At 72.3% G+C, this 57,509-nt stretch carries 49 protein-coding genes and 1 pseudogene (1 of these 50 only partly in view); 31 read left to right on the plus strand and 19 right to left on the minus strand.

Features of this window, described 5'->3' with window-relative positions; translation table 11 throughout:
* Positions 1-181: 181 nt before the first annotated feature.
* Complete coding sequence (locus ACQEUU_RS11335) at positions 182-1,528, minus strand: MFS transporter (RefSeq protein ID WP_433063955.1); 1,347 nt, start codon at positions 1,526-1,528, stop codon at positions 182-184.
* A 108-nt stretch (positions 1,529-1,636) separates the two neighbouring features.
* Here ACQEUU_RS11335 and ACQEUU_RS11340 point away from each other — a divergent pair, with 108 nt between their 5' ends.
* From ACQEUU_RS11340 to ACQEUU_RS11365, 6 genes are all read left to right on the plus strand, one after another.
* A complete protein-coding gene (locus ACQEUU_RS11340; RefSeq protein ID WP_433063958.1) occupies positions 1,637-2,266 on the plus strand; it encodes an ArsR/SmtB family transcription factor in 630 nt (209 codons plus the stop codon).
* A 218-nt stretch (positions 2,267-2,484) separates the two neighbouring features.
* Positions 2,485-3,438 carry a 30S ribosomal protein S2 gene (gene rpsB, locus ACQEUU_RS11345; RefSeq protein WP_433063961.1) on the plus strand — a complete coding sequence of 318 codons (954 nt, stop codon included), beginning with the start codon at positions 2,485-2,487 and terminating at the stop codon, positions 3,436-3,438.
* A 262-nt stretch (positions 3,439-3,700) separates the two neighbouring features.
* On the plus strand, positions 3,701-4,534 hold the full coding sequence (gene tsf / locus ACQEUU_RS11350; RefSeq protein WP_433063964.1) for a translation elongation factor Ts: 834 nt from the start codon (positions 3,701-3,703) through the stop codon (positions 4,532-4,534).
* Between the two features lie 125 nt (positions 4,535-4,659).
* Positions 4,660-5,358, plus strand: coding sequence for a UMP kinase (gene pyrH / locus ACQEUU_RS11355; protein WP_408638189.1), 699 nt, complete (start codon positions 4,660-4,662; stop codon positions 5,356-5,358).
* 42 nt (positions 5,359-5,400) lie between these two features.
* Positions 5,401-5,958, plus strand: a complete 558-nt coding sequence (gene frr, locus ACQEUU_RS11360) for a ribosome recycling factor (protein WP_270157132.1) — start codon at positions 5,401-5,403, stop codon at positions 5,956-5,958.
* 96 nt (positions 5,959-6,054) lie between these two features.
* Complete coding sequence (locus tag ACQEUU_RS11365) at positions 6,055-6,894, plus strand: phosphatidate cytidylyltransferase (RefSeq protein ID WP_433063967.1); 840 nt, start codon at positions 6,055-6,057, stop codon at positions 6,892-6,894.
* Between the two features lie 19 nt (positions 6,895-6,913).
* Here the strand turns inward: ACQEUU_RS11365 and ACQEUU_RS11370 are convergent, their stop codons facing one another.
* Entirely contained in the window at positions 6,914-7,927 is a 1,014-nt protein-coding gene (locus tag ACQEUU_RS11370; RefSeq protein ID WP_433063970.1) for a suppressor of fused domain protein, read from the minus strand.
* A 145-nt stretch (positions 7,928-8,072) separates the two neighbouring features.
* Between ACQEUU_RS11370 and rlmN the strand changes: the two genes are divergently transcribed.
* Together rlmN and ACQEUU_RS11380 are read left to right on the plus strand one after the other, a co-directional pair.
* Positions 8,073-9,173 carry a 23S rRNA (adenine(2503)-C(2))-methyltransferase RlmN gene (gene rlmN, locus ACQEUU_RS11375; protein ID WP_433063972.1) on the plus strand — a complete coding sequence of 367 codons (1,101 nt, stop codon included), beginning with the start codon at positions 8,073-8,075 and terminating at the stop codon, positions 9,171-9,173.
* Positions 9,174-9,365: 192 nt separating this feature from the next.
* Entirely contained in the window at positions 9,366-9,935 is a 570-nt protein-coding gene (locus ACQEUU_RS11380) for a DivIVA domain-containing protein (RefSeq protein WP_433063975.1), read from the plus strand.
* 16 nt (positions 9,936-9,951) lie between these two features.
* Here ACQEUU_RS11380 and ACQEUU_RS11385 read toward each other — a convergent pair whose 3' ends face one another.
* A complete protein-coding gene (locus ACQEUU_RS11385) occupies positions 9,952-10,530 on the minus strand; it encodes a TetR family transcriptional regulator (RefSeq protein ID WP_433063978.1) in 579 nt (192 codons plus the stop codon).
* A 129-nt stretch (positions 10,531-10,659) separates the two neighbouring features.
* On the opposite strand from ACQEUU_RS11385, the pseudogene ACQEUU_RS11390 reads away from it, so the two are divergent.
* Positions 10,660-11,205: pseudogene (locus ACQEUU_RS11390) on the plus strand (VOC family protein); the annotation flags it as partial.
* 371 nt (positions 11,206-11,576) lie between these two features.
* Here the strand turns inward: ACQEUU_RS11390 and ACQEUU_RS11395 are convergent.
* The 5 genes from ACQEUU_RS11395 to iolC form a co-directional block, all read right to left on the minus strand.
* On the minus strand, positions 11,577-12,590 hold the full coding sequence (locus ACQEUU_RS11395; protein WP_433063981.1) for an AI-2E family transporter: 1,014 nt from the start codon (positions 12,588-12,590) through the stop codon (positions 11,577-11,579).
* A 104-nt stretch (positions 12,591-12,694) separates the two neighbouring features.
* On the minus strand, positions 12,695-14,554 hold the full coding sequence (gene iolD / locus ACQEUU_RS11400) for a 3D-(3,5/4)-trihydroxycyclohexane-1,2-dione acylhydrolase (decyclizing) (RefSeq protein ID WP_433063983.1): 1,860 nt from the start codon (positions 14,552-14,554) through the stop codon (positions 12,695-12,697).
* Positions 14,551-15,393 (minus strand): 5-deoxy-glucuronate isomerase, encoded by an 843-nt coding sequence (gene iolB, locus ACQEUU_RS11405; RefSeq protein ID WP_433063986.1) that lies wholly within the window; start codon positions 15,391-15,393, stop codon positions 14,551-14,553. Before iolB ends, iolD begins: the two co-directional genes overlap by 4 nt.
* Positions 15,390-16,295 (minus strand): Cgl0159 family (beta/alpha)8-fold protein, encoded by a 906-nt coding sequence (locus ACQEUU_RS11410; protein WP_433063989.1) that lies wholly within the window; start codon positions 16,293-16,295, stop codon positions 15,390-15,392. The genes iolB and ACQEUU_RS11410 overlap by 4 nt, the downstream gene beginning before the upstream one ends.
* On the minus strand, positions 16,292-17,257 hold the full coding sequence (iolC, locus tag ACQEUU_RS11415) for a 5-dehydro-2-deoxygluconokinase (RefSeq protein WP_433063992.1): 966 nt from the start codon (positions 17,255-17,257) through the stop codon (positions 16,292-16,294). Before iolC ends, ACQEUU_RS11410 begins: the two co-directional genes overlap by 4 nt.
* Positions 17,258-17,494: 237 nt before the next feature.
* Between iolC and ACQEUU_RS11420 the strand changes: the two genes are divergently transcribed.
* Genes ACQEUU_RS11420 through ACQEUU_RS11455 form a run of 8 tightly spaced genes read left to right on the plus strand, consistent with a single transcriptional unit; the run spans position 17,495 to position 27,546 of the window.
* The gene (locus ACQEUU_RS11420; protein WP_433063995.1) at positions 17,495-18,862 is read left to right on the plus strand and encodes an extracellular solute-binding protein; all 1,368 of its coding nucleotides are present in this window, start codon (positions 17,495-17,497) and stop codon (positions 18,860-18,862) included.
* The gene (locus ACQEUU_RS11425; protein WP_433063998.1) at positions 18,837-19,769 is read left to right on the plus strand and encodes a carbohydrate ABC transporter permease; all 933 of its coding nucleotides are present in this window, start codon (positions 18,837-18,839) and stop codon (positions 19,767-19,769) included. Before ACQEUU_RS11420 ends, ACQEUU_RS11425 begins: the two co-directional genes overlap by 26 nt.
* Positions 19,766-20,584 carry a carbohydrate ABC transporter permease gene (locus tag ACQEUU_RS11430; protein WP_433064001.1) on the plus strand — a complete coding sequence of 273 codons (819 nt, stop codon included), beginning with the start codon at positions 19,766-19,768 and terminating at the stop codon, positions 20,582-20,584. Before ACQEUU_RS11425 ends, ACQEUU_RS11430 begins: the two co-directional genes overlap by 4 nt.
* 1 nt (position 20,585) lies before the next feature.
* Positions 20,586-21,656, plus strand: coding sequence for an ABC transporter ATP-binding protein (locus tag ACQEUU_RS11435; RefSeq protein ID WP_433064004.1), 1,071 nt, complete (start codon positions 20,586-20,588; stop codon positions 21,654-21,656).
* Positions 21,653-22,843 (plus strand): CehA/McbA family metallohydrolase, encoded by a 1,191-nt coding sequence (locus ACQEUU_RS11440; RefSeq protein WP_433064006.1) that lies wholly within the window; start codon positions 21,653-21,655, stop codon positions 22,841-22,843. The genes ACQEUU_RS11435 and ACQEUU_RS11440 overlap by 4 nt, the downstream gene beginning before the upstream one ends.
* Entirely contained in the window at positions 22,834-23,727 is an 894-nt protein-coding gene (locus ACQEUU_RS11445) for a TIM barrel protein (RefSeq protein ID WP_433064009.1), read from the plus strand. The genes ACQEUU_RS11440 and ACQEUU_RS11445 overlap by 10 nt, the downstream gene beginning before the upstream one ends.
* Positions 23,728-23,749: 22 nt before the next feature.
* Complete coding sequence (locus tag ACQEUU_RS11450; RefSeq protein ID WP_433064012.1) at positions 23,750-24,829, plus strand: Gfo/Idh/MocA family protein; 1,080 nt, start codon at positions 23,750-23,752, stop codon at positions 24,827-24,829.
* Positions 24,826-27,546, plus strand: coding sequence for an alpha-mannosidase (locus ACQEUU_RS11455; protein ID WP_433064014.1), 2,721 nt, complete (start codon positions 24,826-24,828; stop codon positions 27,544-27,546). The genes ACQEUU_RS11450 and ACQEUU_RS11455 overlap by 4 nt, the downstream gene beginning before the upstream one ends.
* 59 nt (positions 27,547-27,605) lie before the next feature.
* Here ACQEUU_RS11455 and ACQEUU_RS11460 read toward each other — a convergent pair whose 3' ends face one another.
* Positions 27,606-29,063, minus strand: a complete 1,458-nt coding sequence (locus ACQEUU_RS11460; RefSeq protein ID WP_433064017.1) for a PucR family transcriptional regulator — start codon at positions 29,061-29,063, stop codon at positions 27,606-27,608.
* A 69-nt stretch (positions 29,064-29,132) separates the two neighbouring features.
* Between ACQEUU_RS11460 and speB the strand changes: the two genes are divergently transcribed.
* The 3 genes from speB to ACQEUU_RS11475 are packed head-to-tail and all read left to right on the plus strand — an operon-like array spanning position 29,133 to position 32,244.
* Positions 29,133-30,065 carry an agmatinase gene (gene speB, locus ACQEUU_RS11465; RefSeq protein WP_433064020.1) on the plus strand — a complete coding sequence of 311 codons (933 nt, stop codon included), beginning with the start codon at positions 29,133-29,135 and terminating at the stop codon, positions 30,063-30,065.
* Positions 30,062-31,585 (plus strand): purine-cytosine permease family protein, encoded by a 1,524-nt coding sequence (locus ACQEUU_RS11470; protein WP_433064023.1) that lies wholly within the window; start codon positions 30,062-30,064, stop codon positions 31,583-31,585. The genes speB and ACQEUU_RS11470 overlap by 4 nt, the downstream gene beginning before the upstream one ends.
* A 2-nt stretch (positions 31,586-31,587) precedes the next feature.
* Entirely contained in the window at positions 31,588-32,244 is a 657-nt protein-coding gene (locus tag ACQEUU_RS11475; protein ID WP_433064026.1) for a cyclase family protein, read from the plus strand.
* Here the strand turns inward: ACQEUU_RS11475 and ACQEUU_RS11480 are convergent.
* A complete protein-coding gene (locus ACQEUU_RS11480; RefSeq protein ID WP_433064028.1) occupies positions 32,227-32,721 on the minus strand; it encodes an Lrp/AsnC family transcriptional regulator in 495 nt (164 codons plus the stop codon). The genes ACQEUU_RS11475 and ACQEUU_RS11480 overlap by 18 nt on opposite strands.
* Positions 32,722-32,951: 230 nt before the next feature.
* On the opposite strand from ACQEUU_RS11480, the gene ACQEUU_RS11485 reads away from it, so the two are divergent.
* The 7 genes from ACQEUU_RS11485 to ACQEUU_RS11515 all read left to right on the plus strand — a co-directional run bounded on the left by ACQEUU_RS11485 (position 32,952) and on the right by ACQEUU_RS11515 (position 40,922).
* Positions 32,952-34,385: a gamma-aminobutyraldehyde dehydrogenase gene (locus ACQEUU_RS11485; RefSeq protein WP_433064031.1), complete on the plus strand. Its 1,434-nt coding sequence runs from the start codon at positions 32,952-32,954 to the stop codon at positions 34,383-34,385.
* A 43-nt stretch (positions 34,386-34,428) separates the two neighbouring features.
* Positions 34,429-35,544, plus strand: a complete 1,116-nt coding sequence (locus ACQEUU_RS11490) for an ABC transporter ATP-binding protein (protein ID WP_433064034.1) — start codon at positions 34,429-34,431, stop codon at positions 35,542-35,544.
* A gap of 45 nt (positions 35,545-35,589) precedes the next feature.
* Positions 35,590-36,783 carry an ABC transporter substrate-binding protein gene (locus ACQEUU_RS11495; protein WP_433064040.1) on the plus strand — a complete coding sequence of 398 codons (1,194 nt, stop codon included), beginning with the start codon at positions 35,590-35,592 and terminating at the stop codon, positions 36,781-36,783.
* A 3-nt stretch (positions 36,784-36,786) separates the two neighbouring features.
* Positions 36,787-37,638, plus strand: coding sequence for an ABC transporter permease (locus ACQEUU_RS11500; protein WP_433064042.1), 852 nt, complete (start codon positions 36,787-36,789; stop codon positions 37,636-37,638).
* Positions 37,635-38,426: an ABC transporter permease gene (locus ACQEUU_RS11505; RefSeq protein ID WP_433064044.1), complete on the plus strand. Its 792-nt coding sequence runs from the start codon at positions 37,635-37,637 to the stop codon at positions 38,424-38,426. The genes ACQEUU_RS11500 and ACQEUU_RS11505 overlap by 4 nt, the downstream gene beginning before the upstream one ends.
* A 173-nt stretch (positions 38,427-38,599) precedes the next feature.
* Positions 38,600-39,994 carry an NAD(P)/FAD-dependent oxidoreductase gene (locus ACQEUU_RS11510; protein WP_433071815.1) on the plus strand — a complete coding sequence of 465 codons (1,395 nt, stop codon included), beginning with the start codon at positions 38,600-38,602 and terminating at the stop codon, positions 39,992-39,994.
* A gap of 55 nt (positions 39,995-40,049) precedes the next feature.
* Positions 40,050-40,922, plus strand: coding sequence for an alpha/beta hydrolase (locus ACQEUU_RS11515; RefSeq protein WP_433064047.1), 873 nt, complete (start codon positions 40,050-40,052; stop codon positions 40,920-40,922).
* Between the two features lie 24 nt (positions 40,923-40,946).
* Here the strand turns inward: ACQEUU_RS11515 and ACQEUU_RS11520 are convergent, their stop codons facing one another.
* The 7 genes from ACQEUU_RS11520 to ACQEUU_RS11550 form a co-directional block, all read right to left on the minus strand.
* The gene (locus tag ACQEUU_RS11520; protein WP_433064050.1) at positions 40,947-42,455 is read right to left on the minus strand and encodes an MFS transporter; all 1,509 of its coding nucleotides are present in this window, start codon (positions 42,453-42,455) and stop codon (positions 40,947-40,949) included.
* A 35-nt stretch (positions 42,456-42,490) separates the two neighbouring features.
* Complete coding sequence (locus tag ACQEUU_RS11525; protein ID WP_433064052.1) at positions 42,491-45,436, minus strand: BTAD domain-containing putative transcriptional regulator; 2,946 nt, start codon at positions 45,434-45,436, stop codon at positions 42,491-42,493.
* A gap of 142 nt (positions 45,437-45,578) precedes the next feature.
* Entirely contained in the window at positions 45,579-46,307 is a 729-nt protein-coding gene (locus ACQEUU_RS11530; RefSeq protein ID WP_433064055.1) for a hypothetical protein, read from the minus strand.
* Positions 46,308-46,353: 46 nt separating this feature from the next.
* Positions 46,354-47,010, minus strand: coding sequence for a DUF998 domain-containing protein (locus ACQEUU_RS11535; protein WP_433064058.1), 657 nt, complete (start codon positions 47,008-47,010; stop codon positions 46,354-46,356).
* Positions 47,007-48,215, minus strand: coding sequence for a glycosyltransferase (locus ACQEUU_RS11540; protein ID WP_433071817.1), 1,209 nt, complete (start codon positions 48,213-48,215; stop codon positions 47,007-47,009). Before ACQEUU_RS11540 ends, ACQEUU_RS11535 begins: the two co-directional genes overlap by 4 nt.
* A gap of 20 nt (positions 48,216-48,235) precedes the next feature.
* Positions 48,236-49,087: a DMT family transporter gene (locus ACQEUU_RS11545; RefSeq protein ID WP_433064060.1), complete on the minus strand. Its 852-nt coding sequence runs from the start codon at positions 49,085-49,087 to the stop codon at positions 48,236-48,238.
* Positions 49,088-49,125: 38 nt separating this feature from the next.
* Complete coding sequence (locus ACQEUU_RS11550; protein ID WP_433064062.1) at positions 49,126-49,743, minus strand: DedA family protein; 618 nt, start codon at positions 49,741-49,743, stop codon at positions 49,126-49,128.
* Between the two features lie 391 nt (positions 49,744-50,134).
* Here ACQEUU_RS11550 and ACQEUU_RS11555 point away from each other — a divergent pair, with 391 nt between their 5' ends.
* Together ACQEUU_RS11555 and ACQEUU_RS11560 are read left to right on the plus strand one after the other, a co-directional pair.
* Entirely contained in the window at positions 50,135-51,313 is a 1,179-nt protein-coding gene (locus tag ACQEUU_RS11555) for a sensor histidine kinase (RefSeq protein WP_433064065.1), read from the plus strand.
* A gap of 84 nt (positions 51,314-51,397) precedes the next feature.
* Positions 51,398-52,411, plus strand: coding sequence for a hypothetical protein (locus tag ACQEUU_RS11560; protein ID WP_433064068.1), 1,014 nt, complete (start codon positions 51,398-51,400; stop codon positions 52,409-52,411).
* On the opposite strand, the gene ACQEUU_RS11565 is transcribed toward ACQEUU_RS11560, so the two are convergent.
* Both ACQEUU_RS11565 and leuE read right to left on the minus strand, forming a co-directional pair.
* A complete protein-coding gene (locus tag ACQEUU_RS11565) occupies positions 52,319-52,960 on the minus strand; it encodes a VC0807 family protein (RefSeq protein WP_433064071.1) in 642 nt (213 codons plus the stop codon). The genes ACQEUU_RS11560 and ACQEUU_RS11565 overlap by 93 nt on opposite strands.
* A gap of 217 nt (positions 52,961-53,177) precedes the next feature.
* Positions 53,178-53,837, minus strand: a complete 660-nt coding sequence (gene leuE / locus ACQEUU_RS11570; protein ID WP_433064074.1) for a leucine efflux protein LeuE — start codon at positions 53,835-53,837, stop codon at positions 53,178-53,180.
* A gap of 150 nt (positions 53,838-53,987) precedes the next feature.
* On the opposite strand from leuE, the gene ACQEUU_RS11575 reads away from it, so the two are divergent.
* Positions 53,988-55,817 (plus strand): M14 family zinc carboxypeptidase, encoded by a 1,830-nt coding sequence (locus ACQEUU_RS11575; protein WP_433064076.1) that lies wholly within the window; start codon positions 53,988-53,990, stop codon positions 55,815-55,817.
* 227 nt (positions 55,818-56,044) lie between these two features.
* On the plus strand, positions 56,045-57,509 hold the 5' portion of the coding sequence (locus ACQEUU_RS11580) for a chitinase (RefSeq protein WP_433064079.1). 116 nt of this gene lie beyond the right edge of the window; the window shows 1,465 of its 1,581 coding nt (coding positions 1-1,465); the start codon lies at positions 56,045-56,047; its stop codon lies beyond the right edge, outside the window.

Here is a 57,509-nt window from a genome sequence, read left to right on the forward strand (position 1 = left end):
GAGTGTGCGGTTCGGCGGGTGGGCGGAGCCGGGGCGAGCGCGGTTCTGTGGACGACGGCGGTGGATGGCGGTGGGGCTGTGGACGAAGAGCGCGGTCCGTGCGGAGAAGGCCGGACCCGGCTGATGTGGGACCGGGCGACAGCCCGGAGGGATGGTCGTACCGGTGAACGCGGTCACCGCGCTAGACGAGGGGCTGGCGCTTGGTGATCGTGCGGTCGGCCTCCGCTGAGGAGCCCAGCGGCACGGAGGCCGCGCCGGACCGCCCCTTCCCCGGGCGGGAGCGCGGCCAGGGGACGGCGCGCGGCGGGGACGGGGGGCGCAGGGGTGAGGCCCAGATCCAGAGGACGGCGGTCGCGATGCCGGCCGCGCACAGCAGGATCACCGGGCGCAGGCCGAGCACCTCCGCCAGCGCCCCGCCCGCGAGCGCGCCCAGCGCCATCACGCCCTGGACGGCGAAGGTCATGGTGGCGTTGACCCGGCCGTGCAGTTCTTCCGCCGTGTCGCGCATGATGACCCCGCTCATGCACGAGGCGAACGCCACCACGATGGCGCCCGTCGACGCCCCTGTCACGCCGAGCACCGCGACCTTCCACCACAGCGGCCCGTCCAGCAGCCCGACGACCAGGATCTCGATGGGGAAGAACAGCACCGATCCCACCAGCACCTTGTTCTCGCCGTGCCGCTTGACCAGGCGGGTGGTGCCCCAGGCGCCCAGAATGCCGCCGATGCCGCTGAGCGCGGTGAGCGGCCCGATGAGGCCCACCGGGATGCCCAGGGTGTGCAGCATGTAGAGCATGGCGACGGCCACGTACGCCATCGCGAAGAAGTTGATGGTCACGCCCGCGCCGAGCAGGGCGCGGAGCACGGGCCGGGAGATGGTGACCCGCAGCCCTTCGGTCATGTCGCGCCACAGGCCGCGCGAGGGGGCGGGCTGCCGGTCCTCGGGGGTGCGGATGGTCCGCAGGAGGATCGCGGAGACCAGGAACGAGATCCCTTCGACCAGGATGGCCAGCGGCGCGGTCAGGACCTGCACCAGCACGCCCGCCAGGCCGGGACCGGCTACCGAGGCGACCGAGTAGGAGGCGTTGAACCCGGCCATCGCGGCGGTCCTCTGGTCAGGGGGGACGAGCGCGGCCACGTACGGGAAGTTGACGGCTCTGAAGAGCACCGCCGCCGTGCCGATCACGAGGGCGACGGTGATCAGCAAGGGGACGGTGAGCACGCCGAGGACCCACGCCAGCGGCACCGTGAGGGCGGCGGCGCAGGAGACGAGCTCGCAGCCGATCATCAGCGGCCGGTAGCGGCGCAGGCGGTCGGCGATGGCGCCGGAGTGCAGTCCGAACAGCAGGGCAGGCACGGCGGCGGCGGCCGTCAGCAGGCCCATCTGGAAGGGGGAGGCGGCCAGCAGGGTGATCGCGGTCAGCGGGACGACGATCTTGGAGACCTCCGAGCCGGTGATGGAGATGGTCCGCGCCGACCAGAGCAGCCGGTAGTCCCGTTGTTCGCGCAGCGGTGCGGGCTGGTTCATGGGTCGCCTCCCCGGAAGCGTGAAAGAAATCCTTCAGGATGTATGAAAGTAATCCTTCAGAGATGTGAAGGCAACCCTTCACGTCTGGGCCGCGATACCTTGGGGCGCATGGACACGGAGGGGCTCAGCGATCCCCTGGCGATGCGGGCCCTGGCACATCCGGCCCGCCTGGCGATCCTGGGCAGGCTGCGCATCGAGGGCAGCGCCACCGCCACAGAGGTGGCCCGGAGCGCCGGCATCACCCCCAGCGCCGCCAGCTACCACCTGCGGATGCTGGCCAAGTACGGCTTCGTCGAGGACGCCCCGCCGCGGGGCGACGGCCGTGAGCGTCTGTGGCGCTCGACCGACACCCCTCTCGCCATCGACCTGCAGCCTGAGGACGGTCCGGACGTACGGGAGGCCAAGAACCTCCTGATCCGGGCGTTCCGCAGGGAGGCCGACGACGAGCTGGAGCGCGCGCAGGCCGCGTTCGACCACGAGCCCGAGGAGTGGCGTGAGGCCACCCGCTTCACCCGGGCCACGCTCCGGCTCGACGCCGCCGAGCTGGCCCGCCTGGCGGAGGAGATCGAGAGACTGATCGAGCCGTACGTGGCGCGCCGGCGGAGCCCGGAGGACGCGCCGGAGGGCGCGCGCCTGGCCGAGGCGCAGATCAACCTCTTCGCGCGCGTCCGCAGGCGGGTCCCGGGCCTGCCCACCGAGGACCATGACGCGACCCGGGGCCGATCGGGGTCCCGTTGACCTCATCGGTCAGGCGGGGGTGGCGCGGGAGGTAGACTTTTCGATGGCCTGTGACCGCAGGCCGACTTCGCATGCCCCGTCGCAGACCGCTCCGTCGGTCCGGGCTCTGCCCGGCTGGAGTGGTTTCGGGGCATCAGGGCGGTGCCGACCGGCCACCGCGACACAACCGAGAATCGCGCCCGGCCGCGGCCGGGGCGCCCAACCTGGAGGACCAGCTCATGGCCCCCGTCGTCACCATGCGACAGCTGCTCGAGAGCGGCGTTCACTTCGGACACCAGACGCGTCGCTGGAACCCGAAGATGAAGCGCTTCATCTTCACCGAGCGCAACGGCATCTACATCATCGACCTGCAGAAGTCGCTGTCCTACATCGACCGTGCCTTCGACTTCGTCAAGGAGACCGTGGCCCACGGGGGCACGATCCTGTTCATCGGCACGAAGAAGCAGGCCCAGGAGGCCATCGCCGAGCAGGCCGCCAGGGTCGGCATGCCCTACGTCAACCAGCGCTGGCTGGGCGGCATGCTCACCAACTTCTCCACCGTGCACAAGAGGCTGCAGCGCCTGAAGGAGCTCGAGGAGCTCGACTTCGACAACGTCGCCGCCTCGGGGCTCACCAAGAAGGAGCTCCTCATGCGCCGGCGCGAGAAGGACAAGCTGGAGCGCACGCTGGGCGGCATCCGCGACATGGGCCGCGTGCCCAGCGCGGTGTGGGTCGTCGACACCAAGAAGGAGCACATCGCGATCAGCGAGGCCAAGAAGCTCGGCATCCCGGTGGTCGCGATCCTCGACACCAACTGCGACCCCGACGAGGTCGACTACCCGATCCCGGGCAACGACGACGCGATCCGCGCCGTCGGCCTGCTGACCCGCGTCGTGGCCGACGGCGTGGCCGCCGGGCTCATGGCCCGCTCGGGCGCCTCCCGCGGTGACGAGAAGCCCGCCGCCGCCGAGCCGCTGGCCGAGTGGGAGCGCGAGCTGATCGAGCAGGGCGGTGGCGAGCAGGGCGAGGCCAAGCCGCAGGAGACCGCCGAGGCCGCGCCGGCCGCCGAAGAGGCCCCGGCCGCCGAGGCTGTCGAGGTCGCCGAGGTCGCCGAGGTCGCCGAGGCTCCGGCCGCCGAGGCTGCCGAGGCTCCGGCCGCCGAGGCCAAGCCCGAGGACGAGAAGCAGGCCTGACCTGCCCGTGCCGCGTCCGGACCTTCCCGCCGCCGGCCGTGCCCGACTCCCGGGCACGGCCGGCGCGGGCCGGGCGGCGGCGGTCCTGGACCCCCTCCCCGACGGGGCGGGCGAGCAGGACGTTCCGGGCCCGCTCTGACGGGCACGGGACGCGTACCGGCTTCTGTGCGGCACGCGGTGCCGTAACGACAGGGGTGGGTGCCCGAGCGGCGGCGCCCGCCCGACGCACGACGACATCACCGACATCCCACAAGGAAAAGCAATGGCTTCCGTGAACATGGCCGACGTCAAGCGGCTCCGCGAGATCACCGCCGCCGGCATGATGGACTGCAAGAAGGCTCTGGAGGAGGCCGAGGGCGACTTCGACCGCGCGATCGAGCTGCTCCGTCTCAAGGGCGCCAAGGACGTCGGCAAGCGCGAGGCGCGCACCGCCTCCAACGGCCTCGTCGCGCTCCAGCAGGACGGCGACTCCGCCGCGGCCCTGCTCGAGCTCAACTGCGAGACCGACTTCGTGGCCAAGGGCGAGCGCTTCCAGGAGCTCGCGGCCCAGGTCGTCGCCCACGTGCTGGCCACCAAGCCGGCCGACGTCGCGGCGCTGCTGGAGTCCTCCTTCGACGGCAAGGCCGTCAAGGAGCACCTCGACGCCGCCAACGCCGCGCTCGGCGAGAAGATCGAGATCCGTCGCTTCGCCGTGCTCGAGGGCGGCTACGTCGGCGCCTACATGCACAAGACCGACCCGGCGCTGCCGCCGACCGTCGGCGTGCTCGTGCAGCTCGACAAGCCGGCCGCGGACGTGGCCAAGGACATCGCGCAGCACGCCGCCGCCATGGCCCCTCAGTACCTCAAGGCCGACTCCGTCCCCGCCGACGTCATCGACAAGGAGCGCAAGCTCTTCGAGGAGATGACCCGCGAGGAGGGCAAGCCCGAGGCCGCGATCGGCAAGATCGTCGACGGCCGGGTCAAGGCCTGGTACAAGGACTTCACGCTGCTGGAGCAGGCCTTCGTCAAGGACAACAAGAAGTCCGTGGGCAAGTACGCCGAGGAGAACGGCGTGCGGGTCCAGGCCTTCGTCCGGTTCAAGGTCGGCCAGGCATAGGCTGGAGCCAGTTCTCCAGTTCCACGAACCGCCTAGAGAGGGAGGCCGCCGCCGTGCAGGACAACCAGGAGCCCGCCACGACGGCGGCCGCTCCGGCTCGGAACCAGCTTCGCTGGAAGCGGGTGATGCTGAAGCTGTCCGGTGAGGCGTTCGCCGGCGGCGAGCCGCTGGGCATCGACCCCGTCGTCGTCGATCACCTGGCCGACTCGATCACCGAGGCGGTGCGCGAGGGCGTCCAGGTGGCGATCGTCGTCGGCGGGGGCAACATGTTCCGCGGCGCCACCCTGTCCGAGGGCGGTATGGACCGCGCCAGGGCCGACTACATGGGCATGCTGGGCACGGTCATCAACTGCCTGGCCCTGCAGGACTTCCTTGAGCGGCGGGGCGTCGAGACGCGGGTGCAGACCGCGATCACCATGCAGCAGGTCGCGGAGCCGTTCCTGCCGCGCCGGGCCATCCGCCACCTGGAGAAGGGGCGCGTGGTCATCTTCGGCGCGGGGCTCGGCTCCCCGTACTTCTCCACCGACACCGCGGCGTCCCAGCGGGCGCTGGAGATCGGCGCCGAGGCGTTGCTCAAGGGCACGCAGGTGGACGGGATCTACGACTCCGACCCGCGCAAGAACCCGGACGCGGTGCGCTTCGACCAGCTCGACTACGGGGAGGTGCTGCTCCGTGGCCTCGCGGTCATGGACGCCACCGCGATCAGCCTGTGCAAGGACAACGACCTGCCGATCGTGGTCTTCGACCTGATGGGCGAGGGCAACATCCTGCGAGCGGTCCGCGGTGAGAAGATCGGCACGCTGGTGAGTCCCGCAGGCAAATGAGGTGTGAGCCCGACACCGCCAGCTAGAAGACAGGGAGCCGCTGTGATCGACGAAACCCTCCTCGAAGCCGAGGAAAAGATGGACAAGGCCGTCTCGGTCGCGAAGGAGGACTTCGCGAGCATCCGGACGGGCCGGGTCACCCCCGCGATGTTCAACAAGATCAACGCCGAGTACTACGGCACGCCGACGCCGATCCAGCAGCTGGCGTCGTTCCATGTGCCCGAGGCTCGCATGGTGCTCATCCAGCCGTACGATAAGAGCTCGATGGCCGCGATCGAGAGGGCCATCCGCGACTCCGACCTCGGCGTCAACCCGACCGACGACGGCCAGGTGATCCGCGTGACCTTCCCCGAGCTGTCGGAGGAGCGCCGCAAGGAGTACATCAAGGTCGCCAGGAACAAGGGCGAGCACGCCAAGGTGTCCATCCGCAACATCCGGCGCTCCGCCAAGGAGACGCTCGACAAGATGATCAAGGATGGCGACGCGGGAGAGGACGAGGTCAGGCGGGCCGAGAAGGAGCTCGACGACCTCACTCAGAAGCACGTCGCCAAGATCGACGAGCTGCTGAAGCACAAGGAAGCCGAGCTGCTCGAAGTCTGAGCGGCCCGCTGCCGGCGGGCGCCCGCAGCGGACCGTCGCAGGTAGCGCATCTACGGCCCTCGCCTGACGGCGGGGGCCGTGGCCTATGGAGAAGTCTTGGAAGAACGAACGGCCGGCCCCAGCCCCGGCGGCGGCAGCCGCACCGGCCGCAATCTCCCCGCAGCGATCGGTGTCGGCGCCGGCCTGGCTGCCTCGGTCCTGATCACCCTCTACACCGTCAAGGAGCTCTTCCTCCTGGTGCTCGTCGCGGCGGTCGGCGTGGGCGTGGTGGAGCTGGTGCGGGCCTTCGCCACCCGCGGCATCCGGGTCCCGGCCGTGCCGATCCTGGTGGGGCTCGCCGCGATGCAGGCGGCGGCCTACTGGGGCGGCGGGGCATGGCTGCTCGGCACGTTCGTGGTGTTCGCGTTCGGTCTGCTGGTGTGGCGGATGTTCGCGGGCGGCACCGACGGCTACGTGCGCGACGCGACGGCCTCGGTGTTCATCCTGTTCTACCCGCCGCTGCTGGCGGGGTTCGCGGCGCTGCTGCTGGCGCCTCCCGACGGCAACGACCGGGTTTTGATCTTCATCGCGGTCACGGTGGCCAGCGACATCGGCGGGTACGCGGCGGGGGTGCTGTTCGGCCGCCACCCGATGTCGCTGATCAGCCCGAAGAAGACCTGGGAGGGCTTCGGCGGCTCTGTCCTGGCCTGCACGCTCGTCGGCACGTGGCTGGTGACGTGGCTGCTCGGCGGCGAGTGGTGGCAGGGCGCGCTGATCGGCGCGCTGGCCGCCGCGCTGGCCACGGTGGGCGACCTGGTGGAGTCGATGATCAAACGGGATCTCGGCATCAAGGACCTGGGCACGATCCTGCCGGGCCACGGCGGGCTGATGGACCGGCTGGACTCGCTGGTGTCCACGCTGGTGCCGGTCTGGCTGCTGCTCGCGCTCTTCGTATGAGCCGAGGAGATCCGGCGGGCTAGCCGGTGAGGGCCTCACCGGTGATCGGGGTCAGCCAGAGCCACCGTACGGCCTCGCCGCCGAAGGCGAACCCACCCATGGGCGGCATGTCCGGCGCGTCGGCCTGCATGAGCACCCCCGAATACTGAGGCCCCAGCGGGAACGTGTCCGGCTCGTGGTACCACTTGGCGGTGTGGCCGTGGCCGAGCCAGGTCACCGAGTGCCACGGATACTGCGCCAGCCACACCAGCAGCAGCGCCGCCTCGCGCGGGTCCTCGCGGGTGGCCACCGCCAGCTCGATCCTGGCGTACGCGCCGGGCTGGTCGATCCACTGCTCCACGGTCGGCATCCGCTGGCAGCTCATCCCCACCGTCGACAGCACGCTGAACAGCCGGTCGCCGTGCGGCGGGCGCTCGGTGATGCCGACGGTCGGCAGCCGGTCGCCGCCCGCGTCCCAGTAGCGTCCGGCCGGGCCGAGCACCCGGTCCAGATGGCCCATCACGAACTGCTGGAACGACGGCCACGACCCCTCGGAGTAGCGCCAGCGCCAGTAGGACTCGGCGTTGGCCAGGCGGGGCCGCAGCCCTTCGAGCGCCTCCGACAGCGCCCAGGCGAACGGCGACTCGCCCACCGCGTCACGGGCGTAACCGGGCATGCCGCGGTGCATGTCGGCCCAGCCGGGGATGACGGCCAGCAGGTCGTCCTCCTCGTAGAGCGCGACCCCGTCACCCTCCTCGAACCAGAGCGGCGTGAGCTGCCCCAGCGGCCGGCGACCCGCGGGGTGGAGGGTGTTGGCCCGCGGCATCAGCGGCGGCAGCCCGGCGTTGATGCGGGCCAGGTCGACCACGGCGGGCGCGGGCCGGTGGTTGGCCAGCCAGCACGCGCCGTGCACGGTGCCGTCAGAAGAGCACAGGTAGGCGACCGAGGCGTCCTCGTCGCGCTCGACCACGAGCATCCGGCTGCCGTACGGGCTGCCGGCGGTGAGGACGACCTCGGTGTGCCCCTCGCCTGACGCAGACCGGAAAATCGTCATACGGGGAAACTGTAGATCGGCACCTGACCCTCGTGCGAGCCTTGACCGGATCCGGAGCGCCGGGCGGCCGCCACGGAATTCGCCCCGCCGGGCAAGCGTTCACTACCCTGGTCGCCAATCCCCGTGACAAAGCAGAGGCAGGATCGTGTCCCAGCAGCCAGGCCAGCTCACCTTCGTCGCCCCGCGCAGGGCCAAGCCGGCTCGCCACCTCGCGGACCTGTCCATGGCCGACCGGCGCGCGGCCGTCACCGAGCTGGGGGAGAAGGCGTTCCGCGCCGACCAGCTCTCCCGCCACTACTTCGAGCGGCTGACCACCGACGTGGAGGCGATGACCGACCTGCCCGCCGCCTCCCGCGACAAGCTGTCGGCGCTGTTGCCGCCGCTGCTCACGTCGGTGCGCGAGCAGACCACCGACCGGGGCACGACCCGCAAGACGCTGTGGCGGCTGTTCGACGGCGCGCTCGTCGAGTCGGTCCTGATGCGCTATCCCGACCGGGTGACGATGTGCGTGTCGTCGCAGGCCGGCTGCGGCATGAACTGCCCGTTCTGCGCCACCGGCCAGGCCGGGCTGACCCGCAACATGTCCACCGCGGAGATCGTGGAGCAGGTGGTGGCCGGGGCCCGCGCGCTGGCGGCGGGCGAGGTGCCGGGCGGCCCCGGCCGGGTCAACAACGTGGTGTTCATGGGTATGGGCGAGCCGCTGGCCAACTACAAGCAGGTGATCCAGGCGGTGCGCCGCCTGGTCGAGCCCGTCCCGCACGGGCTGGGCATCTCCGCCCGCGGCGTCACCGTCTCCACGGTCGGGCTGGTGCCCGCGATCGGCAAGCTCGCCGAGGAGGGCCTGCCGGTCACGCTCGCGCTGTCGCTGCACGCCCCCGACGACGAGCTGCGCGACACGCTGGTGCCGATCAACACGCGGTGGAAGGTGGCCGAGGTGCTCGACGCCGCCTGGGCGTACGGGGCCAGGACCAAGCGGCGGGTGTCCATCGAGTACGCGCTCATCAAGGACGTCAACGACCAGGAGTGGCGGGCCGACCTGCTCGGCAAGCTCGTCAGGAACAAGCTCGTGCACGTCAACCTGATCCCGCTCAACCCGACGCCCGGCTCGAAGTGGACGGCGTCGCGGCCGGAGGACGAGCGGGCGTTCGTCAGGCGGCTGGAGTTCCACGGCGTGCCGGTGACGGTCCGCGACACCCGCGGACGCGAGATCGACGGCGCCTGCGGCCAGCTCGCCGCCGCCGAATAGCCCACGCCTCCCGGCGGACAGCTCGTCCCGGGCGGGGATGCCGGCTCCCGGATGACGGATGAATCACGTCTTCGGCGGGGCAGGGACACGCGGGCCGGCCTCATGGTGGTCTTACCGTGACGGCCGGGACTCGCGTGACCGTGGTCGTTGATCGCACAATAGAGGGCGACCCCCTGGCAGGATCCCGAAGGAGTGGGCTTGAACCGCTTTCCGCGCGTCATGGGTATGCGTTCAGGCTACGACCCCGCCGAGGTCGACGCTCTGATCGAGCGGATCGAGGCCACGCTGGGCAGGGGCGCGCTCGACCTCGAACCCGTCACCGCCGACGAGGTGCGCTCGGCCACGTTCACCTCGCGCCGCCGCGGCTACCAGGAGACGGCGGTCGACTTCGCGCTGGAGGCGTTCGTGGTGGCGCTGGAGACCATGGCCAAGCGCCCGGTGGCCAAGCGTCCGGTGCGGCCGGCCCTGGCCGAGCCCACCGGTGAGCTGCTGCGCGAGGAGTGGTTCGAGAGCCAGGCGGCGCGGGTGGAGAAGGTGGTGTTCCGGCCCGGCCGTCTCGGCACCGGCTACCACGAGGACGAGGTCGACGCGTTCCTCGACCGGATCGTGGCGACGCTGCGTGACACCACCGGCCACCCGGTGACGGCCGAGGAGGTGCGCGAGGTGAAGTTCGCCACCGTCGTGTTCAGGCCGGGCTACCTGATCGCCGACGTGGACGCCTTCCTGGCGGGCATCGCCGACGTGCTCGAACAGCGCGGCTGACCCGCGGGCGGGCAGGTCACCGGCCCAGGCCGGACTCCAGGCGCGCCAGCGCCCTGTCGATCTCGGCGGGCCCGTCCATGCCGGGGGTGGCCGCCCACTCCGTCCACACCATGGCGACGACTCCGAGGACCGCGCCGACGGCGTCGCGGACGGCGGGGTCGCCGGCGTCGAGGCCGGCCCTGTCGGCCGCGGCCGCGCGGATCTCGCGGATCAGCCCGGGGCTTCTGCGCAGGTTGGCCACGAGCAGCTCGGGCACGGTGGCGGCGAAGACCTCCCGCGCGTGCCCGGCGGCGATCTCCTCGCCGGACAGGGCGGCGAAGGCCGTGCGGAACGCGCCGCGCAGGACGGTGACCGGCGGGCCGGGCGGCTGACCGGCCAGGGCCTCCACGAGGGCCGGGAACCGGTCGAGCGTGACCAGGTCCTCCTTGGCCGGGAAGTAGCGGAAGAAGGTGGCGGGGGAGATCTCGGCGGCCTCGGCGATCTGCTCGACGGTGGTGGCGTGGTAGCCGCGCTCGCGGAAGAGCCGGAACGCCTCGCGCAGGATCGCCTCCCTGGTCTTCGCCTTCTTGCGCTCGCGCAGCCCGCCCTCCGCCATGGCGGCACCCTATCGTACAGACAAAAGATGGTTTACTCTCAACTGAGAGTCACTATCACTTTGGAGCGCGGAATGACGATCAACGGGCTGCACCACGTCGGTCACGTCGTCCGGGACCTGACCCGCGCCATGGAGACATACCGGCAGCTCGGCTTCACCGTGTCGGCGCCGGCCTACCCCGTCCTGCCGGGCATGCCGGAGCCGTTCGGCCTGGTCAACGCCCATGTGCACTTCCCGCGCGGCTTCGTGGAGCTGGTGGCCGTGACCGGCGGCGTGCCGACCGGGGCCCGGCCGATCCCGCTGCGGGTGCCGGAGGACAGGCGGCCGGCGTTGACGGCCGCCATCCGCGCCACCGCCGCCAACCTCACGGCCTTGCTCGACCGCTTCCCGGGCGTGCACATCGTCCTGGCCGACACCTCCGACCTCGACGGCCTCGCGGCGCGGCTGACCGCCGCGGGCGTCGCCCACGGCGGGGTGCACACCGTCCAGCGGCCCGTCGAGACAGCAGCGGGGACCGTGCTGGAGCCCGCGCGCTACCTGGAGATCTCCGGCCCCGGCCTGCCGCCGGGCCGCGTGCCGGAGGGCAGGATCGGCTTCGCCGAGAACGCGCCGGTCGAGGACCCAGCAGGCCGGCGGCACCCCGGCCATCCCAACGGCGCGACCGGGCTGGCCGGGGTCGTGCTCTGCGCCGACGACCGAGGGCTGCCCGAGCTGGCACGGCGCTACGCCACGTACTTCGGCCAGGAGCCGACCGGCCCCGGCGACCGGGCGGGCGTGACGATCGTGGCCGCGTCGGAGCTCGCCCGCCTGCTGCCGGGTGAGCGCCGCCGGGCTGCCCGCCTTCGCCGCCTACGCGGTGTCCGTACGCGACGTCGCCGCCACCGCACGGCTCCTGACCGGCAACGGAGTCCCCGTCACCCGGACCGGCCCAGGAGAGCTGTTCGTCCCGGCCGCCGCCGCGCTGGGCGCCGCGATCGTCTTCCGCGAGCACACCCAGGAGGAACAGGACCGGCGGGGCCCGGCGTGAACAGTGCGGAGCAGGACGTTCAGGTGCGCGCCGGAGTCCGGGCGTCGCCTTCGCTGAAGTTCTCCCGGTTCAGCAGGGCCACGATCACCGAGGCCACCGGAGAGGCCAGGAAGGCGCCGGCGATGCCGAAGATCAGGCTGCCGAGCGCGATCGAGATGAGGATGACCGGCCCCGGCAGGTCGAGCGCCTTGCCGTAGATCTGCGGCGCCAGCACGTGACCCTCGATCTGCTGCACCAGCACGGTGACCCCGACCACGATGAGCGCGATCAGCCAGCCCTTGGACACGAACGCCACCACCGCCGCCAGCAGCCCCGCCGTGAACGCGCCGACGATCGGCAGGAACGCCCCCACCCAGGTCAGCACCGCCAGCGGCACCGCGATCGGCACCCCGAGGATCCACAGCGCCATGCCGATGAAGAACGCGTCCACCGCGCCCACGAGCGCCACCCCGCGGATGTAGCGGCCGATGACGCCGAACGCGATCGGCCCGGCCACCCGCAGCCGCACCCTGGCCCGGGGCGGGAACAGCCCGGTCAGCCAGTGGTACAGCCGGTCGCCGCCGTGCACGAAGTAGACGCCCAGGATGACCGCCAGCACGGCGCCCACGACGATCTCGGTCGCCGTGCGCACGCCGGCCACCGCCCCGGTGGCGAGCTGCTGCTGGCGCTGCTCGGCCCACGCCTTGCCCTGGGCGAGCAGATCCTGGAAGTCCAGCCCGAACTGGGAGGCCAGGGCGTGCAGCTGCTGCAGGATCGTGCCGACGCTGGCGCGCAGCTCGGCCAGGCCGCTGACCGTGGGCGGCACGAGCAGCGCGAACAGCCCGGAGGCCAGCAGGAGACCGCCCACGAAGGTGATCGTGGTGGCGAGCGACCGGCCCAGCCCGCGCCGTATCAGCCAGTGCGCGGGCGGCGCCAGCAGCGCGGCGACGAACAACCCCAGGATGATCGACAGGACCACCGTGCCCACGTGGGACAGGCAGTAGAGCACCACCGCGGCGATGCCCAGCCAGCCCAGCGCGCGCCAAGGGTCCATCGTCGCCTCCCCCGAGCTCAGCCCCCCCGGACCATGGCCTTCCCCGGGGCGCGCACGGCAACCCTGCAGGTCACCGGCCCGTGACCGGGGACCCGGGCTCCCGGTCAGCCCGTCGGCGGGGCCAGACGGCGGTGCTGGTCGCGCTTGGCGGCCTCGTACGCGGTCCTGGCCGCGCGGGCCGCCTCGGTGCCGGAGACCTCGGCGACCGGGACGTCCCACCAGGCTTCCGAGGACGGGCTGTCGATCATCGGGTCGGTGCGCACGTACACGACCGTGACGCCGGTGGCCGCGCGGGCGGTGTCGAGCGCCTTGCGCAGCTCGGCGAGCGAGCCGGGACGCAGCACGGTCGCGCCGAGGCTGGCCGCGTTCGCGGCCAGGTCCACCGGCAGCGGCCCGCCGTCGTAGCGGCCCTCGCCCCGGTGGCGGTACGCGGTGCCGAGCCGTTCGGCCCCGACGCTCTCCGACAGCCGGCCGATGGAGGCGAAGCCGGCGTTGTCCACCAGCACCACGGTCAGCTTGACGCCCTCGGCGACGGCCGTGACCAGCTCCTGGGCCATCATCAGGTACGAGCCGTCGCCGACCATGACGAAGACCTCGCGCTCCGGGGCGGCCAGCTTGACCCCGAGCCCGCCGGCGATCTCGTAGCCCATGCACGAGTAGCCGTACTCGACGTGGTAGCTCCCCGGCCCGCTGGGCCGCCAGAGCTTGTGCAGGTCGCCGGGCATGGACCCGGCCGCGCAGACGACGACGCCGTCGTCGCCGGCCGCCGCGTTCACCGCGCCGATCACGGCCGGCTGCGGCAGCGGGTCGCCGTCCAGCGCGTACGCCGCGTCGACGGCGCGGTCCCAGGCCCGCGACAGCTCGGCGGCGCGGGCCCGGTACGCCTCGCCGGTGGACCGGCCCGCGCACGCGGCCGCCAGGTCGGTCAGCCCTTCGCGGGCGTCGGCGACCACGTGCAGCCCGGACATCTTGGCGGCGTCGAAGCCGGTGATGTTGAGGTTGACGAACCGGGCCTCCGGCGCGAACAGCGAGTGGGAGGCGGTGGTGAAGTCGCTGTAGCGGGTGCCGATCCCGATGACCAGGTCGGCCTCGCGGGCCAGCGCGTTGGCGGCCGTGGTGCCGGTGGCGCCGATCGCGCCCATCGCCATCGGGTGACCGTACGGCAGCGCGCCCTTGCCGGCCTGCGTCTCGGCGACCGGCACGCCGAACGTCTCGGCGAAGGCCCGCAGCTCCCCGGTCGCCTCGCTGTAGATCACGCCGCCGCCGGCCACGATCAGCGGCCGGGACGCGGCCTTGACCAGCTCGGCGGCCCGGGTCAGCGCCGCGCGTCCGGGCCGGGGCCGGGGGACGTGCCAGACGCGCCGGGCGAACAGCTCGTCGGGCCAGTCGGCGGCCTCGGCCTGCACGTCCTGCGGCAGCGCCAGCGTCACCGCGCCCGTCTCGGCGGGGTCGGCGAGCACCCGCATGGCCGCCAGCAGCGCCGGCGGGAGCTGCTCGGGCCGGTTGACCCGGTCCCAGAAGCGGGAGACGGGCCGGAGGCAGTCGTTCACCGAGACGTCGTACGAGCGCGGGTCCTCCAGCTCCTGCAGCACCGGGCTGGCCACCCGGGTGGCGAAGATGTCGCCGGGCAGCAGCAGCACGGGCAGCCGGTTGATGGTCGCCGCGGCCGCTCCGGTCACCATGTTGGTGGCGCCGGGGCCGATCGAGGTGGTGCAGGCCAGGGTCGACAGCCGGTTGCGGGCCCGCGCGTAGGCGGCGGCGGTGTGCACCATGGCCTGCTCGTTGCGGCTGAGGTAGTAGGGCAGGTCGGCGCCGGAGGCGGCGAGCGCCTGGCCGACGCCGGCCACGTTGCCGTGGCCGAAGATGCCGAGGACGCCGCCGAACATCCGGTGTTCGGCGCCGTCGCGCTCGATGTGCTGGGCGGCGAGGAAGCGCACCACAGCCTGGGCCACCGTCAGTCTCACTGGGTCCTCCCGAAGGGCAGCCTGGGGTCGATCTCCTGGCCGTCCCAGTTGGCGCGGATCCAGGCGTGCCGCGGGTCGTCGCAGAACGCCATGGACCGCTCCTCGGCGGGTCCGGCCAGCACGTTCAGGTAGTAGAGGTCGTAGCCGGGGGCGGCCATGGACGGGCCGTGGTAGCCGTACGGCACCAGCACCACGTCGCCGGAGCCGACCTCGGCCAGGGTGTCGATCCGCCCCCGCTCGGAGGAGTAGACGCGCTGGTAGCCGAGCCCCTGGTCGGCCACCTCGAAGTAGTAGACCTCCTCCAGCACCGCCTCGCCGGGGTTGGCCGTGTCGTGCTTGTGCGGCGGGTAGGACGACCAGTTGCCGCCGGGGGTGAGCACCTCCACGGCGACGAGCTTGTCGCAGGCGAAGACTTCGGGCGCGGCGAAGTTGTTCACCTGGCGGCTGGCGCGGCCGGCGCCGCGCAGCTCCACCGGCACCTCGCCGGCCGGCACGTGGCGCGGCTCCAGGCGGCGGGTGGCGCGCGCGGAGGGCAGCGCGATCCGGCCGGCGCCGGTCAGCGTCACCTGCTCATGAATCGGGATATAGGCGAAATCGGAGGGTCCGGCGAACACCGACGGCCGCCCGGCCAGCTCGAACACCTGAGAGCCGCCGACCGTCACCGCGCACGACCCCGACAGCGGCAGGACGATCATCTCCTCCTCGCCCGTGCCGAACGACACCGGCGCCCCGGTCAGATCCACCACCCGCAGCCCCGCGTAGTCCCACCCGGCCAGCGACGGCGTGATCTCCACGGCCCACGGCCCGCTCGCCGCCTCACCGTACGGAAAGAATGTCATGACCCCACCTCTCGGACCAGCGCGGCGGCGCCGTCCACGGCGGCGGCGACGTCGTCGTCCGGAGGGTAGAGCAGGGCCCGCCCGACGACGAGCCCCCGCACCCCCGGCAGGCGCAGCGCCCGCCCCCAGTCGGCGAAGGCGGCCGCCGCGTCCGGCGGATCCCCGCCGAGCAGCAGCGCCGGCAGCGTGGTGGCGGCCATCACCCGCTCCATCTCGGCCACCGCCGGGATCTTCAGCCAGGTGTAAGCGGAGGTGACGCCGAGCGCCTGGGCCACGCTGATGGCGCGGATCACCGCGTCGGGGGACAGGTCGTTGCGGACCGACCCGGTCTCGGTGCGCGTCGTCCAGAACGGCTCCACCATCGCCACCAGCTGCCTCCTGGCCAGCTCGGTGACGGCGCGGGCGCAGGATTCCAGCGTGTCGACGCTGGCGTGGTCGGTCGGGTCGATGCGGCACAGCATCTTGCCGCCGTCGAGCCGCATCTGGTCGATGGCGGTCGCGTCGTAGCCGGTGAACCGGTCGTCCAGCTCGAACACCGAGCCCTGCAGCCCGCCCCGGTTCATCGAGCCGAAGGCCAGCCTGTCCTCCAGCGCGCCGAGCAGCAGCAGGTCCTCCAGCACGTCGGGCGAGGCGAGGATGCCGTCGACGCCCGGCCGGGCCAGCGCCACCTGCAGCCGGTCCAGCAGGTCGAACCGGCTGGCCATGGCCAGCGGCCGGTCCCGGACGGCCAGCGAGCCGCGCGCCGGGTGGTCGGCCGCGATGATCAGCAGCCGTCCGCCCTCGCCGGGCAGCTCCCGCCGCCGCCTGCGGGCCGCCGCCTGGGCGATCTCCCCTGGATCGGTGGCGCGGATGCGGGTCAGCCGGTCGTAACGACTGATCCCGGGCAGGGTGACGTCGCTCAAGGACGCACCTCGCTCCCGGAGCCGGCGGCGGGCCGGTCGCCGAGCAGGGCCAGCACCTCGTCGGTGGACGGCATGGCCTCCGCGCACGCCAGGCGGGCCGCGACGTGCGCCCCCGCCGCGTTGGCGAAGCGCACCGTACGCTCCAGCGGCCAGCCGCGCACCAGCCCGAGGCAGACCGCCCCGCCGAAGGCGTCACCCGCTCCCAGCCCGTTGACCACCTCGACCCGGACCGGCCCGGCCACCACGTGCTCGTCCTTGGTGCGGGCCAGCACCCCGTCGGGGCCCATCTTCACGATCGCCACCTCCATGCCGGCGTCGAGCAGCGCCCGCGCCGCCGCCTCCGGGTCTCGGGTGCCGACGGCGATCTCGACCTCGTCGAGGTTGCCGACGGCCACGTTGGCGTACGGGAGCGCCTCCCGGTACGCGCGCTCGGCGGCCTGCCGGGACTCCCACAGCATCGGCCGGTGGTCCAGGTCGAACACCGTCCACCCGGACGACCGGGCCGCCAGCGCCGCGGCGTGCGCCGAGCGGCTGGGCTCCTGGCTCAGCCCGGTCCCGGTGAACCAGAGGACCCGCGTCTCACGGACGGCCTTCAGGTCCAGGGACTCGGGGGTGATCCGCAGGTCAGGCGGATGCTCACCCCGGTAGAAGTAGATGGGGAAGTGGTCAGGCGGGAAGATCTCGCAGAACGTGACCGGGGTGGGCGGGCCCTCGACCGTCCCCACGTAGACGTCGTCGACACCGAATCCGCGGATCGCCTGCCGTACCCACTGCCCGAAGGGGTCGGCCCCCACGGCGGTCACCACGGCGGGCCGCAGTCCGTGACGGGCCGCGGCGACCGCGACGTTCGTCGGGCTGCCGCCGAGGAACTTACCGAAGGACTCGACGTCGATCAGGCTTACGCCGGTCTGCAGCGGGTAGATGTCGACGCCGCAGCGTCCCATCGTGATCAGGTCGAACAACGCACCTCCACAGCTGGAGCTTCCGGGCAGACACTATGGCATATTGTCATGACATATAGATGTCCGCTATGTTTCTCACCGTGCCCGAGACCGATTTCCTGATGACCCCCACGGGCACGCTCCCGGAAATCAGCCAGGACTGTACGTCATATACATGTCATGACATATTGGCCCTGACTTCCTCCCTACAGGATGTGTCGGAGGGTTTGCAGAATGGTGCGGAAAAGGTCGATAGGTGTGGTCGCGGTGCTCACCGCCTCCGCGCTGGGTCTGGCCGCCTGCGGCCAGTCGTCCGGTGACGGCGGCGAAGGCGGCGCCATCGAGCTGACGATCACCCAGAACGCCATCGCCGGCGGCAAGAACGCGGCGGCGGCCGACCACATCGCCAACTGGGTGATCCCCAAGTTCGAGGAGGCCCAGAAGGCCAAAGGGAAGAACGTCACGGTCAGGTTCATCCCCAGCGGCGTCGACGACGAGCAGTACAAGACCAAGCTCTCCCTTGACCTGAAGTCAGGCAAGGGGGCCGATGTGATCGACATCGACGGCATCTGGGCGGGCGAGTTCGCCGAGGCGGGCTACATCAAGCCGCTGGCGGAGGTCGCCGGGCCGGCGGCCGACAGCTGGGAGGGCTGGCAGCAGATCCCGGAGGCCGTCCAGGGCCTGGCCACCTTCAACGGCAAGAAGTACGCCCTGCCCATCGGCACCGACGGCCGCGTCCTGTACTTCAACAAGACCCTCTTCGGCAAGGCCGGGCTGCCCGCCGACTGGCAGCCGACGAGCTGGCAGGAGATCCTCGACGCGGGCGCCAAGCTCAAGTCGTCCGGCGTCCCGGTGCCGATCCAGATCAACGCCGGCACCGCCATGGGCGAGGCCACCACCATGCAGGGCGTGCTCCCGCTGCTGGCCGGCGCGGGCGGCGAGGTCCAGCGGGACGACAAGTGGACCGGCGCCTCGCAGCCGCTGAAGGACACCCTCGGCCTCTACCAGAAGGTCTACGGCGGCGGCCTCGGCGACCCCAAGCTCCAGCAGGAGGCCAAGGGCCGCGACAAGTCGTTCCAGCAGTTCGCCGAGGGCAAGATCGGCATCCTGCTGGAGGGCGACTACTTCTGGCGCGGCGTGGTCAACCCCAAGACCGGCGTCGCCCCGATGACCGACCGCGACCAGGCCGTCGGCTACGCCAAGATCCCGGCGATCGAGCCCGGCAAGGGCATCAGGGGGCAGGACTTCGTCAGCATGTCCGGCGGCGCGTTGCGTACCCTCAACCCCAGCTCCAAGCACCCGAAGGAGGCCTTCGAGCTGCTGGCCTTCACGCTGTCGGCGGAGGCGCTGAAGGAGGAGACCAAGGACGGCAACGTGCGGATCACGCCGCGCTCCGACGTCAACAAGGAGATCCTGGCCGGTGAGCCGCTGCTGACGTTCATCTCCGAGCAGGTCCTCCCGCTGACGGCCTACCGGCCGCCGGTGGCGGTCTACCCGCAGGTGTCGGTGGCGCTGCAGGAGGCGACGGCCGCGGTGGCCGGTGGCACGGCGGCCGACCAGGCGGCGGCCGACTACCAGAAGAAGCTCGAAGGAATCGTCGGTGGCGCGAACAACGTCGCCTCCTGATCCGAAGGTCCTCGACGCGACGCCCGCCCGCGGCTACAGCTCCGACGCCGCGGGCCTGGGCAGGCTGCGGGCGGGGGCCTTCGTGGCGCCCGCCCTGGCGCTCATCGCGGTCTTCCTGGTCTTCCCGGCGCTGTGGGTCATCTACCTGGGGTTGATGAACTACCGGCTGACCGGGATCGCCGCGGCCGAGCCGAAGTTCGTCGGCGTGGACAACTACCTCAGAGCGCTCGCGGATCCGGGGTTCTGGAACTCCACGGTGCTGACCTTCCAGTTCGTGCTGGGGTCGGCCGTCATCGGGCAGGTGCTGCTCGGCTTCACGCTGGCCTGGCTGATGCGCAACCGCCGCGGCGCGCTCAAGAGCGTGGTCGAGGGCGTGGTGATCCTGGCCTGGATCCTGCCGAGCGCGGTGGTCGCGTTCCTGTGGGTGGCGCTGCTCGACCGCGACAGCGGCACGCTCAACGCGATGCTGGGCATCCCGGGCTTCGCCTGGCTGCTCGACCACCCGATGCTGTCGATCATCATCTTCAACACCTGGCGCGGCACCGCGTTCTCGATGATGCTGTACGGCGCGGCGCTCGGGAACGTGCCGCCCTCGCATCTGGAGAGCGCGCGGCTGGCCGGGGCGTCCGGCTGGCAGCAGTTACGTGACGTGGTCTTCCCGCACATCCGCGGCCACATCCTGACCAACCTGCTGCTGATCAGCCTGTGGACGTTCAACGACTTCGGGCCGTTCCTGCTCACCGCGGGCGGGCCGGAGAACAAGACCGAGATCCTGGCCGTGTACGTCTACAAGACCGCGCTGCAGAGCGGCGACCTGGGTTACGGCGCCGCGATCTCCACGATCATCCTGCTGATCAACCTGGTCGTGGCGATCTTCTACCTACGGCTGCTCAGGAGGAGGAGATGACGCGGTTCGTCGCCGGCCGGATCGGCTTCTACACGCTGGTCGCGCTGCTGCTGGCCTTCTTCACGATCCCGCTGCTCTGGCTGGCCTCGGCGCCGTTCACCTCCAACCCCACGTACGAGGTCCGGCTGCCGGACTTCACCTGGGAGAACTTCCAGATCATCCTGGAGCACCCGTACGCGCTGGGGTCGCTGGTCAACTCGCTGATCCTGGCGATCGGCACCGCCGTGCTGGTGGTGGTGATGTCGGCGCTGGCGGCGTACGCGCTCAGCCGGGTGCGGCTGCCGGGGCGCGACGCCCTGCTGTACGCGCTGCTGCTGCTGTCGTCGATCATCACGGGCACGGCGGCGATGGTGCCGCTGTTCCAGCTCGCCATCGAGCTCGGCCTGATCGACTCGCACACCGGCCTGATCCTGATCATGACCGGAGGGCTGCTGCCCGCCGCGATCTTCATGATCAAGGACTTCATGGACACCACGCCCAAGTCGTACGAGGAGTCCGCGCGGGTCTTCGGCGCCTCGCCGTTGCAGATCGTCTGGCACGTGGTCGTCCCGGTGGTCCGGCCCGGCCTGGCGACGATCGCGGTGTGGACGATCGCCAACGTGTGGGGCAACTTCCTGATGCCGTACCTGCTGCTCAGCGACGTCGAGAAGCAGCCCGCCGCGGTGATCATGTACACCCTCTACACCGAGGGCGGCCAGGCCAACCTCAAGGTGCTGTCCACGTTCGGCCTGCTCTACTCGGTCCCCGTGGTGCTCATGTACCTGTTCGTCAGCAAGAAGTACGGCTTCCGCTTCCACGGAGGGATCAAGCGCTGAAATGGCCGCAATCGAACTTCGGGGCCTGACCAAGGTCTATCCCGGTGGGGTGAAGGCGCTCGACTCGCTGGACCTGACCGTCCCCGACGGCGAGTTCTTCGCCCTGCTCGGCCCCTCGGGCTGCGGGAAGACGACGCTGCTGCGTACCATCGCGGGCCTGGAGGTGGCGACCGGCGGCGCGGTCGTCATCGGCGGGCGCGACGTGACGTCCGTGCAGCCGGGCGGCCGTGACGTCGCCATGGTCTTCCAGGACTACGCGCTGTTCCCGCACATGGACGTCACCGACAACATCGCCTACCCGCTGCGGATCAAGAAGGTGTCCAAGGACGACCGCCGGGCCAAGGCGACGGAGGTGGCCGCCAGGCTGGGCCTGGAGCGGTTGATGGACCGGCGGCCGGGCCAGCTCTCCGGCGGGCAGCAGCAGCGGGTCGCGCTGGCCCGGGTGATGGCCACGCAGGCGCAGGCGTTCCTGTTCGACGAGCCGCTGTCCAACCTGGACGCCCGGCTCCGCCTGGAGGCCCGCACGTTCCTCAAGAAGCTCCAGCGGGAGCTGGGCGTCACCACCGTGTTCGTCACCCACGACCAGGCCGAGGCGCTGGCCATGGCCGACCGGATGGCGATCATGGAGGCGGGGCTCATCCGCCAGATCGGCACCCCGTCCGAGGTGTTCCAGCGGCCCGCCAACACCTTCGTCGCCGGGTTCATCGGCTCCACCCCGATGAACCTGCTGGACGCCGTGTGCCGGGGTGACACCCTGGAGGTGGCCGGGTGCAAGGTGCCCGTCCCCGCCTCGGCGGAAGGACTGCTGGTCGACGGGGAGGAACTGGTGTACGGCGTACGTCCCGAATACACCACCTACCAGGCCGGGACCGTCGAGGACGGCCTGACCGGGAACGTGGTCATCCTGGAGAACCTCGGCGCCTCCCACCTGGTCACGCTCGACGTGGGCGGGGTCATGGTGCAGGCCGTGGTGCCCGAGGGGCGCGAGCCCGCGCTGGGCGAGCAGGGCGCCGTGGTGCCCCGGCGCGACCGCGCGCTGGTCTACCGCGACGGCGAACTGGTGGCCGCATGACCGTCATCAGGGGCCGCTGGAGTCTGGACGACCGGCTGGAGCGCATCCTGAGGGAGGTGCCGTTCGAGGTGCCGGCGGGCACCGCGGCGGTGACCGTCCGGCTGTCGTACGACCGGTCCCGGGGGGTGCTCGACCTGGGCTGCGCCGGGCCGCGCGGCTTCCGAGGCTGGTCCGGCGGGGCGCGCGACGAGTATACGATCGCCCCCGGCTGGGCGACGCCCGGCTACCTGCCCGGCGAGCCCGAGACCGGGGAGTGGCGGGTGTGGCTGCGCCTGCACCGGATCCCGCCGCAGGGCCTGGACTACACGCTGGAGATCCGTACCGAGACGGCGGCGCCGGCGCCTCCGCAGGAGGAGGCCGGGCCGGCGCACGGCGAGCGGCCGCCCCGGCGCGACATCCCCGGCGTCGACGGCCTGCGCTGGCTCGCCGGCGACTTCCACGCCCACACCGTGCACAGCGACGGGCAGCTCACCGTCGCCGAGCTGGCCGAGCTGGCCCGCGGCCGCGGCCTGGACTTCCTGGCCGTCACCGATCACAACACGGTCAGCCACCATCCCGAGCTGGCCAAGACCGACCGGGGGATCGCGCTGCTGCCCGGCCAGGAGGTCACCACCGACCGCGGGCACGCCAACGTGTTCGGCGACGTCGGCTGGGTCGACTTCCGGCAGCCGGCCGACTCCTGGGTGGCGCACGCCGAGCGCGCGGGCGGGCTCGTCTCCATCAACCACCCGCTCGCCGCCGACTGCGCCTGGCTGCTGCCGTTCACCCACCGGCCCAAGGTCGCCGAGGTGTGGCACTCCGGCTGGTGGGACCGCCGCTGGGGCGCGCCCCTGGCCTGGGCCGACGCCTGGCGGCCCGACGTGGTGGCGATCGGCGCCAGCGACTTCCACCGGCCCGGCGCCGACGGCCTGCCCGGCTCGCCCACCACCTGGGTCCTGGCCGAGGACGCCGGCGCGGTGTTCGCCGCCGTCGCCGAGGGCCGCACCGCCGTCTCCGCCGGGCCCGACGCCCCGCTGCTGCTGCGCCTGGGCGACGAACTTCTCGCCCTGGACGCCGACGGCCTCGTCCTGGTCCGTCCCGGCGGCGAGCGCCTGGTCATCCGCGGTGACCGGGTGCTGCTCCCCGCCGTCGCGGGACGTCACCGCCTGGAAACCTACGAGAACGAGGTGATGGCGCTATGCGCCTGATCAGTGTCGCCAACGCCCCGGTGAGCTTCGGGGTGTTCGAGCTGAGTGACGCGCCGCCGCCGCTGACCTCCGCCGAGATGGTCTCAGCCATCGCCGGGGCCGGCTACGACGGCATCGACCTCGGGCCCCTCGGCTACCTGGGCACCAAGGACGACCTGGCCGACCGGCTGGGCGGGCTGCTGCTCGCCGGCGGCTGGGCCGACCTGCGCTTCGGCGACGCGGACGCGTTCGCTCAGGGGCTGGCCGCGCTGGACGCCACGCTGGAGGTGTTCGCCGCCGCGCCGCCCGCGCCGGACCACCTCAGGCCCCGGCCGACGCTCGGCTGCTCCGGTGCGCCCGCGCGCTTCGCCCGCCCCGGAGGGAACGCTCCAGGGCTGGAGCCGGGGGAGTGGCCCGGCTACGCCGCCCGCGTCCAGGAGGCGGTCCGGCGCTGCCGCGACGCCGGCTTCGAGCCCGCCTTCCACCACCACCTCGGCACCTACGTCGAGACCCCGCAGGACGTGGAGCGGCTGCTGGAGCTGACCGACGTGCGGCTCTGCCTCGACACCGGCCATCTGCTGCTGGCCGGGGGAGACCCGGTGACGGCGCTGCGCGACTGGTCGGACCGGATCGGCCACGTGCACGTCAAGGACGGCGACCGGACGATCATGGCCAAGGCCCTGGCCGACGGCGCGGACCTGCGTGAGCTGATGGGGCGCGGCGGCTTCGCCCCGCTCGGCGAGGGCGAGCTGGACCTGTCCGGCGTGGTGCGGACGCTCGACGAGATTGGCTACACCGGCTGGGTGATCATCGAGCAGGACACGCTCCCCGGCAGACGGTCAGTTGCGCGGAACATCACCGATCAAGCCGCCAACCGCGAGAAGCTACGGGAACTCGGACTTTGACGTCACGCTGGAGGATCCAGTCTTGAAGATCGCCCTTGTCGGGTGCGGCGCCGTCACGCAGGCGGTGTACGCGCCGCTGCTGTCGCGCCGACGCGACCTGTTCGAGGTGACGGCCGTCTGCGACCTGTCGCGGACGCTCGCCGACGCCGTCGGTGACCGCCTCGGCGCGCCCGGCAGACACACCTCGCTCGACGCGATGCTGGACGCCGGGGGTTTCGAGGCCGTGCTCGTGCTCGCCTCCGGCTCCCACGGCGACACCGTGCGGCGCGCGCTGGCGGCGGGTCACGCCGTGCTCTGCGAGAAGCCGCTGGCGCTGACCCGGGCCGAGGTGGCCGCGCTGCCCGAGGGCCGGCTCATGGTCGGCTACATGAAGCAGTACGACCCGGCCGTGCGCCGGGCGGAGGCGCTGCTGGCCGAGCTGGGCGGGCCGGAGGCCATCAGGTCCGTCGAGGTGACCGTGCTGCACCCCAGCGGGGAGTCGCAGCTCGCCTTCGCCAACCTCATCCGGGCCGGCGACGTGCCCGCCGACCTGGTGGCCAGGCTGCGCGAGCAGGAGGACGCCCTGGTGTCGCGGGCGCTCGGCGAGCAGGCGCCCGCGCCGGTCCGCGCGCTGTACGCGGTCACGCTCGGCTCCATCTGCCACGACCTGTCGCTGCTGCGCCGCCTCACCGGCTCGCCGGCCGAGATCGGGCACGTGGAGACGTGGGGGAACGCGCCCGGGTCGGTGGAGATCTCCGGGCCGCTCCCGGCCGCCGGGCGGTTCTCCATCCGGTGGCACTACCTGGAGGACTATCCCGCGTACCGGGAGACGGTGGCCGTCCACCACGACGCCGGCACGCTGGAGCTGGCCTTCCCCGCGCCCTACCTGATGAACGCGCCCACGGTCCTCACCGTGGTGTCCGGCGGGGAGAGCCGCACGGAGTGGCGTGAGGTGACCGAGGCGTTCGAGGTCCAGCTGGCCGCCTTCCACGCCTTCGCCGACGGCGGCGAGCCGCCGCTCACCGGGCGCGCGGGCGCCCTGGAGGACATCGTCACCGCCCAGCGCGTCGCCGCCCGCTACGCCGTACAGCACGGACTGCCGATCGGAGGGGAAGCAGCGTGAGCGCAGGGTTCACCGGGACGACCGGAGAGACCGGTGAGAACGGGCAGATCGTCGTCGTCCCGCACACGCACTGGGACCGGGAGTGGTACGAGCCGTTCCAGCGGTTCCGGCTGCGGCTGGTCGCGCTGATGGACGAGGTGCTCGACACGATGGAGCGCGAGCCCGCCTACCACTTCACCCTCGACGGGCAGCTGGCCTGCGTCGACGACTATCTGGAGGTGCGGCCGGAGAACCGCGACCGGGTGGCCGCCCTGGTCGAGTCCGGCAGGCTCGCGGTGGGGCCGTGGCAGATCCTGCTGGACGAGTTCCTCTGCTCGGGCGAGAACATCGTGCGCAACCTGGAGCTGGGCATGGCCAGGGCGGACAAGCTCGGCGGCGCCATGCCGGTCGGCTACCTGCCCGACATGTTCGGCCACACGGCGCAGATGCCGCAGATCCTGCGCCGGGCCGGGCTCGCGCACGCCTGCGTCTACCGGGGTGTGCCGTCGTCGGTGACCACCGACGCGTTCGCCTGGGTCGCCCCCGACGGCACCGCGGTCCGCGCCCAGTACCTGCCCGCGGGCGGCTACGGCAACGGCGCCCACCTGTTCGAGGACCCGGAGCGGCTGGCCGAGCGCGGCGCCGCCTTCGTCTCGACCATGCGCCGCTGGCACGGCCCCGACGGGCCGCTGCTGGCGATGTACGGCACGGACCACTCGGCCCCGGTGCGCGGCCTGCCCGGGATGGTGGCCGGGCTCGGCGCCCGGATGGACACCCTGTCCGGCTACGTCACCGCCCACCCGGCCGACGTCGACGGGCTGCCCCGGGTGGTGGGCGAGCTGCGCTCGCACGCGCGGGCCAACATCCTGCCCGGCGTCATCTCCGTACGCCCGGCCGTGAAGCAGGCCATGGGCCGCGCCGAGCGGATGGTCGAACGCTACGCCGAGCCGCTGGCAGCGCTCTGGGGCGCCGAGTGGCCCGGCCGCTTCCTCGACATGGCCTGGTGGCGGCTGGTCGACGCCAGCGGCCACGACTCGGTGACCGGCTGCGGCGTCGACGAGACCGCCCAGCAGGTCGCCGCCCGCATCGCCGAGGCCGAGCACCTCGGCCACGCCGTGCGCGACATGGTCACCGCCCGGCTGGCCGCCTCCGTCCCGTCCGGCGGCGTGCTGGTGGTCAACCCGACCTCCGCCACCCGGCGGGCCGTGGTGCTGCTCGACGTGGCGGGCGAGGACCCGATCGTCGACGCGACCGGCGCCCGGGTGCCGGTCCAGCCGCTGGAGTACGCGCCGACGCTGCTGCTCGACGAGGAGATGGACCCCGCCACGGCGCTCACCTTCGTCCACGGCACCGAGCTGTACGGGCAGCACATCACCGGCTGGTCCGTCGAGGACGGCGTGCTGACGTTCACCGTCGCCCGCGAGTCGCGGCTGCCGTTCGACGTCGGCCAGGTGCGCGAGGCGCTCGCCGGGGTCACCCGGGTGCGCATCCTCGCCGAGCCGCGCCGGACCGTGGCCGCGCTGGTGGAGGCGCCGCCGCTCGGCCACACCAGCGTGCGGCCGGTCCCGGACGACGGCGCCGCCGGCGGGCCGCCGTCGTCGGTCCCGCCGGTGCGGGCCGCGGACCGGGTGCTCGACAACGGGCTGCTCCGCGTCGAGGTGGCCCGCGACGGCACCCTCAGCCTCACCGGGGCCCACGGCGTCACGCTCAGCGGAGCCGGCCGCATCGTCGACGGCGGCGACGTGGGCGACAGCTACAACTACGCGCCCCCGGCCGAGGACCGGCTGGTCCGCGAGCCGGAGTCGGTGCACGTCCAACTGGTGTGCGCCGGGCCGCTGGTGGCCGCGTACGACGTGTGGCGGGCCTACCGGTGGCCGGCCGCGGGCGACGGGGTCGAGGGCACGCCGGAGATCCCCGCGCGCTCCCGCACCGACGCGACCGAGGAGATCGCCGTCCGCACGCGGGTCGAGCTGCGGGCGGGCGAGCCGTTCGCCCGGCTCACCGTGGACTTCGACAACCGGTGCGCCGACCACCGGGTGCGGCTGCACGTGCCGCTGCCCGAGCGGACCGGCGTCTCCCACGCCGAAGGCCAGTTCGCGGTCGTCACCCGCGGGCTCGCCCCAGAAGCCGGCTGCGGCGAGGAGCCGCTGCCCACCTACCCGGCCTCCTCCTGGGTGGCCGCCGGGGGAGTGGCGGCGCTGCTGGAGCACGTCACCGAGTACGAGCTGGTCGACGACGGCGGCGAGCTGGCGCTCACGCTGCTGCGCTCGGTCGGCTACCTGTCGCGCAACCGGCACGCGCTGCGGCCCGAGCCGGCCGGTCCCCAGCTGCCCACCCCGATGGCGCAGTCGCGCGGGCTGCGGTCGGTGTCGCTGGCGCTGATGCCCTACGCCGGGACGTGGGAGGCGGTGCCGGCGGCGGCCGAGGAGTTCCGCCACGACCTGGTGACCGTGGCGGGCGCCGGCGACCCGTCGCTCCCGCTGCCCGCGCCCGCCGCCGGGCTCTCGGTCACGGGCGACGGCGTGGTCATGACCTCGCTGCGGCTGCGCGACGACTGGAAGGAGCTGCGGGTGGTGGCGCTCACGGACAGCCCCACGCAGGCGCTCGTGACGGGCGGCTTCACCCGTGCCCGGCGCGCCGACCTGCGCGGCCGGCCGGGCGACGCCCTGGAGGTCGCGGACGGCGCCCTGCGCCTGCCGCTGAAGGCCTGGGAGATCGCCACCGTGCAGCTGTCCTGAGGCGGCCCGCTCATCCCTGGCGGATGTCCACTGGTCCAGCCGTCATCGTGCGGCTGTTGTCAAGGCAGGCCGAGCTGGCGGGCGGCCTGGAGGGCGAGCCACACCTCGGCGAACGCGGCCGTCGAGGTGAGGTCGCGCCCGGTGAGCGCCGCGAACCGGCGCAGCCGGTAGGCCAGCGTGTTGGGATGGATGTGCAGCAGCGCCGCCGTGTCGTCGGACCGGCGGTCGTGCTCCATCCAGACGCGGACCGTGGTCAGCAGGTGGGAGTCGTGCGCGGCGTCGTAGGCGAGCACCTCGCCCAGGACGTGGTCCACCAGGGCGGCCAGGGTGTCGGTGTCCTCCGGCAGCCACCGGCCCGTCGGGTCCTTGCCGTAGACGACCATCGGCTGCCCCGACTCCACGGCCCGGGTGGCCGCCCAGACGGCCTCGCGCCTGGCCACGCGGGTGGAGGCGCCGGGCGGGAACGGCCGGCTCATGCCCGCGCGGGCGTCCGGGAGCTCGGAGATCGGCCCGGCCAGGGACGGCGGGCCGAGCACGTACAGGTCGTCGCCCCGGCGCAGCAGCAGGTGCGGGTGGTCGGCCAGCGCCCGCCGCAGGCCGTCGTCGCCGGCGGCGCGCACCACGACGAGCACCACGTCGGCCTCCAGCGGCAGCCCCAGCCGGGCCAGGCGGCGGCGCGCGGTGGCCGGGTCGAGCACGTCCTGCAGCAGCTCCGAGAGCGTCTCGGCGCCCTCGCGGCGCAGCGTCTCGCGCTCGTTGCGGGCCATGGCGACCTGGAGCGCGGCCACGGTGGCGATGTGCTGGACCACGGCCAGCCCGGCCGGGCGGGCGCCCTCGCGCTCGAACGCGACCAGGAACCCGGCGGGGCCGCCGGGCGCGGGCACCGGCAGCACGAAGCCGCCGGGGATCGTCGGCGGCGCGTCAGGCTCGGCGGGCAGCACGTCCGGTGACGGCGGCACGGGCACGCCGGGCAGCAGCGGCCGCCCCTGCGGGGTGCACAGGAACACCTGGTAGCCCGACAGCCGCTCCAGCCGTCTGAACAGGGTCGCCGTGTCGAGGTCCTCGGCCGCCAGCCAGCGCAGCGCCCCGAACACCTGGAGCTGCGCCCCCAGCCGGTGGCGGGCGTCCTCCTGCGCGGCCGCCGCCACCTCCTGGGAGACGGCGATGAACGGCACCGCCAGCGGCACCTCCAGCACCGGCATGCCGCGCCGCTCCGCCGTCTCGAAGAACGCCCGGTGCAGCGGCGGCACGTGCAGCTGCGCCGACAGGGCCAGCGCCGAGACGCCGGCGTCGTCCAGCCGCTCCAGGTAGGCGCGCTGGTCGGCGGCGGAGCGGGGCACGCCGATGCCGGTCGTCATGATCATCTCGGCGCCGAGCAGCCACGGTGTCGGGTCGGTCAGCTCGCTCACGTGCGCCCAGGAGACCGACCGCCCGAGCCCCGCCTCGCCCGCCAGCAGGCGCAACTGGAGGGCGGGCGAGCGCAACAGGTCGAGCACCGTCACCTTGTGGTCAGCCACAACCCCCACTGTAGGACTTCGTGACGATTCCAATTGCCGCAGGTCAGAGGCGTAACATTGACTGTGCGCATGACAAAAGGCCCCGTCGACTCCGCCAGAGTCCCCCGTTTCGCCGGGCCCGCCACCTTCGCCCGCCTGCCTCGCATCGACGAGGTCGAGCGCGCGGACGTGGCCGTCGTGGGCGTGCCGTTCGACAGCGGCGTCTCCTACCGCCCCGGCGCCAGGTTCGGACCCGCCGCGGTCCGCGAGGCGTCGCGGCTGCTGCGGCCCTACCACCCCGGGCTGGACGTCTTCCCGTTCGAGCGGGTCCAGGTGGTGGACGCGGGGGACATCGCCGTCAACCCGTTCCGCATCGAGGAGGCGATCGAGAGCATCGAGGAGGCGGCGGGCGCGCTGGACGCCCGGCTCGTCACCATCGGCGGCGACCACACGATCGCGCTGCCGCTGCTCCGCGCCGCCGCCCGGCGGCACGGGCCGGTCGCGCTGCTGCACTTCGACGCCCACCTGGACACCTGGGACACCTACTTCGACGCCGCGTACACGCACGGCACCCCCTTCCGGCGCGCGGTCGAGGAAGGGCTGCTCGACACCGAGGCGCTCGGCCACGTCGGCATCCGCGGCCCGCTGTACGGCAAGAAGGACCTCGACGACGACCGGCGCCTCGGCTTCGGCCTCGTCACCGCGGCCGACGTGCTGCGGCGCGGCCTGGACGAGGTGATCGAGGCGCTGCGTCAGCGCATCGGCGACCGCCCCCTGTACGTGTCGGTCGACATCGACGTGCTCGACCCGGCGCACGCCCCCGGCACCGGCACCCCGGAAGCGGGCGGGCTCACCAGCCGCGAGCTGCTGGAGATCCTGCGCGGCCTGGCCGGGTGCCGCCTCATCGGAGCGGACGTGGTCGAGGTGGCCCCCGCCTACGACCACGCCGAGATCACCTCGGTCGCCGCCTCCCACGTCGCCTACGACCTTGTCAGCCTCCTGGCCCTGCGGGAGAACACATGAGCACCGCCATCACGGAGATCGAGACCCGCGGCATCGACCGCATCCCCGACGCCGAGCGCACCGCCCGCCCGGTGGACCTGTTCAGGGTGTCCTTCGGCGGCGCGAACACGTTCGCCACGTGCGTGCTCGGCGCCTTCCCCATCCTGTTCGGCCTGTCGTTCTGGCAGGGGCTCGCCGCGACCGTGCTCGGCCTGCTGGTCGGCGCGCTCATCCTGGCGCCGCTGTCGCTGTTCGGGCCGCTCAACGGCACCAACAACGCCGTCTCCTCCTCCGCCCACCTGGGCGTGCACGGCCGGATCGTGGGCTCGTTCCTGTCGCTGCTGACGGCGATCGCGTTCTTCTCCATCTCCGTGTGGTCCTCCGGGGACGCGCTGGTCGGCGGCGCCCACCGGCTCGTCGGGCTGCCGGAGTCGGACTTCACCTACGGGGTCGCGTACGCGATCTTCGCGGGCCTGGTGCTCGTGGTGTGCGTGTACGGCTTCCGGTTCATGCTGTTCGTCAACAAGATCGCCGTGGTGGCGGCGTCGGCGCTGTTCGTGCTGGGCGTGTTCGCGTTCGCCGGCGACTTCGACCCGTCCTACCCCGGCGTGCTGGCGCCCGGCGACCCGCTGTTCTGGCCGTCGTTCGTCGGCGCGGCGCTGATCGTGCTGTCGAACCCGGTCTCGTTCGGCGCCTTCCTCGGTGACTGGTCGCGCTACATCCCGGCCGGCACCCCGCGCGGCCGGGTGATGGGGGCCGCGTTCCTGGCGCAGGCGTCCACGATCCTGCCGTTCTTCTTCGGCCTGGCCACCGCGTCGATCATCGCCACCAAGGCCGCCGCGTACATGGACCCGGCCGCGCCCAACTACGTCGGCGGCCTGCTGGCCATCGCGCCGGGCTGGTACTTCGTGCCCGTCTGCCTGATCGCGCTGATCGGCGGCATGTCCACCGGCACGACCTCGATGTACGGCACCGGGCTGGACTTCTCCAGCGTGTTCCCGAGCTTCACGCGGGTGCGGGCGACGCTGTTCATCGGCTCGCTGTCGATCCTGTTCGTCTTCATCGGCCGCTTCACGTTCAACCTCACGCAGAGCATCTCCACCTTCGCCACCCTGATCATCACCTGCACGGCCCCGTGGATGGTGATCATGATGCTCGGGTACGTGACCCGCCGCGGCTGGTACGACCCCGAGGCGCTGCAGGTGTTCAACCGGCGGCAGCGGGGCGGGCGCTACTGGTTCAGCCACGGCTGGAACTGGCGCGGCCTGACCGCCTGGCTGGTCTCGGCGCTGCTCGCGCTGACCACCGTCAACCTGCCCGGGCAGTTCGTCGGGCCGCTCGGCGACCTGGCCGGCGGGGTGGACGTGTCGCTGCCGCTCGGCCTGGTCACGGCGGCGGTGCTCTACCTGGTCCTGCTGCGGCTCTTCCCCGAGCCGCGCGAGGTGTACGGGCCGCTGGGCCCGCGCTGGGTGCGCACGGCGGACACGCCGGTGCCGCCGATCGTGCCCGCCACCGTCCCCGCGCCCGCCTCGACCGTGTGAGGATGACGGCCATGGAGCTGGTCGACCTGTCGGTGCCGATCGTCACCGGGATGCCCGTCTATCCAGGCGATCCGGAGGTGACGATCGAGCCGGCGCTGACCGCCGGCCGCGACGGGGTCAACGTCCTGGCCGTGCATCTGGGCTCGCAGTCCGGGACCCACGTGGACGCGCCGTTCCATCTGGACGACACCCTGCCCGACCTGGACGAGCTTCCGCTGGAGCGGTTCGTGGGGCCCGCCGTGACGGTCGACGCCCGGGGGCTCGCCCCGGGCGCGGCCATCGGGCCCGACCTCTTCCGGGGCGAGCTCGGCCGCATCGTGCTCGTGGCCACCGGGTGGTCGGCCCACTGGGGGACTCCGGCGTACCTCGGTCATCCTCATCTGACCGAGGAGGCGGCGCGGCTGCTGGTGGAGCGGGGCGTGCGGACCGTCGGGATCGACGCGCTGAGCGTCGATCCCACCCCGGCGCGGGACCTCCCCGCGCACCGGGTGCTCTGCGGGGCGCACGCCGTCATCGCGGAGAACCTCAAAGGGCTCGGCCGGCTGCTGGAGGCGCAGGCGTCGGGCCGGTCCGTCGAGGTGTCGATGCTGCCGATCAGGCTGGCGGGCGCCGACGGGGCGCCGGTCAGGGCGGTGGCGCGGCTATCGGGTGCCCCATGAGTAGGTCTGCTTGCGCAGCTTGAGATACACGAAGGACTCGGTGCCGCGGACCGCGGGGATGGCCCTGATCTTGCTGAGGATCTCCAGCAGATGACGGTCGCCCTCGCACACCACCTCGACGATCAGGTCGAAGGAGCCCGCGGTGAGAACCACGTAGTCGATCTCCTCTATAGCCGCCAGCTCGTCGGCGACCGACTCCAGGTCGCCCTCGCAGGTGACGCCGATCATGGCCTGGCGCGGGAAGCCGAGCGTCAGCGGGTCGGTGACGGCGACGATCTGCATGACACCGGCCTCCTGCAGCCGCTGGACCCGCTGGCGGACCGCGGCCTCCGACAGGCCGACGGCCTTGCCGATCGCGGCGTACGGTCTACGCCCGTCGGACTGGAGCTGCTCGATGATCTGCTTGGACAGTTCGTCGAGCACGACCGATCCGGTGGCAGCGTCCTTGCTGCGGCGTACGCGCGGCGGCGTGGTCATGTCGAGGGATCCTCCAACCGGCCGGCATGTTACGGAGGCGTTCCCTCCGGGTTGCCGTCCTGGTGCGACATGGTGTCAGTTCTGGACGATCTGTCAAGCGATTTCGTAGCGATTTGGTATCTTCGCCACGAAATCCCTTGTTTAGATGCGGTTACTCTGTAAGAGTCACCGCAACCTCAACCACCTGCGGCAACACCACCTCAGCAGCCATCTCAACAGGAGGTCATCCCTTGACCGTCCGTCTGCAGAACTTCGTCAACGGTGAGTTCGTGGACGCCAAGAGCGGCCGATTCTCCGACGTCATCGACCCGTGCACCGGAGAGGCCTACCTGCAGGCCCCGATCTCCGGCCCCGAGGACGTGGACGCCGCCTTCGCGGCCGCGGCCGCCGCGTTCGAGTCGTGGGGCGCCACCACCCCGGGCGAGCGGGCCAACCTGCTGCTCAAGGTCGCCGACGCCATCGAGGCGCGGGCCGACGAGATCAACGAGGCGGAGTGCCGCAACACCGGGAAGCCGCTCGCCCGCATGGCCGAGGACGAGACCCCCGTGGCGGCCGACCACTTCCGCTTCTTCGCCGGCGCGGCCCGCACGCTCGAAGGCCCCACGGCCGGTGAGTTCCTCGCCGACCACACCAGCGTCATCCGGCACGAGCCGATCGGCGTGATCGGCCAGGTCACGCCGTGGAACTACCCGATGATGATGGCCGTCTGGAAGATCGCCCCCGCGCTCGCCGCCGGCAACACCGTCGTGCTCAAGCCGTCCGACACCACCCCGGCCTCCACGCTCAAGCTCGCCGAGATCATCGGCAGCGTCCTCCCGCCCGGCGTCTTCAACGTCGTCACCGGCGACCGCGAGACCGGCGCCACCGTGGTGAGCCACCCGACCGCCGCGATGGTGGCGATCACCGGTTCGGTCGGCGCGGGCATGTCCGTGGCCAAGAGCGCCGCCGACGACCTCAAGCGGGTCCACCTGGAGCTCGGCGGCAAGGCCCCGGTCGTGGTCTTCGAGGACGTGAAGGACCTGGCCAAGGCCGCCCAGGACATCGCCGTCGCCGGCCTCTACAACGCCGGCCAGGACTGCACCGCCGCCTGCCGGGTGCTGGTCCAGGAGAGCGTGCACGACGAGTTCGTGGCCGCGCTGGCCGAGGCCGCCGCCGCCACGGTGACCGGCGACCTGTCCAACGAGGACGCGCTGTACGGTCCGCTCAACAACGAGAACCAGCTCGCCCGCGTCCAGGGCTTCATCGACCGCGCCCCCGCGCACGCCAAGGTGCTCACCGGCGGGCAGCGGGTCGGCGACCGCGGCTACTTCTTCGCCCCCACCGTCGTCGACGGGCTCAAGCAGGACGACGAGATGGTGCAGAACGAGGTGTTCGGCCCGGTCATCACCGTCCAGACCTTCACCGACGAGGCCGACGCGCTGGCCAAGGCCAACGACGTCAGGTACGGCCTCAGCGGCTCGGTGTGGACCTCCGACCACGGCCGCGCCATGCGGATGTCGAACAAGCTCGACTTCGGGGTGGTCTGGGTGAACACCCACATCCCGTTCGTCTCGGAGATGCCGCACGGCGGCTTCAAGCACTCCGGGTACGGCAAGGACCTCTCGGTGTTCGGCCTGCACGACTACACCAGGGTCAAGCACGTCATGCACTACATCGGCGAGTAGTACGAAATATCGCGATAAGCAAGTACAAAGGGAACCCCCGGATATGGCCGAGCAGAGTCCTCCCGACACCCCGCCCCAGACCCCGCCCGACACCCCGACTGACAGCGCGATCGAACTAGAGGACGTCGTCAAGGAGTACGTCTCGCACGGCGAGGTCGTCCAGGCGGTCAAGGGCGTCACGCTTGACATCGCCGAGGGAGAGTTCTTCTCCCTCCTCGGCCCGTCCGGCTGCGGCAAGACCACCACCATGCGCATGATCGCCGGCTTCGAGGAGCCGTCCAAGGGCGTGATCCGGCTGCACGGCCGGGACGTCACCGACGTGCCGCCGAACAAGCGCGACGTGAACATGGTCTTCCAGTCCTACGCGCTGTTCCCGCACATGAGCGTGTGGGACAACGTGGCCTTCGGGCTGAAGCAGAAGAAGACGCCGCAGGACGAGATCAAGCGGCGGGTCGAGGAGATGCTGGCCATCGTCGACCTGACCGGCCGCGAGAAGCGCCGCCCGCGCGAGATGTCGGGCGGCCAGCAGCAGCGCGTCGCGCTGGCCCGCGCGCTGGTCAACCGGCCACGCGCGCTCCTGCTCGACGAACCGCTCGGCGCCCTCGACCTCAAGCTGCGCCAGGCCATGCAGCTGGAACTCAAGCGCATCCAGCGGGAGGTCGGCATCACGTTCGTGTACGTGACGCACGACCAGAACGAGGCGCTGACGATGAGCGACCGGATCGCCGTCATGAAGGACGGGCTCATCGAACAGCTCGCCCCGCCGCGCGAGATCTACGAGCGGCCGGCGACCACCTTCGTGGCGGGCTTCATCGGCACCTCCAACCTCCTGACGGGCACCGCCACCGGCGGCGTGCTGAAGCTCGGCGGCGGCCGGGTGCTGGTGCCCGGCAGGGAGGGCGAGGTGGCGGTGACCGTCCGCCCCGAGAAGATCACCCTCGCCACGCAGGAGCCCACGGGCGACGTGAGCGCCCTGCCAGGAACCGTGTCCGAGGTGGTCTACCTCGGCACGTACAACAGCTACGCCGTGAAGCTCGCCGACGGGGCCGACATCACGGTGTTCGAGCAGAACGCGCACGACGCGACGGTCACGGCGGAGCGGGGAGACTCCGTCTGGCTGTCCTGGCAGGCGCAGCACTCATATGTGATGGGAAGTTGATAGCACGTCATGAAACACCTGCATTCCCCCGCCCTCGTGCGGGGTATGACCCAGCCCCGCACCCGCCGCGACGTCTTCCGGCTCGCGGGCCTGTCCGCCGCCGGTCTCGCCCTGTCCGCCTGCGGCGTCCAGGGACAGAAGGCCGAACCCCCCAAGGCCGACGCGGTCGCCGACTACTGGGCCCAGCAGAAGAAGAACGGCAAGGTCGTCTTCGCCAACTGGCCCGAGTACATGCCCGAGGACCACGGGCCGCTGAAGAAGTTCCAGCAGGAAACCGGGATCTCCTATGAGTACAAGGAGGTCATCAACGAGAACACGGAGTTCTTCGGCAAGGCCGACCCGGTGCTCCGCGCCGGTCAGCCGCTCGGCTACGACATCGTGGTCATGACCAACGGCATCCAGCTCCAGCACATGTTCACGCTGGGCTACGCGGTCATGCTCGACCAGTCGAAGATGCCGAACTTCCAGGCCAACGCGGGAGAGGCGTACAAGAACCGCGCCTACGACCCGGGCAACAAGTACACGATGCCGTTCGCCTCGGGCATCACCGGCATCGCGTACAACACCAAGTACGTCAAGGACAAGATCACCAGCATCGACGCCCTGTTCGACGCCAAGTACGAGGGCCGGGTCGGCATGATGGCCGACGCCCAGGAGATCGCCAACTTCGGCATGATCGCCCTCGGCGTCGACCCGGAGACCTCGACCGAGGACGACTGGAAGAAGGCCGGGGAGAAGCTCAAGGCCCAGCGTGAAGCCGGGATCGTGCGCAAGTACTACAACCAGGACTACATCGACGCCGTGTCCCGCGGCGACGTCTGGCTGACGATGGCCTGGTCCGGTGACGTGTTCCAGCGGCAGCTCGCGGGCGAGCCGGTCGCGTTCGTGGTGCCCGAGGAGGGCGGCACGATATGGACCGACAACATGCTCATCCCCAAGGGCGCGGCCAACCCGGTGGACGCCATGACGCTCATGGACTTCCTCTACAAGCCGGAGATCGCCGCCGAGCTGGACGAGTACATCCAGTTCGTCACGCCCGTGCCGGCCGTCCAGGACCTGCTGCGGAAGAAGGCCGAGAGCGCGTCCGGCGAGGACAAGAAGGCGCTGCTCGACATGGCCGAGAGCCCGCTGATGTTCCCCACCGAGGCCGACTACGCCAAGCTCCGCAGCTACACGCCGCTCACCACGGCCAAGGAGCAGGTGTTCAACCCGATCTTCCAGTCCGTCACCCAGGCCTAGGTCATGAGGCGTCTGACCCCCTACCTGCTCGCGCTGCCGAGCTGGATGTGGCTGGCGATCTTCCTGGTGGTGCCGCTGGCGGCGATGGCGTCGGTGTCGTTGCAGACCGGGAACGTGATCGACGGCTTCGTCATGACGTTCAGCTTCTCCAACTACGGCGACGCCCTCGGCACCTACAGCACCCAGCTGGTCCGCTCGCTGGGCTACGGCGCGGCGGCGACGGCGGCCATGCTGGTGATCGGCTACCCGGTCGCCTACTGGATCGCGTTCAAGGGCGGCAACCGCAAGTCGGTCTACCTCTTCCTGTTGCTGCTGCCGTTCTTCGTGTCGTTCGTGCTGCGGACGATCTCCTGGGGCTTCCTGCTGGCCGACGACGGCATCCTGCTCGGCACGCTGAAGGGCTGGGGGGTGCTGGGCGCCGACTTCCACGTGCTCGCCACCTCGTTCGCGGTGATCGCGGGCCTGACGTACAACTGGCTGCCGTTCATGATCCTGCCGATCTACGTGTCGCTGGAGCGGGTGGACCCGCGCCTGGTAGAGGCGGCGCAGGACCTGTACGCGTCGCGCGGCACCGCCTTCCGCAAGGTGGTGCTGCCGCTGTCGCTGCCGGGCGTGTTCGCCGGGGTGCTGATGACGTTCGTGCCGGCCACGGCCGACCCGGTCAACGCCCAGGTGCTCGGCGGGACCGGCAACACCATGATCGGCAACATCATCCAGACCGAGTACCTGGTCAACAACGACTACCCGACGGCCTCGGCGCTGTCGTTCACGCTGATGGCGGTGCTGCTCGTGGGCATCTTCGTGTACGCCCGGGTGCTCGGCACCGACAATGTGCTGGAGGCGGCGGCGCGATGAGCGGAGCACGGGGCCGGTTCGGCGACCGGCTGCTGAAGGCGTACACCTGGCTGATCATCCTGTGGCTGGCCGCGCCCATCGCCGTCATGATCGCGTTCGGCTTCAACGACAAGCAGAGCAAGTCGAACGCCACCTGGCAGGGTTTCACGTTCAAGTGGTACGGGGAGCTGTTCGCGATCCCCGACCTGAGCAGGGCCCTGATCAACTCGCTGGTCATCGCGCTGGCCAGCACGGTCATCACCGTGGTCATCGGCACCATGCTCGGGCTGGCCCTGGGCCGTCACCGGTTCCGGGGCCAGGGGGCGACGAACTTCCTGGTGTTCGCCGCGATCTCCACGCCCGAGCTGGTCATGGGCGCCTCGCTGCTGTCGCTGTTCGTCTCGGCGAACGTCCCGCGCGACCAGATCACGATCACGATCGCGCACGTGCTGTTCTCGCTGGCGTTCGTGACCGTGACCGTGCGGGCCCGCGTGGTCACCCTGGACCCGTCACTGGAGGAGGCGGCCAAGGACCTCGGGGCGGGGCCGTGGGCCACCTTCCGCCTGGTCACGCTGCCGTCCATCCTGCCCGGCGTGCTCGCCGGCGCGATGCTGGCGTTCGCGCTGTCCATCGACGACTACGTGGTGACGAGCTTCGTCAACGGCTCCACACTCACCTTCCCGCTGTGGATCATCGGCTCGGTGAAGACCGGGATCCCGCCGCAGGTGAACGTCATGGGTACGCTGATCTTCGGCGTCGGCGTGCTGATCGCGATCATCAACGCGGTGGCGGCCAGGCGCCGCACCTGAACCCGTCCGGAACCCCCCGCCCGCCGCGGGGGGTTTTCGGCACTGCTCAGAAAGAACACCGGCAAAGAACAGGGAGGCGAGATCGGATTCCGGCGGGGGGAACCCGCGCGTGATCACCCTATTGGTCCCGCGATTTTCAACTCTTCATAGACACCGTAAGGGAAGTGGGATTTGTGGATCCGCTGAAGGCGCTGGCTGACGCGGAGCGCAAGCCGTACTGGCTGGACAGCCCGGCCAGACCTGAGCCGCGACCGCGGCTCTCCGGACACACCACCGCCGACCTGGTCGTCGTCGGCGGCGGCTTCTCGGGCCTGTGGACGGCCCTGATGGCCAAGGAACGCGACCCCTCGCAGGACGTGGTGCTGCTGGAGGGGCGCAGGATCGGCTGGGCGGCCTCCGGCCGCAACGGCGGGTTCTGCATGGCGACCCTCACGCACGGCCTGGCCAACGGCCTGGAGCGCTGGCCGGACGAGCTCGACCGGCTGGAGCGCATGGGGGTGGAGAACCTCGACGAGATCGAGGCGACACTCCGCCGCCACGACATCGACTGCTCCTTCGAGCGCACCGGCGAGCTGAACGTCGCCACCGAGCAGTGGCAGCTCGACTCCCTCTACGAGCACCTCGACCTGATCGAGGAGCTCGGCCTGGACTACGTGCCGCTGGATCGGGAGCGGCTCCGCGCCGAGATCGACTCGCCCACCTACCTGGGCGGGCTGTGGGACCGCAGCGGCTGCGCCATGCTCGACCCGGCCCGGCTGGCGTGGGGCCTGCGCGAGGCGTGCGTGCGGCTCGGGGTGCGGGTGCACGAGCGCAGCCCGGTCCGCTCGCTGGACGACGACGGCACGACGATCACCCTGCGCACCCCGCACGGGTCGGTCACCGGCCACAGGGTCGCGCTCGGCACCGGCGTGTTCCCGCCGCTGCTGCGCCGGCTCAAGCACTTCGTGGTGCCCGTGTACGACTACGCGCTGATGACCGAGCCGCTCAGCGACGCCCAGCTGGGCCAGATCGGGTGGCGCAACCGGCAGGGCGTGGGCGACGCCGCCAACCAGTTCCACTACTACCGGCTGACCGACGACAACCGCATCCTGTGGGGCGGCTACGACGCGGTCTACTACAACGGCGGCCTGGTCAAGCCGGAGTACGAGCAGCGCGACGAGACCTTCGTCAAGCTGGCCCGGCACTTCTACGACACCTTCCCGCAGCTCTCCGACGTGCGCTTCACCCACCGGTGGGGCGGCGTGATCGACACCTGCAGCAGGTTCAGCGCCTTCTACGGGCAGGCCCACGGCGGGCGCCTGGCCTACGCGGTCGGCTACACCGGCATGGGCGTCGGCGCCACCCGCTTCGGCGCGAACGTCATGCTCGACCTGCTGGCGGGCGAGCGGACCGAGCGCACCGAACTGCGCATGGTACGGGAGAAGCCGATGCCGTTCCCGCCCGAGCCGGTCCGCTCGGGCGTCATCCAGTTCACCCGCTGGTCGATCGCCAAGGCCGACGAGCAGCAGGGCAAGCGCAACCTGTGGCTGCGCACGCTGGACCGGATGGGGCTGGGCTTCGACTCCTAGCGGCGGCGGGCCCGCGGCGTGCCCCGCCGCGGGCCCGGTCTCTCACACTGGAGGGATGAGGATGGAGTTCGCCGTGGACGGCCTGCCGCTGGTCGGCGACCTGCGGGTGCCCGACGGTACGCGACCGCTCCCCGCCCTGGTCCTGACCGGGCCGCTCAGCGGGGTGCGCGACCAGGTGACCGGCCGGTACGCGGAGCTGCTGGCCGCCCAGGGGTTCGTCACGCTGGCCTTCGACCACCGCAACTGGGGCGAGTCGGGCGGGGAGCCGCGCTGCCACGAGGACCCGCAGGGCAAGCTGCACGACCTGCGGGCGGCGGTGTCGTTCCTGCGCTCGCGGCCGGAGGTCGACGCGGAGCGGATCGGCGTGGCCGGCATCTGCCTGGGCGCCGGCTACGCGCTCAAGTTCGCCGCCTTCGACCCCCGGGTCAAGGCGTTCGCCGGGATCGCGGGGGCGTACCACAACCCGTACACGACGCGGACGGACGCGGACTACCAGGCCAGGCTGGCCGCCCTCACCGACGTGCTCGAACGGCAGGACCTGGGCGGGCCCGTGGCGTACCTCCCGGCGGTGGCCGAGGAGGGGGAGGCCGCCATGCCCGGCGCCGAACTCCTCGACTACTACGGCACCGGCCGCTCCGCCTCCGCCCACTGGGTCAACCGGGTGACCAGCGCGAGCGTCCGCGAGCTGATGACGATGGACAACATGATCGGCGCCGACTTCCTGTCGCCCAGGCCGGCGCTCCTCGTGCACGGCGTGGCCGACCGGTTCTGCTCGCCCGAAGGCGCCGAGGAGGCGTTCAAGCGGCTGGACGAGCCGAAGCGGCTGGTCTGGCTGGACGCCAGGCGGCACACCGATCTGTACGACCGCGAACCGTACGTGACGCAGGCCGTCGCGGCGACGGCGGAGTTCCTGCGCGAGCACCTGTGAGGTGACGCCGCCTCCCGGCGGGGGTCAGTGCGTCCGCGCGAGGTCCTCCTCGGGGATGACCTTGGGCACGCCGCGCAGCCCCGCCAGCGCCAGCGCCGCCACCACCACGAGCATCGCCGACGTGGTCAGCGCCGTGACGCTCACGGCCTCGACGAACGCCTCCCGCGCCGCCACGACGAGCTGACCGGCCTGCGCGGCGGGCAGCGACTCGGCGACGGTCAGCGCCCCGGCGATGGACTCGCGCGCCGCCTCGTCCGGCACCCCGGCGGGCACCTGGAGACGCCCGGCGTACGTGCTGTTCAGCAGCGTGCCGAGGATCGCGATGCCGAGGGCGCCGCCCAGCTCGAACGAGGTCTCCGAGACCGCCGCCGCGGCCCCCGCGCGTTCCTTGGGCGCGGTGGCCAGCACGTTGTCGTTGTTGACGGTGAACGCCAGCCCGATGCCCATGCCGCCCACGATCATGGCGCAGGCCATGACCGGGTAGCTGACCTTCAGGCCGAGGGTGGAGTAGAAGAAGAACGCCCCCGCGTTCATCAGCAGCCCGAGCGCCACGACGCCGTTCCTGCCGATCAGGTTCACCAGCGAGCCGGCCAGCACGCCGCCGATCGCCCCGCTCAACCCGCCGGGCAGGCCCGCGAGCCCCGCCTGCAGCGGCGACCAGCCCAGCACGAGCTGGAAGTACCAGGCGAAGATCAACGACATGGCCATCATCGTGAAGATCGCCAGCAGGTTGGTGCCGATGGACGCGGAGAACGCGCGCCGCCTGAAGAGCCGCACGTCGATCAACGGCTCGGCCAGCCGCGTCTGCCGCAGGACGAACGCCAGCAGGCAGCCCACCCCCAGCAACCCCGCCACCGGCACGTCCACGTGCGCCAGGCCCTTGTCGGCCGCCTCCTTGACCGCGTAGATGACGGCCACGATCCCGGCGAACGACAGCGCCACGCTGAGCAGGTCGATGCGGCCCGGCGACGGGTTGCGCGACTCCGGCAGCACCCGGACGCCCGCGACCACGATCAACGCCATGATCGGCAGATTGATCAGGAACACCGAGCCCCACCAGAAGTGGTCCAGCAGCAGACCGCCGACCACCGGGCCGAGCGCGAACCCGGCGGCGCTCATCCCGCTCCAGATCCCGACGGCGGTGGTGCGCTCCGCCGGTTCGGTGAACACGTTCCTGATGATCGAGAGCGTGGACGGCATGATCGTCGCGCCCGCCACGCCCAGCAGCGCCCGCGCCGCGATGAGCAGCTCCGGGTTCGGCGCGTACGCGGTGACCGCGGAGGCCGCGGCGAACGCGACCGCGCCCATCAGCAGCAGCCGCTTGCGGCCGACGCGATCGCCGACGTTGCCCATCGTGATGAGCAGGCCCGCGAGCGCGAACCCGTAGACGTCGCCGATCCACAGCAACTGGGTGGAGGACGCGCCGAGGTCGGCGACCAGCCGCGGCAGGGCCAGGTGCAGGACCGTGAGATCCACGGACAGGAGGAGGGTGGCCAGGCAGCAGATCGCCAGGCAGGACCATTTCTTCTTCATGCGGTCCACGGTCACGGTGCCCGCTGACCGCGGGCCTACCGTCCGCTGACCGCTTCCGCCGCGGCCGTCAGCCCGGCGCTGATCCGCTCCCTCAGCTCGCTCACGCTGTACCAGGCCGTGGGGCACTCCTCGCGGGCCTGCTCCAGCCAGGTACGGGCGCCGGCCGCGTCGCCCACCGCGAGCGCCACCTCGCCCAGCCCGCAGTGCGCCCTGGCCAGCATGTCGGTCGAGCCGACCCGCCGGGACAGGTCCGCGGCCGTCTCGTACGTCGCCCGCGCCCGCTCCAGCTCGCCGGTGCGGGCCAGCGCGTCGGCACGCCGGCACAGGCCCTCCGCGACGTCGGCCGGCGCGCCCAGCTCTCGCGCCACCTCCAGCGCGGCGTCCGCCATGGCCAGGGCGGTCGCGTGGTCCCCCTGCTCAGCGGCCAGGTCGGCGAGGGCGGACAGCGCCAGCATGGTGCCCCAGCGCTCGCCCATGGCGCGGAAGGCGGCCAGCGAACGCTCGAACTCCGCCCGAGCCCTGCCTTCCTGGCCCCCGAACTGCAGCAGGAACCCGTACCCGCAGCCGGTGAGCGCCGTCGACCAGGGTGACATGCTCACCGCCGCGGTCAGCTCGCGCAGCTCCGCGACCGTGGACACGTCCGGGGGCGGGCCGGTGAACATGGACAGCAGCAAGGTGAGGAACTCCAGCCTGGCCGGTATGTAGTCGGTGGTCCGGGAGGGGCGCAGCGCTTCGAGCCGCTCGTTGAGCCAGTCACCGTTCACGCCGTTCCAGGCCGCCACGAGCACGCACATGGCGTACTCCTCCTCCAGGCCCGCCGGCGTGGTCTCGCCGACACGGTCCAGCAGCTCCCGCCCGAGGGCCGAACTGACCGTCCGGTGTCCGCGCATCCACCAGTAGCAGGCGCAGAAGCCCACCAGCCGCAGCGCCGTCTCCAGCCGGCCCGACTCGGTCGTCCAGCGTACGGCGGCGTTGAGGTCGTCGCTCTCCGCGTCCAGACGGGCCAGCCACTCCAGCTGCTCGGCGCGGCGCAGATGGCCGTCGGCTTCGACCGCGAGGTTCAGGTAGTAGGCGGCGTGCGCCTCGCGGATCGCCTCCGCCTCCCCGGCCTCCTCCAGCCGCTCGGCGCAGAACGCGCGGATCGTCCCCAGCATGCGGAAGCGGCCGTCCACGGCCTCCACCAGGGACTTCTCCGCCAGCGAGAACAGCAGCTCCTCGGGCAGCCCGCACACCCGCTCGGCCGCCTCGGCGGTCGCGCCGCCCGCGAACACCGTCAGCCTTCCCGCCATCCGCTGCTCGTCCCCGTCCAGCAGATCCCAGCTCCACGCCACCACGGCGCGCAGCGTCTGGTGACGCGGCAGCGCCGTCCGGCTGCCACGCGCCAGCAGCCGGAACCGGTCGTCCAGCCTGGCCGCCACCTCCGCCACCGGCAGCGTGCGCAGCCGGGCCGCCGCCAGCTCGATGGCCAGCGGCAGACCGTCCATGGCGTGGCAGATGCGGATCACCTGCTCGGCGTTGTCCGGGGTGACCGCGAAGCCCGGACGCACGGCCGCCGCCCGGTCGGCGAACAGCCGTACCGCCGCATAGCCCAGCGGGTCCGGCGCGTCGGGCGGAGGCAGGCGCAGCGGCGCGACCGGCACCAGCGACTCACCGGTGATGCCCAGCCCCTCCCGGCTGGTGGCCAGCACCCGCAGCCCCGGGCACGACCCCAGCAGCGTGTCGGCCAGCCGCGCCACCGCCTCGACCACGTGCTCGCTGTTGTCCAGGATGAGCAGCAGGTCACGGCCGGCCAGCGCGGCGACCAGCCGCTCGGCCGGCTCCAGCCGGGGCGGCTCCGGCCGGTGCCGGTCGCGGATGCCCAGCGCGGTCAGCACCGCGGGCGTCACCTCGGACTCCGCGGTGAGGGGGGCGAGCTGCACCAGGCACACGTCGCCCTCGGCCCGCTCGGCCACCTCCAGCGCCAGCCGCGTCTTCCCCGCGCCGCCGGGCCCGACCAGGGTGACCAGCCTGGACGCGGCCAGTTCCGCGCTCACCTGCCGCAGCTCCTCACCCCGACCCACGAAACTCGTCAGCTGCGCCCGTGTCCCCAGCTTGACCCCCTCACGGCCCCCGCGACCCGCCGCACCCACGCCCCCCTCGGATCCTTCCGGCGCTCCACCCACCGGACCACCTACAGGACCACCCACGGCGCCGCTTATCGGGCCGTCCGTTGTGCGGGAGGCGTCGTCGGGGATGGGAGGGGCGGCCGGTCCCAGGGCCGGGTCGGCGCGCAGGACCGCCAGATGGGCCGCCGTCAGCTCCGGTCCCGGCTCGAGGCCCAGCTCGTCGCGGAGCACGCGCCGCCCTTCCGCGTACGCGGCCAGGGCCTCGGCCTGCCGGCCGCTTCCGTACAGGGCGCGCATGAGCTGGGCGCGCGGCCGCTCGCGCAGCGGGTGGTCGGCGACGAGCTGGCGCAGCTCGGCGACCAGCTCACGGTGCCGGCCCAGCTCCAGGTCCGCCTGCGTGCGGTCCTCGACCGCCGTCAGCCGCAGCTCCGACAGCCGGGCCGCCGCCGCGCCCGCGTGCGGCGCGTCGGCCAGCGGCCTGCCCCGCCACAGCGCCAGCCCTTCGCGCAGCAGCGCCGCCGCCCGCCGCGCGTCTCCGGAGCCGAGCGCCCGCCGGCCCTCGGCGGCGAGCCGCTCGAACCGGATCGCGTCCACGTCCATCGGGTCGGCCACCAGCCGGTAGCCCGCCGGGTGGAACTCGACCCGGTCGCGCCCCAGCGCCCTGCGCAGCCGCGACACCTGCGACTGCAGCGCGTTGGCCACGCCTTCCGGCGGCTCCTCCCCGTACAGCCCGGTGGCGAGCCGGTCGGCGTCGATCACCCGCCCCGGCTCCAGCGCCAGCAGCGCGAGCAGCGCGCGGACCCGCGGACCGCCGATCGGGATGGCGGTCCCGTCGGCACCCCGCACCGCGGTGGGGCCGAGGATCTCGAAGCGCATGCCCCGATTATCCCGGCCAGAGCGGCACTCCCACGAGGCCCCGGCCCGCCGTACCCCGCCCCGCCCGGCCCGTCTGCCCTCACCTCAACGGCCTGGGGTTCGTGGCCCTGGTCCGTCCGCCTTCACTTCGCCCGCTGAGGGCTCATCGGGCCAGGACCGCCGTCACCACGCCGGTGGCCAGTGCCGTCGCGTGGCGGTCGGCGGGGCATGGTCGCACGCCCGCTCCGAACGTCAGGTGCGGCTCGCCGTCGCGGTTGGCGCGGACCAGGTCGATCCGGACCTCGGCGCCGGTCTCCCGGTCCAGCCGCCGCGTCACGGTGAGCGGCGGGTCCAGCCGGAGCGTCCGTTCCAGCGCCCGCGGCACGTCGTCACCCGGCCGGGCCTGCCGCAGCGCGTTGCGGATGAGCCCTTCGGTGGCGTCGTGCGCCTGGAGCAGCAGCGTGACGCGGGCCACCGCGTCCTCGGCGGGACCGCGGCCCGCGAACAGGTCCCGGACCGCCGCGTCGGCCTCCGGCGTCTCCTCGCCGGACAGGTAACCGGGGGCGGCGGCGCGCACGGCCGCGGCCAGGCCGGGGTCACGGAAGCCCAGGGCGTGGCCGAGCACCGTCACGGGGACGCCTTCCCAGCGCCCGTCCCGTTCCAGCGTCAGGTCCCTGGCGGCGTCATGGAGCGCGTCCGGGTCGAGGGCGGCGAGCAGGTCCTCCAGCAGGCGCCGCCGTCGCGCGTGCGCCTGCCCGGTGCTGAACCGGGAGGCGCGGGCGCGCAGCCAGGCGAGCGTCCCCTCCGGCGCGTCCTGCCTGACCGGGGGCGGGATGTAACGGCTGTCGGCGAGCACCGCGAGGGCCTCGGCGTGACGGGTGATGACGACCATGCGGCCACGTTAGGCGGCAAGTCCTTCGACCCCGGTCGAAACGTCGTCAGGCGGCCAGCCGCTCGGGGCGTTCCTCCACGGCCGAGGTGGGGACGGGCGCGGCGGCGGGCCGCGGCGTCGCGACCGCCATGACCGCCAGCAGCGCCATGTCCGCCACCACCACGGCCCGCTCCAGCAGCCCGTAATAGCCCTCCCCGCCGATCCACACCGAGGTGACGGAGGCGGGATGTGCGGCCAGGTACGCCGCCAGCATCAGCGCGGCGGCCACCGCCAGCGCCCTGACGGCGCTCCAGCGCACCGCGCCGGCCCGCCCGCGCGCCAGCGCCCAGCCCGCCACCGGCAGGGTGGTGAAGACCACGGCTGCGGACCAGCGGTGGACCTCCCCCGTCAGCGACTTCAGCTCGGCCGTGGCCGGATCGGTCGGGAAGATCCCGCTGAGCATCAGCCCGGCCGCCGCGGCCAGCAGCAGCACCCGGCTCGCCGCCGTGCCGCGCGGGTCCGACGCGACCAGCCCGTACGCGAGGGACAGGCACCCCGCGGCCAGCGCGAGCATCCCGAGGAGCGTCGGCGCCATCCCGCCCGGCACCAGCGCGTAGTGGCTGAGCAGCGGCTGGGCGGGCAGCGCCAGCTCGGCGTAGCCCAGGGCGCAGGCGGACGTCAGCGTCGCCGTGACGGAGACGGCGATGGCGGCCCGTACGGTCATCTGGTCACCTCGTCATAGATCTGCTCGAACCGGGCGAGCGACGTCCGGTGGTCGTGGGAGAGCGCGAGCGCGCGGCCGGCGAGGCCGAGCCGCTCGCGCAGGTCGCCGTCGGCCAGGATGGCGGTCAGGTGACGGGCCAGGGCCGGCACGTCACCGGGCGGGAACAGGTAGCCGTTGTCGCCGTTCACCAGGTGCGGCAGCGCCATCGCGTCGGCCAGCACCACCGGCAGGCCGGTCGCCATCGCCTCCAGGGTGGCGATGCTCTGCAGCTCGGCCACGCTCGGCATCGCGAACACGTCCGCGGCCGCGTACGCCTGCGGCATCTTCTCGTCGGCCACGAACCCGAGGAATGACACGTTCCCGGCCACCCCGATCCTGTCGGCGAGCCTCTCCAGTTCGTCGCGCTGGTTGCCGCGGCCGACGAGCGCGAGCTGGGCGTCGACGTCGTTCAGCACGTACGGCATGGCCCGGACGAGGTCAGCGAGCCGCTTCTCCTCGTCGAGCCGGCCGACGAACAGCACGGTCGGCCGGTCGGGCAGGCCGAGCAGTTTGCGCGCCCACGCCTTCGGCTCGGCGTGCGGGTGGAAGCGGGTCAGGTCGATGCCGCAGGAGACGGCCTCGACCTCGCGGTCGAAGCCCTGCTCGGCGAGGAGGGCGGCGGCCAGCGGAGTGGGCGTGGTGACGCGGTCGGCCTTGCGGTACACCCGGCCGAAGTCGCGCCAGGCCAGCCGGCCCGCGCCCCGGCGCAGCCGTTCGGGGACGCGGCCGAACTGGAAGAGGTTGTCGGGCATGAAGTGGTTGGTGGCGACGACCGGGACGCCGCGGCGGCGCGCGGCGGCCAGGGCGGCCCGGCCGACGACGAAGTGGCCCTGGGTGTGCAGCACGTCGGGGTCGATGGCGGCCATCAGCCGGTCCAGCCGCGTGGGGACCGTGACCCGCATCGTCGGATGGACGAGCAGCGGCGCCGACCGCAGCCGGTGCACGATCACGCCGTCGACCACGTCGGCGGCGGCCGGGCCGAGGTCCGACTGGCACACCACGTGCACCTCGTTGCCGCGCTCGGCGAGGCCGGCGGCGAGCCGGTGGGTGAAGTAGGCCGTGCCGTTCACGTCGGGCGGGTACGTGTCGGTCGAGATCATGATCCGCCGCGGGCGGTCGGGCACGGGGAAGAGCTCGGCGTCCGGGCGGGTCCGGTGCAGGGGCATCGCCATGGTGGGGTGACTCCTCAGCTTTCAGAGATGCGTCCGGCCCGGAGAGGCCGGTTTTCGAGCGGGGTCGTACGGGCGAGCGCGACGGTCCCGGCGGCGGCCAGCGCCGCCGCCGCGATCGGGACCGGGCCGGTGGGGAGGGGCTCGCCGAGCAGCAGCGCGCCGAACGCCACCGCGGTGACGGGGTCGGCGATCTGCAACGCGGCGAAGGAGACGCCGAAGTGGCCGACGGCGTAGGCGCGCTGCAGCATCATGAGCGCCAGCAGCGCGGGGACGGGCAGTGCCAGCAGGTAGGCCCAGTTCCAGCCGCCGTCCACCAGCACCCGCACCAGCGTGGCCGTGGCGCCGTACAGGACTCCGGAGGCCGTGGCCAGCAGCGCGGCCCGGCCCGCCGGGGACGCCGGCCGCGACCCGGCCCACAGCAGGGCCGCCGCGGCTCCGGAGAGGCCGAGCAGGGTGAACAGTTCCCCGAGGTCGAGCCGCACCGGCCCCGCCGACTCGGGCACCATCAGGACGAGGCCGATCAGCCCCGCCGCGACCACGGCCGCCGCACCCAGCTCGGACGTGGTGGGCCTGCGGCCGTGCAGGGTGGCCGCGATCGGCAGCGCGAACAGGAGGCTGGCCACCCCCATCGGCTGGACCACGGTCAGCGGGCCGAGACCGAGCGCCACGATGTGCAGCCCGCCGCCGGCCAGGATGGAGGCCCCGCCCAGCAGCCAGCGTGGCCGCCGCAGCAGCTCCAGCATCTTCGGCCGGTCCGCGCCAGCCGCGCCGTTCGCGCCGACCGCCTCGAACTGCTGCAGCGCGGCCCCGAGCGCGAAGAACAGGGAGCCGATCAGGGCGATCACCGCGGCCGGTACCGTCGTCATGCCGCACTCCTTTCAAGCCGCATGCTCACCCGGCCAGGTCAAACCGACGTGTCCGAGGGGAGTCGCGCGGGGGAAACCCCGATGGCGCGCCGCCTGCGCAGCCAGCGGACGAGCTCCACGGCGGCGGTGACGCCGACCGCGAGGCCCAGCCCGAGCAGCAGGCCCTTGAGGGGGTCGCGCTCGAACGCCATCCCGCCGAAGAACCCGATCAGCCCCGAGTACAGCCCCCACGAGATCGCCGCTATCGCGTCGAAGAACGCGAAGGAGCGCCGCGGGTAGCGGACGGCGCCCATGGTGAGCGTGGTCGCGGTCCGCCCGCCGGGGATGTAGCGGGCGACCACCAGCACCAGGCCGCCGCGCTCGGCGAGGGCGCCGTGCGCCCACACCATCGCCTTGCGCCCGCGCAGCCGTCCGCCGCCCTTGAGCCCGAGCAGGTAGGAGATGTGGTCGCCGGCGAACGCGCCGGCCGCGGCCACGACGATCACCAGGGCGAGGTTCGGCTCGCCGGTCGCCGCGAACACCCCGGCGGTGATCACCGAGGTCTCCGCCGGCACGATGGGGAAGAACCCGTCGAGCAGGGAGAGCGCGAAGAGCGCCAGGTAGAGCCAGGGCGACGACATCACCTGCTGGAGGAACTCCAGGACGGTGTGCGACATCAGTGAACTCCGATCGGTAGGCGCGCCCTCTCACCCTGGCCGCGAGAGGTGCCGGCGGACATCGGGGATGTCCCGGGGTCGGACGCGGGCTCGTCCCCGAGCGAGGTCAGGGCCGTACGCCGCGAACCTAAGGACCCCGCGGGTCCCGGCACATCGGCCGATCGGCACGCGCCGACCCCGACTTTCGTCAGGGCGGGCGGTGCGACCTCCGGCGGGCACCTCCTGATCCAAGCGGACTCGCGGGCCCCGCACACCGGTGCGGGCATCCGTCTTGGCGGTGGGGCCCGCCCTACCGCCGGGGGGAGGGATCGGGCCACCTGACGTTCGTCAGGGCCGGGTCCTGACTTTCGGGGGCGGTGGCCGCCCGTGGGCGGCGGCTACCGTGGCGGGCGTGAAGGGACTGCGTCGCGAGGACGGCCGGCAGGTGTTGAAGGACGTGCTCCTGTGGGGGGCGCTGGCGATCGTGGTCATGGCCCTGGGGCCCGACCCGCTGACGGACGCGGGGGCGTTCTCCGCGGTCACCGGGCCCCGGCTGGCGCTGGCGGGGGCCGCGGTGCTCGTCGGCCGCCGGTGGCCGGCGGCGGCGGTGGCGCTGCTGCTGCCGCTCGGGCCGTGGGAGTTCGGCGAGGCGCTGGCGACCTCCGACCTCACCTGGCTCGTCCCCGGAGCCACCGAGGTGAAGGTCGTCCCGTTCTCGCCGGTGTCGCCGTTCGTCATCTGGTACGCCTACCTCACCGGGCGCCGGGTGCCCTTGGGGTCGTCGCCGCAGGGCACCGGGGTCATCGCGGGAGGCGGCGCGATCGCCGTCATCGGCGTCGTCCTCGTCCTCGCCGAGGGCGGCGCGTTCGGCCTGTGGGTCACCATGGTGACCGGCCTGCTCGGCGTCTACGTGATCCCCTGTCTCCTCGGCGCGCTCCGCAGGCGGCTGCTGCACCAGCGCGACGAGGCCCGCCAGGCGGCCGAGGCGCAGGCGCGGCTGCGCGAGCGGGCGCGGATCGCCCGCGACATGCACGACTCGCTCGGCCACGACCTGGCGCTCATCGCGGTCCGCGCCGCGGGCCTGGAGCTGTCGCCCGCGCTGGAGCCCGCCCAGGCCCGGGCCGCGGGCGAGCTGCGCGCGGCGGCCGCCGACGCCACCGACCGGCTGCGACGGATCATCGGCGTGCTGAGCGACGACGCCGACGCCGCGCCGCTGACCCCGCCGCGCGACCGCGGCCGGCCGGGGGCCCGGGCGGCGTCCGGTGACGTGGCCGCGCTGGTGGAGCGGGCCCGCGACTCCGGGCTGATCATCACGTCGCGCCTGCGGGAGCCCTTTCCCGTCCTGGCGCACGCGGTCGTGCGGGAAGGGCTCACCAACGCCGCCAAGCACGCCCCCGGCGCCGAGATCGACGTCACCGTCACGCCGCACCGGATCGTGGTGCGCAACGGCCCGCCGGCCCGAGTGCCGGAGGCGACGGTCACCGGCGGACGCGGCCTCACGGGCCTGCGCGAACAGGTGCGGCTGGCCGGCGGCGCCCTGTCCGCCGGTCCCTCGGCCGGAGGCTACGAGCTGGCCGCCGACCTGCCCTGAGGCGGCCGGGCTCCCCCGCGCGGGGGAGGAGGATCCCTCTGCCGGGCGAGGTCCGCGGCCGCCCGTGGGGACAGGCTCGAAGGCATGAACGAGACACCGGCAGCCGGCCTCGGCCGGATCGGCGCGGCGGTCGTGGCCATCGCCGCCATGCTCCCGTACCTCACGCTCAAGATCCTCTGGTTGACGGGCAGCCCGATCGGCGTCACCGACCCCGAGTTCATGGAGGACTCGGTGATGTACGGCATGAACGCGATGACGTTCGGCATGGACGCCGTCGCGCTGGTCCTGGCGCTGGGGTTCACCATGCGCTGGGGGATGCGGCTGCCCGCCTGGCTGGTGCTGTTGCCGCTCTGGGTGGGCACCGGCCTGCTCGGCGTGATCGTGCTGGTCACGCCGCTCGGGCTGCTGCTCCAGGGGTCCTCCCTGTTCGACGTGGCCGGGCCGATCGAGCCGTGGGTGTACGTCATGGTCTACGGCGGGTTCGTCGGGCAGGGGGCCGGGCTCATGACGGCGTTCGCGCTCTACGCCCGCGACCGCTGGCCCGGCGTCCTCACCACCGCCGTGGGGCTGCCGTACCCATCGGCGACGAGAGCGTTCCAGCGGGTGGTCGCGTGGGGCTCGGCGCTGGTGGCGGCGGCCATCGCCGCCGTCCGGCTCTCCTGGGCGTTCGGCGGCGGCGGCGGGCTGCCGCCGCAGGTCGCCGACGCGATGACCCCGGCCGGCGCACTCCAGCAGGGGGTGAAGGGCGTGCTCGCGGTGGCGGCGGGCGCGGCGCTGGTCGTGCTGGTGAGTGCGCGCGGCCGGGGGCCGTTCTGGCGGCCGCTGGTCGTGGCCTGGCTCGGGTCGGGGTCGCTGTTCGCCTGGGGGCTGTACGCGATGATCATCACGGTGACGGCCGCGCCGCTCGGCGCCGCCACCACCGGGCTGCCCGACCTGCTGGAGCTGTGCGGCCTGCTGACCGGGATGGCGATGGGGATGGGTGGAGCGTTCCTGCTCGCCGAGAGGTCAGGCGTGCGCGACGTGCAGCCGGCGCAGCAGCCGCTTGAAGCCGAAGATGGAGACGGTGATCGCCAGGCCGCTTATCAGGGCCACGGCTGACGTGCGCAGCACGATGTAGCCGCTGAGCGAGCCCGCGAGGGATTCGTAGATCGCCAGCGCGATGCTCAGGCCCGAGTTCATCAGCAGGACGAACGCCCACAGCAGCGTGATCCGGGCGAAGAACTTGCGCACCCGCTCGTGCTTGAGCACCGCGTTGGGCAGATGGATGTAGTCGAGGGTGAGCTTCTCCACCAGCGGCCGGTTCAGCCGCACGGACGCGAGGAAGGCGATGCTGATGCAGATGGTGCCGAGTTCGGGCTGGATGAAGTACCACACCCAGGTGCCGGTCCACAGGCCGATGACGGTGCGCAGGGTGATCGCGGCGGCCGCGAGGTACATCGTGGCGGGCACCGGGATCCGCTTGATCAGGCGCCAGGCCACGCCCACGTAGACCCACGAGCAGGTCAGGACGAGGGCCCAGTGCAGACCCAGCAGCATCATCGCGGCATAGAACACCACCAGGGGCGCGACCACGGCTTCCAGCAGCCGCGGGGCGGCCTGACGGGCCAGGGCGCTCAGTCGAGGCAGGGTGACAGGAGGGTGGTTCAACGCTTGCTCCGCAGATAGGCCGACGGGCTGGGACTACCCCGGCTTCGGGCAGACAGGCTTGCCGGAAGGACCGCTCGATGTCACCTCGCGGCCACCCTGGCACTGTCGGACCGTCGCATTGGTGGGTTGCCGGGCGCTTACCGGTGGCTTACCGTACCTGACGTCTCAGACCGCGACTGCCACTTTTGACACGTTCAGAATGGCCGCCCTGAGGCGGTCAGCTGAGCGACGAAGCCGCCAGCGATGCCCCGAATGCCACGAAAACCGCCCCGACCCCCGAGGTCAGGCCCGCGTTGAGCCGCCGCCGGGCCCGGAACTGGGCGGCCAGGAACGAGCCGCAGAAAATCAGCCCCGTGAGATAGAGCGCGCTGAACACCTGGATGATCGAGCCCAGGATCAGGAACGACAGCGCCGGCGTGGCGTAGCCGGGGTCCACGAACTGGACGAAGAACGACACGAAGAACAGGATCGCCTTGGGGTTGAGCAGGCTGATCGCCAGCGCCTTGCCGTACGGGCGCGGGGCGCGCGCCACCCGGCCGGGACCGGTCGTCACGGCCGCCTCGACGTCCTTGTTCCGCCACGCGCGCCAGGCTCCCCGGATCATCTGGAGCCCCAGCCAGGCCAGGTAGAGCGCGCCCGCGTACTTCACGACGGTGAACAGCAACGGCGTGGAGCGCATCAGCGAGGCGGCGCCGACGGCGGAGAGCAGCATGAGCACCGTGTCGCCGACGAACACCCCGCCCGCCGCCCGATATCCCTGCCGCACGCCGTGCTGCGCGGCCTGGGCGAGCACGAACAGCGAGTTGGGCCCGGGGAGGAGAATGATCAGAAAAGCGCCGATGACGTACGTCCAGATATCCGTGATGCCGAAGAACATCCCGCCCTCGCTCCAGGCCCGCTGTGATGACGCTTCACATTACCGCCACCCCCCGGACGCCGAGATTGGGCCTTCCCTGAGGCAGGAGGCGTCTTCACTCTCAGGTCAGGCGCGCGTCAACACCGAGCCCGCGCGCCTGAGGAGGACGAGGTGTACCGCCGATTAGTCATCCTTCTGGCCGCCCTGTCCCTGGCCTGCCTGACCGGAGCCACCGGGGCCGGGGCCGCCGCCGAGCCGCCCCCGAACAAGCAGTACCGCGTCCAGGGCCCGGCCAACGCGCAGCAACGCAGCGCGGTCGCGGCCACCGGCGCGGCCATCGACGAGGTGACGGACCAGTCGGTCCTGGTCACCGCCACGGAAGCCGAGGTCGCCGCCATCAGGAACCTCGGCTACCGGGTCGCGGAGGTCCCGCGCCCGAGATCCACGTCCGATGCCGCGGTCGCTGACTTCCCGCCATCGGACTCCGCCTACCACAACTACCCCGAGATGATCGCGTACATCGACGCCCTGGTCGCCGACCATCCGGGCATCGCCGGCAAGTTCACGTACGGGACCTCGTACGAAGGGCGGCAGCTCGTCGGCGTCAAGATCAGCGACAACGTCGGCACGGACGAGGCCGAGACGGAGGTGCTGTTCACCGCGCACCAGCACGCCCGCGAGCACCTCACCGTCGAGATGGCGCTCTACATCATGGACCTGCTCACCGACGGGTACGGCGGCGACTCCAGGATCACCTCCCTGGTGAACTCCCGGGAGATCTGGATCATGCCGGACCTCAACCCGGACGGCGGCGAGTACGACATCGCCACGGGCAGCTACCGGTCCTGGCGCAAGAACAGGCAGCCGAACAGCGGCAGCTCCGCCATCGGCACCGACCTCAACCGCAACTGGGCCTACCAGTGGGGCTGCTGCGGCGGATCCTCGGGCACGGCCTCCAGCGACACCTACCGGGGCCCGTCGGCCGAGTCGGCGCCGGAGGTCAGGGCCGTGGCGAACTGGGTGCGCGGCCGCGTCGTCGGCGGCGTGCAGCAGCTCAGGTCGCACATCGACTGGCACACCTACAGCGAGCTGATCCTGTGGCCGTACGGCTACACCTTCAACGACACCGCGCCCGGCCTGACGCAGGACGACCGGAACGCGCACGCCACGCTCGGCCAGAACATGGCCTCGACGAACGGCTACACCCCCGAGCAGTCCAGCGACCTCTACATCACCGACGGCACCATCAACGACTGGCTGTGGGGCGTCTACAAGATCTTCAGCTACACGTTCGAGATGTACCCGGTCGGCGCCAGCCCCGGCTTCTACCCGCCGGACGAGCAGATCGGGCCGCAGACCACCCGCAACAGGGAGGCGGTGCTGCGCTTCCTGGAGTACTCCGACTGCGTCTATCGGATCATCGGGAAGGAGTCCCAGTACTGCGGCACCGGCACCCCGCCGACGACCGTCTACTCCGACACCTTCGAGACCGCCACCGGCTGGACGGTGAACCCGAACGGCACCGACACGGCCACCCTCGGCCAGTGGGAGCGCGGTGACCCCGCCGACACCTCCTCCTCGGGCGCCAAGCAGCTCGGGACCACGGTCAGCGGCAGCAACGACCTGGTGACCGGCCGCCTGGCCGGCTCCTCGGCCGGCGCGTACGACCTGGACGGCGGCGTCTCCTCGATCCAGTCGCCGCCGATCACGCTGCCCACCGGCGGGACCCTCTCGCTGTCGCTGTCCTGGTACCTGGCGCACGGGTCGAACGCGACCAGCGCGGACTACTTCCGGGTCAGGGTCGTGGGCAACACCACGGCGACCGTCTTCCAGCAGGCGGGCGCGGCCTCCGACCGGGACGCCGCGTGGAGCGTGGCCACCGCGGACCTCACCCCGTTCGCCGGGCAGACCGTGCGCATCCTGATCGACGCCGCGGACACGGCCACCGCCTCGCTGGTCGAGGCAGCGGTCGACGACGTCAAGATCACGCGGCAGAACTGAACCGTCCGGGCCCCGCCGCCCGGCGTGGCGGGGCATCGGAGGCGGTGACGCGTTGGGCCTTGTAAGCCCGGGGTGTCAAGGCTACGATCACGTCAACTCTTAGGAAACTTTCCTAACAGATCGGACCTCTTGACGGCTCGCGTCTGCCTCCGCGGGCCGTGCCGTGCGGCTTGCGCTCTCACCCCCCGGCGCAAGGCGCACGGCACGCCACCGACAAGGACGACAATGTGAAAGCACGCGTGATCCTGGTCGTGCTCGCGACCCTCGCACTCGGACTCACCGCACCCCCCGCCCAAGCCGCCTCGGCGACCGCCGCCTTCACCAAGGTGTCCGACTGGGGCACCGGCTTCGAAGGCAAAATCACCGTCACCAACGGCACCTCCAGCCCGATGAACGGCTGGAACGTCCAGTTCGACCTCCCGTCCGGCTTCTCCATCGCGTCCGCCTGGGACGCCGTGCAGACCAGGAACGGACAGCACTACACCTTCACCAACCCGTCCTGGGCGCCCGCCCTCGCCCCCGGAGCGAGCGCGAGCTTCGGCTTCACCGGCAGCCCCGGCGGCCTGCCCGGCATCACCGGCTGCACGCTCAACGGCGCCCCCTGCGACGGCGGCGCCGGCCCCGGAGTGCCCGGCAGGCCCGGCGGGCTCACCGCGACCGGCGGCGCCGGAGCCATCACCCTGACCTGGACCGCCCCGGGAGCCGCCGACGGCTACCGCGTCTACGAGGGCACCACTGTCAAGGCCGCGGTCAGCGGCACCACCGCGACGATCAGCGGACTCGGCGCCTGCGAGACCCGCACCTACACCGTCCGCGCCCACAACGGCGCGGGCGAGTCCGCGCCCAGCGACCCCGCCACCGCCACCACCGCCGGCTGCGATCCCGGCGATCCCGGCGAGCCGGGGGAGGGGCTGCCCGCGCACTTCCTCACCGGCTACTGGCACAACTTCGTCAACCAGGCCGAGGAACTACGCCTGTCGGCCGTGCCCGACGAGTACGACCTGATCGCGATCGCCTTCGGCGAGGCCAGCGCGACACCCGGCGAGGTCGTCTTCGGCCTCGACCCCGGCCTGGCCACCGCGCTCGGCGGCTACACCGACGCCCAGTTCAGGGCGGACGTCCGCGCGCTGCGCCAGCGCGGCAAGAAGGTCATCCTCTCGGTCGGCGGCGAGGCCGGGCGGGTGCGGGTGGCCGACGCCGCCGCCGCGACCCGCTTCGCCGACTCCATGTACGGGATCATGACCTCGTACGGGTTCGACGGCGTGGACATCGACCTGGAGAACGGGCTCGACGCCACCCACATGGCCCAGGCCCTGAGGGCGCTGCGCGCCAAGGCCGGCCCCGGTCTGATCATCACGATGGCGCCGCAGAGCATCGACATGCAGTCGACCGGGATGGAGTACTTCAAGCTCGCCCTGTCGATCAAGGACATCCTCACGGTCGTCCACATGCAGTACTACAACTCCGGGTCCATGCTCGGCTGCGACCAGCGGTGGGCGTACTCCCAGGGCTCGGTCGACTTCCTGACCGCGCTCGCCTGCATCCAGCTGGAGAACGGGCTGCGGCCCGACCAGGTGGCGCTGGGCCTGCCTGCCGGGCCGGGCGCCGCGGGCGGCGGCGTGGTCGCGCCCGCCGTCGTCAACCAGGCGCTGGACTGCCTGGCCACCCGCACCCGCTGCGGGTCCTTCGTCC

Source organism: Nonomuraea sp. CA-218870, assembly GCF_050936535.1.
Classification (GTDB): Bacteria; Actinomycetota; Actinomycetes; order Streptosporangiales; family Streptosporangiaceae; genus Nonomuraea; species Nonomuraea corallina.

What these genes read in the sequence shown, in the direction of transcription:
- ACQEUU_RS11335 (WP_433063955.1), bottom strand. Translation starts at nt 1,528, where the DNA reads ATGAACCAGCCCGCACCGCTGCGCGAACAACGGGACTACCGGCTGCTC.
- ACQEUU_RS11340 (WP_433063958.1), top strand. Translation starts at nt 1,637, where the DNA reads ATGGACACGGAGGGGCTCAGCGATCCCCTGGCGATGCGGGCCCTGGCA.
- rpsB (WP_433063961.1), top strand. Translation starts at nt 2,485, where the DNA reads ATGGCCCCCGTCGTCACCATGCGACAGCTGCTCGAGAGCGGCGTTCAC.
- tsf (WP_433063964.1), top strand. Translation starts at nt 3,701, where the DNA reads ATGGCTTCCGTGAACATGGCCGACGTCAAGCGGCTCCGCGAGATCACC.
- pyrH (WP_408638189.1), top strand. Translation starts at nt 4,660, where the DNA reads ATGCTGAAGCTGTCCGGTGAGGCGTTCGCCGGCGGCGAGCCGCTGGGC.
- ACQEUU_RS11370 (WP_433063970.1), bottom strand. Translation starts at nt 7,927, where the DNA reads ATGACGATTTTCCGGTCTGCGTCAGGCGAGGGGCACACCGAGGTCGTC.
- ACQEUU_RS11385 (WP_433063978.1), bottom strand. Translation starts at nt 10,530, where the DNA reads ATGGCGGAGGGCGGGCTGCGCGAGCGCAAGAAGGCGAAGACCAGGGAG.
- ACQEUU_RS11395 (WP_433063981.1), bottom strand. Translation starts at nt 12,590, where the DNA reads ATGGACCCTTGGCGCGCGCTGGGCTGGCTGGGCATCGCCGCGGTGGTG.
- iolB (WP_433063986.1), bottom strand. Translation starts at nt 15,393, where the DNA reads ATGACATTCTTTCCGTACGGTGAGGCGGCGAGCGGGCCGTGGGCCGTG.
- ACQEUU_RS11430 (WP_433064001.1), top strand. Translation starts at nt 19,766, where the DNA reads ATGACGCGGTTCGTCGCCGGCCGGATCGGCTTCTACACGCTGGTCGCG.
- ACQEUU_RS11435 (WP_433064004.1), top strand. Translation starts at nt 20,586, where the DNA reads ATGGCCGCAATCGAACTTCGGGGCCTGACCAAGGTCTATCCCGGTGGG.
- ACQEUU_RS11440 (WP_433064006.1), top strand. Translation starts at nt 21,653, where the DNA reads ATGACCGTCATCAGGGGCCGCTGGAGTCTGGACGACCGGCTGGAGCGC.
- ACQEUU_RS11445 (WP_433064009.1), top strand. Translation starts at nt 22,834, where the DNA reads ATGCGCCTGATCAGTGTCGCCAACGCCCCGGTGAGCTTCGGGGTGTTC.
- speB (WP_433064020.1), top strand. Translation starts at nt 29,133, where the DNA reads ATGACAAAAGGCCCCGTCGACTCCGCCAGAGTCCCCCGTTTCGCCGGG.
- ACQEUU_RS11470 (WP_433064023.1), top strand. Translation starts at nt 30,062, where the DNA reads ATGAGCACCGCCATCACGGAGATCGAGACCCGCGGCATCGACCGCATC.
- ACQEUU_RS11475 (WP_433064026.1), top strand. Translation starts at nt 31,588, where the DNA reads ATGACGGCCATGGAGCTGGTCGACCTGTCGGTGCCGATCGTCACCGGG.
- ACQEUU_RS11480 (WP_433064028.1), bottom strand. Translation starts at nt 32,721, where the DNA reads ATGACCACGCCGCCGCGCGTACGCCGCAGCAAGGACGCTGCCACCGGA.
- ACQEUU_RS11490 (WP_433064034.1), top strand. Translation starts at nt 34,429, where the DNA reads ATGGCCGAGCAGAGTCCTCCCGACACCCCGCCCCAGACCCCGCCCGAC.
- ACQEUU_RS11495 (WP_433064040.1), top strand. Translation starts at nt 35,590, where the DNA reads ATGACCCAGCCCCGCACCCGCCGCGACGTCTTCCGGCTCGCGGGCCTG.
- ACQEUU_RS11500 (WP_433064042.1), top strand. Translation starts at nt 36,787, where the DNA reads ATGAGGCGTCTGACCCCCTACCTGCTCGCGCTGCCGAGCTGGATGTGG.
- ACQEUU_RS11505 (WP_433064044.1), top strand. Translation starts at nt 37,635, where the DNA reads ATGAGCGGAGCACGGGGCCGGTTCGGCGACCGGCTGCTGAAGGCGTAC.
- ACQEUU_RS11515 (WP_433064047.1), top strand. Translation starts at nt 40,050, where the DNA reads ATGAGGATGGAGTTCGCCGTGGACGGCCTGCCGCTGGTCGGCGACCTG.
- ACQEUU_RS11520 (WP_433064050.1), bottom strand. Translation starts at nt 42,455, where the DNA reads ATGAAGAAGAAATGGTCCTGCCTGGCGATCTGCTGCCTGGCCACCCTC.
- ACQEUU_RS11525 (WP_433064052.1), bottom strand. Translation starts at nt 45,436, where the DNA reads ATGCGCTTCGAGATCCTCGGCCCCACCGCGGTGCGGGGTGCCGACGGG.
- ACQEUU_RS11530 (WP_433064055.1), bottom strand. Translation starts at nt 46,307, where the DNA reads ATGGTCGTCATCACCCGTCACGCCGAGGCCCTCGCGGTGCTCGCCGAC.
- ACQEUU_RS11535 (WP_433064058.1), bottom strand. Translation starts at nt 47,010, where the DNA reads ATGACCGTACGGGCCGCCATCGCCGTCTCCGTCACGGCGACGCTGACG.
- ACQEUU_RS11540 (WP_433071817.1), bottom strand. Translation starts at nt 48,215, where the DNA reads ATGCCCCTGCACCGGACCCGCCCGGACGCCGAGCTCTTCCCCGTGCCC.
- ACQEUU_RS11545 (WP_433064060.1), bottom strand. Translation starts at nt 49,087, where the DNA reads ATGACGACGGTACCGGCCGCGGTGATCGCCCTGATCGGCTCCCTGTTC.
- ACQEUU_RS11550 (WP_433064062.1), bottom strand. Translation starts at nt 49,743, where the DNA reads ATGTCGCACACCGTCCTGGAGTTCCTCCAGCAGGTGATGTCGTCGCCC.
- ACQEUU_RS11560 (WP_433064068.1), top strand. Translation starts at nt 51,398, where the DNA reads ATGAACGAGACACCGGCAGCCGGCCTCGGCCGGATCGGCGCGGCGGTC.
- leuE (WP_433064074.1), bottom strand. Translation starts at nt 53,837, where the DNA reads ATGTTCTTCGGCATCACGGATATCTGGACGTACGTCATCGGCGCTTTT.